Annotated in this window: 54 protein-coding genes, 1 rRNA gene and 1 pseudogene (1 of these 56 cut by a window edge); 27 read left to right on the top strand and 29 right to left on the bottom strand. The window is 58.4% G+C overall.

The features are described from left to right. The 9 genes from E2F50_RS18920 to E2F50_RS18885 all read right to left on the bottom strand — a co-directional run. Positions 1-256, bottom strand: partial view of a bifunctional allantoicase/(S)-ureidoglycine aminohydrolase gene (locus E2F50_RS18920; RefSeq protein WP_133317749.1) — the start only. The gene continues 566 nt to the left of window position 1, outside the view; only the first 256 of its 822 coding nucleotides appear in the window; the start codon lies at positions 254-256; the stop codon falls past the left edge of the window. A gap of 597 nt (positions 257-853) precedes the next feature. Further along, positions 854-1,015 (bottom strand): hypothetical protein, encoded by a 162-nt coding sequence (locus E2F50_RS23275; RefSeq protein ID WP_202615485.1) that lies wholly within the window; start codon positions 1,013-1,015, stop codon positions 854-856. A 340-nt stretch (positions 1,016-1,355) separates the two neighbouring features. After that, entirely contained in the window at positions 1,356-1,559 is a 204-nt protein-coding gene (locus E2F50_RS18915; RefSeq protein ID WP_133317748.1) for a cold-shock protein, read from the bottom strand. A gap of 115 nt (positions 1,560-1,674) precedes the next feature. Beyond that, positions 1,675-2,751: an ABC transporter ATP-binding protein gene (locus E2F50_RS18910; protein WP_133317747.1), complete on the bottom strand. Its 1,077-nt coding sequence runs from the start codon at positions 2,749-2,751 to the stop codon at positions 1,675-1,677. A gap of 27 nt (positions 2,752-2,778) precedes the next feature. Next, complete coding sequence (locus tag E2F50_RS18905) at positions 2,779-3,846, bottom strand: Gfo/Idh/MocA family protein (protein ID WP_133317746.1); 1,068 nt, start codon at positions 3,844-3,846, stop codon at positions 2,779-2,781. After that, positions 3,839-4,855 carry a Gfo/Idh/MocA family protein gene (locus E2F50_RS18900; protein ID WP_133317745.1) on the bottom strand — a complete coding sequence of 339 codons (1,017 nt, stop codon included), beginning with the start codon at positions 4,853-4,855 and terminating at the stop codon, positions 3,839-3,841. Before E2F50_RS18900 ends, E2F50_RS18905 begins: the two co-directional genes overlap by 8 nt. Positions 4,856-4,876: 21 nt before the next feature. After that, entirely contained in the window at positions 4,877-5,752 is an 876-nt protein-coding gene (locus E2F50_RS18895; RefSeq protein WP_133317744.1) for a carbohydrate ABC transporter permease, read from the bottom strand. Continuing rightward, positions 5,745-6,698 (bottom strand): carbohydrate ABC transporter permease, encoded by a 954-nt coding sequence (locus tag E2F50_RS18890; RefSeq protein WP_133317743.1) that lies wholly within the window; start codon positions 6,696-6,698, stop codon positions 5,745-5,747. Before E2F50_RS18890 ends, E2F50_RS18895 begins: the two co-directional genes overlap by 8 nt. A gap of 4 nt (positions 6,699-6,702) precedes the next feature. After that, positions 6,703-7,989: an ABC transporter substrate-binding protein gene (locus E2F50_RS18885; protein WP_133317742.1), complete on the bottom strand. Its 1,287-nt coding sequence runs from the start codon at positions 7,987-7,989 to the stop codon at positions 6,703-6,705. Between the two features lie 119 nt (positions 7,990-8,108). Here E2F50_RS18885 and E2F50_RS18880 point away from each other — a divergent pair, with 119 nt between their 5' ends. From E2F50_RS18880 to E2F50_RS18860, 5 genes are all read left to right on the top strand, one after another. Continuing rightward, the gene (locus E2F50_RS18880) at positions 8,109-8,798 is read left to right on the top strand and encodes a TetR/AcrR family transcriptional regulator (protein WP_133317741.1); all 690 of its coding nucleotides are present in this window, start codon (positions 8,109-8,111) and stop codon (positions 8,796-8,798) included. Between the two features lie 231 nt (positions 8,799-9,029). Beyond that, complete coding sequence (locus E2F50_RS18875; RefSeq protein ID WP_133317740.1) at positions 9,030-10,172, top strand: Gfo/Idh/MocA family protein; 1,143 nt, start codon at positions 9,030-9,032, stop codon at positions 10,170-10,172. An 11-nt stretch (positions 10,173-10,183) separates the two neighbouring features. Continuing rightward, positions 10,184-11,347, top strand: coding sequence for a dihydrodipicolinate synthase family protein (locus E2F50_RS18870; protein ID WP_133317739.1), 1,164 nt, complete (start codon positions 10,184-10,186; stop codon positions 11,345-11,347). 73 nt (positions 11,348-11,420) lie between these two features. Beyond that, on the top strand, positions 11,421-12,272 hold the full coding sequence (locus tag E2F50_RS18865; RefSeq protein WP_133317738.1) for a sugar phosphate isomerase/epimerase family protein: 852 nt from the start codon (positions 11,421-11,423) through the stop codon (positions 12,270-12,272). A 22-nt stretch (positions 12,273-12,294) separates the two neighbouring features. After that, entirely contained in the window at positions 12,295-13,527 is a 1,233-nt protein-coding gene (locus E2F50_RS18860) for a Gfo/Idh/MocA family protein (protein WP_133317737.1), read from the top strand. Positions 13,528-13,583: 56 nt separating this feature from the next. Here E2F50_RS18860 and E2F50_RS18855 read toward each other — a convergent pair whose 3' ends face one another. Then, the gene (locus E2F50_RS18855; protein ID WP_133317736.1) at positions 13,584-14,546 is read right to left on the bottom strand and encodes a dihydrodipicolinate synthase family protein; all 963 of its coding nucleotides are present in this window, start codon (positions 14,544-14,546) and stop codon (positions 13,584-13,586) included. Between the two features lie 96 nt (positions 14,547-14,642). Continuing rightward, positions 14,643-15,347: a GntR family transcriptional regulator gene (locus E2F50_RS18850; protein ID WP_133317735.1), complete on the bottom strand. Its 705-nt coding sequence runs from the start codon at positions 15,345-15,347 to the stop codon at positions 14,643-14,645. Between the two features lie 97 nt (positions 15,348-15,444). Here E2F50_RS18850 and E2F50_RS18845 point away from each other — a divergent pair, with 97 nt between their 5' ends. After that, positions 15,445-16,161: a DUF72 domain-containing protein gene (locus E2F50_RS18845; protein ID WP_133317734.1), complete on the top strand. Its 717-nt coding sequence runs from the start codon at positions 15,445-15,447 to the stop codon at positions 16,159-16,161. Here E2F50_RS18845 and E2F50_RS18840 read toward each other — a convergent pair. Then, on the bottom strand, positions 16,151-16,435 hold the full coding sequence (locus E2F50_RS18840) for a hypothetical protein (protein WP_133317733.1): 285 nt from the start codon (positions 16,433-16,435) through the stop codon (positions 16,151-16,153). The genes E2F50_RS18845 and E2F50_RS18840 overlap by 11 nt on opposite strands. Before the next feature lie 257 nt (positions 16,436-16,692). Here E2F50_RS18840 and E2F50_RS18835 point away from each other — a divergent pair, with 257 nt between their 5' ends. Continuing rightward, the gene (locus E2F50_RS18835; RefSeq protein WP_133317732.1) at positions 16,693-17,007 is read left to right on the top strand and encodes a hypothetical protein; all 315 of its coding nucleotides are present in this window, start codon (positions 16,693-16,695) and stop codon (positions 17,005-17,007) included. A gap of 143 nt (positions 17,008-17,150) precedes the next feature. Here the strand turns inward: E2F50_RS18835 and E2F50_RS18830 are convergent, their stop codons facing one another. Both E2F50_RS18830 and E2F50_RS23570 read right to left on the bottom strand, forming a co-directional pair. Continuing rightward, complete coding sequence (locus tag E2F50_RS18830; protein ID WP_133317731.1) at positions 17,151-17,363, bottom strand: hypothetical protein; 213 nt, start codon at positions 17,361-17,363, stop codon at positions 17,151-17,153. 236 nt (positions 17,364-17,599) lie between these two features. Then, positions 17,600-17,722 (bottom strand): hypothetical protein, encoded by a 123-nt coding sequence (locus E2F50_RS23570; protein ID WP_281029216.1) that lies wholly within the window; start codon positions 17,720-17,722, stop codon positions 17,600-17,602. An 815-nt stretch (positions 17,723-18,537) separates the two neighbouring features. Here E2F50_RS23570 and E2F50_RS18825 point away from each other — a divergent pair. Further along, positions 18,538-18,918: pseudogene (locus E2F50_RS18825) on the top strand (SDR family oxidoreductase); the annotation flags it as partial. Positions 18,919-19,241: 323 nt separating this feature from the next. Here the strand turns inward: E2F50_RS18825 and E2F50_RS18820 are convergent. From E2F50_RS18820 to E2F50_RS18805, 4 genes are all read right to left on the bottom strand, one after another. After that, complete coding sequence (locus tag E2F50_RS18820) at positions 19,242-20,669, bottom strand: mannose-1-phosphate guanylyltransferase/mannose-6-phosphate isomerase (RefSeq protein WP_133317730.1); 1,428 nt, start codon at positions 20,667-20,669, stop codon at positions 19,242-19,244. A 40-nt stretch (positions 20,670-20,709) separates the two neighbouring features. Beyond that, positions 20,710-22,134, bottom strand: a complete 1,425-nt coding sequence (locus E2F50_RS18815) for a phosphomannomutase (RefSeq protein ID WP_133317892.1) — start codon at positions 22,132-22,134, stop codon at positions 20,710-20,712. 44 nt (positions 22,135-22,178) lie between these two features. After that, a complete protein-coding gene (locus E2F50_RS18810; RefSeq protein WP_133317729.1) occupies positions 22,179-23,081 on the bottom strand; it encodes a hypothetical protein in 903 nt (300 codons plus the stop codon). A 562-nt stretch (positions 23,082-23,643) separates the two neighbouring features. Then, positions 23,644-23,886 carry a hypothetical protein gene (locus tag E2F50_RS18805; protein ID WP_133317728.1) on the bottom strand — a complete coding sequence of 81 codons (243 nt, stop codon included), beginning with the start codon at positions 23,884-23,886 and terminating at the stop codon, positions 23,644-23,646. Positions 23,887-24,237: 351 nt separating this feature from the next. Between E2F50_RS18805 and E2F50_RS18800 the strand changes: the two genes are divergently transcribed. After that, positions 24,238-25,431 carry an HlyD family secretion protein gene (locus tag E2F50_RS18800; protein ID WP_133317727.1) on the top strand — a complete coding sequence of 398 codons (1,194 nt, stop codon included), beginning with the start codon at positions 24,238-24,240 and terminating at the stop codon, positions 25,429-25,431. A gap of 1 nt (position 25,432) precedes the next feature. Then, positions 25,433-27,397 carry a glycosyltransferase gene (locus tag E2F50_RS18795; protein WP_133317726.1) on the top strand — a complete coding sequence of 655 codons (1,965 nt, stop codon included), beginning with the start codon at positions 25,433-25,435 and terminating at the stop codon, positions 27,395-27,397. On the opposite strand, the gene E2F50_RS18790 is transcribed toward E2F50_RS18795, so the two are convergent. Continuing rightward, positions 27,350-28,537 carry a cache domain-containing protein gene (locus tag E2F50_RS18790; RefSeq protein WP_245515484.1) on the bottom strand — a complete coding sequence of 396 codons (1,188 nt, stop codon included), beginning with the start codon at positions 28,535-28,537 and terminating at the stop codon, positions 27,350-27,352. The two genes, E2F50_RS18795 and E2F50_RS18790, sit on opposite strands and share 48 nt — an antisense overlap. Positions 28,538-28,744: 207 nt before the next feature. Between E2F50_RS18790 and E2F50_RS18785 the strand changes: the two genes are divergently transcribed. Together E2F50_RS18785 and uvsE are read left to right on the top strand one after the other, a co-directional pair. Continuing rightward, positions 28,745-29,407 (top strand): DUF2161 domain-containing phosphodiesterase, encoded by a 663-nt coding sequence (locus E2F50_RS18785; RefSeq protein ID WP_133317725.1) that lies wholly within the window; start codon positions 28,745-28,747, stop codon positions 29,405-29,407. 92 nt (positions 29,408-29,499) lie between these two features. Further along, a complete protein-coding gene (gene uvsE, locus E2F50_RS18780; RefSeq protein WP_133317724.1) occupies positions 29,500-30,534 on the top strand; it encodes a UV DNA damage repair endonuclease UvsE in 1,035 nt (344 codons plus the stop codon). 59 nt (positions 30,535-30,593) lie between these two features. Here the strand turns inward: uvsE and E2F50_RS18775 are convergent, their stop codons facing one another. Then, positions 30,594-31,598 (bottom strand): glycosyltransferase family 2 protein, encoded by a 1,005-nt coding sequence (locus E2F50_RS18775; RefSeq protein WP_133317723.1) that lies wholly within the window; start codon positions 31,596-31,598, stop codon positions 30,594-30,596. Between the two features lie 194 nt (positions 31,599-31,792). After that, complete coding sequence (locus tag E2F50_RS18770) at positions 31,793-32,869, bottom strand: DUF2218 domain-containing protein (protein ID WP_133317722.1); 1,077 nt, start codon at positions 32,867-32,869, stop codon at positions 31,793-31,795. 173 nt (positions 32,870-33,042) lie between these two features. On the opposite strand from E2F50_RS18770, the gene E2F50_RS18765 reads away from it, so the two are divergent. Continuing rightward, on the top strand, positions 33,043-33,525 hold the full coding sequence (locus E2F50_RS18765) for a pyridoxamine 5'-phosphate oxidase family protein (protein WP_133317721.1): 483 nt from the start codon (positions 33,043-33,045) through the stop codon (positions 33,523-33,525). Between the two features lie 71 nt (positions 33,526-33,596). On the opposite strand, the gene E2F50_RS18760 is transcribed toward E2F50_RS18765, so the two are convergent. The 8 genes from E2F50_RS18760 to E2F50_RS18725 form a co-directional block, all read right to left on the bottom strand. Next, complete coding sequence (locus tag E2F50_RS18760) at positions 33,597-34,487, bottom strand: glycoside hydrolase family 25 protein (protein ID WP_161974260.1); 891 nt, start codon at positions 34,485-34,487, stop codon at positions 33,597-33,599. A gap of 98 nt (positions 34,488-34,585) precedes the next feature. Further along, the gene (locus tag E2F50_RS18755; protein ID WP_133317719.1) at positions 34,586-34,984 is read right to left on the bottom strand and encodes a DUF4174 domain-containing protein; all 399 of its coding nucleotides are present in this window, start codon (positions 34,982-34,984) and stop codon (positions 34,586-34,588) included. A gap of 126 nt (positions 34,985-35,110) precedes the next feature. After that, entirely contained in the window at positions 35,111-36,088 is a 978-nt protein-coding gene (locus E2F50_RS18750) for a L,D-transpeptidase family protein (protein ID WP_133317890.1), read from the bottom strand. Between the two features lie 80 nt (positions 36,089-36,168). Beyond that, positions 36,169-36,561, bottom strand: coding sequence for a hypothetical protein (locus E2F50_RS18745; protein WP_133317718.1), 393 nt, complete (start codon positions 36,559-36,561; stop codon positions 36,169-36,171). A gap of 92 nt (positions 36,562-36,653) precedes the next feature. Further along, on the bottom strand, positions 36,654-36,893 hold the full coding sequence (locus E2F50_RS18740) for a hypothetical protein (RefSeq protein WP_133317717.1): 240 nt from the start codon (positions 36,891-36,893) through the stop codon (positions 36,654-36,656). A 98-nt stretch (positions 36,894-36,991) separates the two neighbouring features. After that, positions 36,992-37,942 (bottom strand): DUF808 domain-containing protein, encoded by a 951-nt coding sequence (locus tag E2F50_RS18735; RefSeq protein ID WP_133317716.1) that lies wholly within the window; start codon positions 37,940-37,942, stop codon positions 36,992-36,994. A gap of 140 nt (positions 37,943-38,082) precedes the next feature. Continuing rightward, positions 38,083-39,348 carry a pilus assembly protein TadG-related protein gene (locus E2F50_RS18730; RefSeq protein WP_133317715.1) on the bottom strand — a complete coding sequence of 422 codons (1,266 nt, stop codon included), beginning with the start codon at positions 39,346-39,348 and terminating at the stop codon, positions 38,083-38,085. Continuing rightward, positions 39,345-40,520: an EAL domain-containing response regulator gene (locus tag E2F50_RS18725; protein WP_133317714.1), complete on the bottom strand. Its 1,176-nt coding sequence runs from the start codon at positions 40,518-40,520 to the stop codon at positions 39,345-39,347. The genes E2F50_RS18730 and E2F50_RS18725 overlap by 4 nt, the downstream gene beginning before the upstream one ends. Before the next feature lie 160 nt (positions 40,521-40,680). Here E2F50_RS18725 and E2F50_RS18720 point away from each other — a divergent pair, with 160 nt between their 5' ends. From E2F50_RS18720 to E2F50_RS18655, 14 genes are all read left to right on the top strand, one after another. Next, the gene (locus E2F50_RS18720) at positions 40,681-43,329 is read left to right on the top strand and encodes an ATP-binding protein (protein ID WP_133317713.1); all 2,649 of its coding nucleotides are present in this window, start codon (positions 40,681-40,683) and stop codon (positions 43,327-43,329) included. Between the two features lie 270 nt (positions 43,330-43,599). Next, on the top strand, positions 43,600-44,727 hold the full coding sequence (locus tag E2F50_RS18715; protein WP_133317889.1) for a transporter substrate-binding protein: 1,128 nt from the start codon (positions 43,600-43,602) through the stop codon (positions 44,725-44,727). Continuing rightward, positions 44,724-45,305 (top strand): ANTAR domain-containing response regulator, encoded by a 582-nt coding sequence (locus E2F50_RS18710; protein ID WP_133317712.1) that lies wholly within the window; start codon positions 44,724-44,726, stop codon positions 45,303-45,305. The genes E2F50_RS18715 and E2F50_RS18710 overlap by 4 nt, the downstream gene beginning before the upstream one ends. Then, complete coding sequence (locus E2F50_RS18705) at positions 45,305-46,153, top strand: ABC transporter permease (protein ID WP_133317711.1); 849 nt, start codon at positions 45,305-45,307, stop codon at positions 46,151-46,153. Before E2F50_RS18710 ends, E2F50_RS18705 begins: the two co-directional genes overlap by 1 nt. Beyond that, positions 46,153-47,073, top strand: coding sequence for an ABC transporter permease (locus tag E2F50_RS18700; protein ID WP_133317710.1), 921 nt, complete (start codon positions 46,153-46,155; stop codon positions 47,071-47,073). Before E2F50_RS18705 ends, E2F50_RS18700 begins: the two co-directional genes overlap by 1 nt. Before the next feature lie 28 nt (positions 47,074-47,101). Beyond that, positions 47,102-48,718, top strand: coding sequence for an ABC transporter substrate-binding protein (locus tag E2F50_RS18695; RefSeq protein ID WP_133317709.1), 1,617 nt, complete (start codon positions 47,102-47,104; stop codon positions 48,716-48,718). A 67-nt stretch (positions 48,719-48,785) separates the two neighbouring features. After that, complete coding sequence (locus E2F50_RS18690; RefSeq protein WP_133317708.1) at positions 48,786-49,730, top strand: acetamidase/formamidase family protein; 945 nt, start codon at positions 48,786-48,788, stop codon at positions 49,728-49,730. Next, the gene (locus E2F50_RS18685; protein WP_245515478.1) at positions 49,727-51,394 is read left to right on the top strand and encodes an ABC transporter ATP-binding protein; all 1,668 of its coding nucleotides are present in this window, start codon (positions 49,727-49,729) and stop codon (positions 51,392-51,394) included. Before E2F50_RS18690 ends, E2F50_RS18685 begins: the two co-directional genes overlap by 4 nt. A gap of 150 nt (positions 51,395-51,544) precedes the next feature. After that, positions 51,545-52,285, top strand: a complete 741-nt coding sequence (gene minC, locus E2F50_RS18680) for a septum site-determining protein MinC (RefSeq protein ID WP_133317706.1) — start codon at positions 51,545-51,547, stop codon at positions 52,283-52,285. A gap of 30 nt (positions 52,286-52,315) precedes the next feature. Further along, on the top strand, positions 52,316-53,131 hold the full coding sequence (minD, locus tag E2F50_RS18675; RefSeq protein WP_133317705.1) for a septum site-determining protein MinD: 816 nt from the start codon (positions 52,316-52,318) through the stop codon (positions 53,129-53,131). Then, entirely contained in the window at positions 53,128-53,388 is a 261-nt protein-coding gene (minE, locus tag E2F50_RS18670; protein WP_133317704.1) for a cell division topological specificity factor MinE, read from the top strand. The genes minD and minE overlap by 4 nt, the downstream gene beginning before the upstream one ends. A gap of 375 nt (positions 53,389-53,763) precedes the next feature. After that, positions 53,764-56,181 (top strand): DNA translocase FtsK, encoded by a 2,418-nt coding sequence (locus E2F50_RS18665; RefSeq protein ID WP_425375404.1) that lies wholly within the window; start codon positions 53,764-53,766, stop codon positions 56,179-56,181. Between the two features lie 259 nt (positions 56,182-56,440). After that, complete coding sequence (locus tag E2F50_RS18660) at positions 56,441-56,641, top strand: hypothetical protein (protein ID WP_133317702.1); 201 nt, start codon at positions 56,441-56,443, stop codon at positions 56,639-56,641. A 435-nt stretch (positions 56,642-57,076) separates the two neighbouring features. After that, positions 57,077-57,151: ribosomal RNA gene (locus tag E2F50_RS18655) — 16S ribosomal RNA — on the top strand; the annotation flags it as partial.

The raw sequence follows: 57,151 nt of genomic DNA, 5'->3' as shown, positions 1-57,151 counted from the left end.
GTTCCGGCCTGTCGCTGCCGCCGCCTGCTTCGATTTCTACCACATACTGTGAAAAGGTTTCCGAAAAGCCGGTGAGCGGCCGCGACAGGATCCATGTCCGTGTCTGCGTCCAGTGCGGCAGCAGGCTGGTGACGATATCGGTCATCACGCTTCTGGGGATTACTGCATAGGCCGTGGTGAAAACCGCCTTGCTGGACAGCAGCTCGGTTTGACCAGGCAGGCCGCCGAGTTGCGGGTAAATTTGTCTGCTTTCCATCCTGGTCTCCACGAGCATGCTTACGGCATATTCTTTATGGTTGGCATTGCTTTGAAGCAATGCAACGCTTCATGAACGTTGTCCATAAGTTGCCAGCCGCCGCCGCGGCGGTAGATCCTAACGGCTCGTTTTGGTCAGTGAGAAAATGAGCCAAAGCGGAAATCAGTGGCTGGTCTCGTGCACCTCTGGGAAACGGCCAGGCTAGGGGCCAATTCGACGCGCGACCGGCAGGCCAGCAACTTCCCCACGGCTCTAGCAAGCATGATCTTCTTACGAGGATCGAGCGGATCCTATGACCGCTACCACAGAGCGTATAAATGTTCACGAGCAGCCGGGGCGACGCCGAGGAGGTTAAGGCTCAAGTTCCGCTAATGGCTTCTGGCTCCGCTCCTATCTCAGCGCAGCCCGAAAAAGCTCAAGATAGCAAGCACGATAACAATGGCGCCAACCAGCCAGATAATATTGTTCATGAGATAATCCTTCAAACAGAGCCTAAGACATGAGTTCCTGTCGGAACATCGCTCGAATGCTTGAGGGTGGCTTTCGGTTCCGCCGAAACCGGTCCGCCGGTCACCATTGGTGCCCGGCGACTTCGAATCATGCCGCGATGCGACGAGCGGCTTTATCGGCTGCTTTGCGGTCCGAACCGTATTGAGCAATAATGTTTTGAGCGTCCTCAAGCGAAATGCGATATTTCTTTGCGAGAACCTTCGGTTCATAAGCGGACGAAGACGCGCCAGCGTCGTTCAAATTGGTCATTTTGTTCTCCTGAAAATGAACATTCAGCGCTGATAAACCGCTTCATGTTTCCTTCCCCTATATGGGGATGCGCCGCTTTAAGAGCAATGCTTGAGGTGCATATTACTGCGGCACGCCAAGGAGGCGCGGGTATCTAGCCGGTCAATCAGTCGACCCGAGACAAGCTTCGTAGGGTGGATCAGCAGAATCTATAGCGGAGTTCATGTCCGCATATCGGCTCGTAGCCGGCTGCATTCAACTTAGCGCTGCGGCCGAATGGTTCGGCTACAAAAGCACTGTGCATAGCCTGCAGGCCGCCATGCATCGGCCGTCGTGACGGCCGATGCGGCGGGTACATCCATTAAAGAGGGCGTACGTTTTCTGCCTTGGATTTACCGGTCTTCCGGTCCTGGCCAACTTCGTAGCTCACCTTCTGACCCTCGGAGAGGGAGCTGCCGTTCTGAACGGCGGAGATATGCACAAATACGTCGGCACCTCCATTTTCAGGAGTGATGAAGCCGAAACCTTTGTCGTCGTTGAAGAACTTAACAGTGCCCGTAGTCATGATCGATCCTTGTTATCAGCAGCTGGATGCCGCCATCACCCTTTATAGGGCAGAGCGTTTCCGCGTCCACCATGCTTTTCCGTAGTTTGTACTAACACGCTATCCGTTGCATATTTTATACGCGTTGACCATCTCCCCCGAAGACATGGATATTGGCGAGGTTGAAGGAGAGGGGGATTGTTTCCCCAATACGGAATGGCCGCTGTCCCTCCAGAAGAACCGTCGTCGGCTGACCATCCTGCGTGGCAGCGTAAATCACGGTCGACCCGCCCAAATGTTCGACCAACTGCACCGATGCGGTGCCTAGGGTGTTTGCTTCCTGTTGCGCGATAATATGCTCGGGTCGCAGACCAAGCGTCAGAGGCTCTCCCTCTCTTGCGGCGATCGGCCTTTCCAGTTCAACCCGCCTACCGCCGAGCTCGATCGTCCGGCGCGACGCATCGTTCGTGTCGAGCTTGGCGGAAAGAAAATTCATCTTTGGGGAGCCTATAAAGCCTGCGACGAACCGGTTTGCTGGATTGTTGTAGAGATCGAGCGGCCGGCCGGCCTGCATCACGCGCCCTTCGCGCAGCACGACGATCTTGTCGGCCATGGTCATGGCCTCCACCTGATCGTGCGTGACATAGATCATCGTGCTGCCGAGCCTTTGGTGCAGTTTCGACAGTTCGACCCGCATTTGCACCCGAAGCTCTGCGTCCAGATTGGACAAGGGCTCGTCGAAAAGAAAGATCTTTGGTTCCCGCACGATGGCGCGCCCGATCGCCACCCTCTGCCTTTGGCCGCCCGAAAGCGCCTTTGGCTTGCGCTGTAGAAGCGGCTCGATCTGAAGTATGTCAGCAGCCTTTTTGACCCGCTCCTCGATCTGTAGCTTCTTGAAGCCAGCGGTTTCCAGTCCGAATGCGAGGTTTTTGTAAACACTCATATGAGGATAAAGCGCGTAGGATTGGAAAACCATGGCGATGCCTCGCTTAGAGGCCGCTGTCTCGTTGACGCGCGCTGCATCAATGCGCATTTCTCCCGCCGAGATTTCCTCCAGCCCGGCAATCATCCTGAGCAGGGTGGACTTGCCGCACCCGGACGGGCCGACAAACACCGTGAATTCCCCTGGCTGGATCTGCAGATCAATGCCGTGGATGACGGGAAGGGCGCCGTAGCGCTTCTCGATCCTATCGAGTGTAATGCTGCTAGCCATTGTGACTTTCTCCCATCGGCATCCGCATCAAGGCCGCCAGCTATTATATTTCGGGTGGGTTTCGCTCAGCGGCAGGATCACATCTGAATGGGTCTCACTCGAATGGTAGATGGCTGTCACCAATTCCAGTGCCCGCCTTGCATCCTCGCTGGTAACGGGCGGCTGCGAGCCTTCCACGAGGGCTGCGTAGAAGGCTTCCATCTGCCCGTTGAAACGCCGCCCGATAGGCGGATTGTCGGCAATCAGGGCCCGGATCTTCTCGCCCGCCTCATCGCTTGCCGGGGTGATTCGCCAAGGACCGTCGCCCGGGGAATAGGCCGCATGATTGCTTTCGAAGGTGACATGCTCGAACGCCAGGTGCAGCCGGCTGATTTCTTCCGCTGCTCCAAGCGTCGCCGTCAACGAGGCAAGCGCGCCATTTTTCATGAGCAGGCTTGCCGACACGCAATCCTCCACCTCGATCGCGTTGACGCGGGTATCGGTACGGGCAAACACCCGCTCGATTGGTCCTAGAAGATAGGTCAGCATGTCGTGCAGGTGGATGGCATGCGTCATCAGCACGCCGCCGAGCTCCGTCGACCAACGCCCGCGCCATGGATTGTCATAATAATCCGCCGTGCGCCGCCAGAAGGTTTCTGCCGTCGCCGCATAAGGCTTGCCGGCAAGGCCACTGTCGATGATGCGTTTCGCCTGCGCCACCCCCTCGCCATAGCGGTACTGGAATATCGGCATCAACAGGCCTTTCGAGCCGCTTTCCGCACGGCGCACTTCGTCTACCTCCGAAAGCGAGCCGGTCAGCGGCTTTTCGCAAACCACATGCTTGCCTGCTTGAAGCGCCTGCAGGACCAATTTGGTATGCAGTGCGGGTGGCGTGCAGATGTCGATAATGTCGATCTCCGGATCTGCCATTAGTTCGTCGGAAAAGCGTGTCCGCCGCACCACGCCGAACTCGTCGGCAACCGTGTTCAGCCGGGTTTCGTCGAGATCGCAAAGCGCCGTCACCTCATATTTGTCCGCATGCGGCACATAGCCCTCGACAATGTGGGAGCGGCCTATGCCGCAACCGATGACGCCGACCTTGAAACGCCTAGACATGTGCGGCTCCCTCGGCCTTGGCCTGCGCCCTCAGCGCCAGTTCCATTGCGGCAAAGCAGCGGCTTTGCGGCATGGCGGTTTGCGTGCGGTTACGAATGTCGGCAACCAGTTGCGACCCATAGGGAAGCGGGACATCCGAACAATCCATATGGGTGACGCCTTTGGCGTCGGTCAAGAAAAGGTGGTCGCCGCCCGACCGGCCGGCGATATCCACATATTTGCGCAGCTCGATCATGCCTTCCGTGCCCGTGATGAACAGGCGCCCGTCGCCCCAAGTCGACAGCCCCTCCGGCGTGAACCAGTCGACGCGAATGAAACCGGTCGCTTCTGGCGTGGCAAGGTGGATATCGCCCGTATCCTGCACGCCCGGCCATCGACCATGGGCGCGGTTGGCTACGCTGGCGGAAAGAATTTCTGCGCTTTCCACGCCAGTGAAGAACAGGAACTGCTCGCATTGATGCGAGGCTATGTCCGTCAGGATGCCACCATAGCGCTTGCGCTCGAAGAACCAATCGGGCCGCCCGTCGGGCCGCATCCGGTGCGGACCAAAGCCGGCGGTCGAAACGACCTTGCCGATCGCACCCGCGGCCACGAGTTCCCCGGCCCGGACCGTTGCCCGATTCTCGAAATGTTCAGAATAAAGCACGGAGAATATCCGTCCCGTCTCCGCCTGGACGCGACGCAATTGCGCCAGGTCTTCCAGCGTCGTCATGCCAGGCTTATCCGTCATCACGTCCTTGCCCGCCAGCATCGCCTGGATTGCAATCGAGGCGCGCTGATCCGGTATGGCGGCCGTGACAATGAGATCGATTGCGGGATCCTCCAGCCCCCGGCGTGGGTCGTCAAACCGCTGGGCCTGCGCAAACTTGTTCGAGAATTCGGCAACCAGATGATCGTCTTGCTCGGCATGGAAGCCGGCAAATTCCGCACCCGCTTCGACAAGGCAGTTGACCTGCCCGAAGATATGGTTGTGGTCGATGCCGATGACGGCAAAACGAACAGGCTTCATGGGAACACTCCTGGCAAGGGTTCAGCGCTTCATGCCGGTGGTGGCAATGCCTTCAATGAGCAGGCGCTGAAAAAACAGAAAGAACAGGAAGACGGGGATGAGCGAAAGGTTGGACATGGCAAACAGGGCCGTCCAGTCGGAGCTACCGGTGGAGTCCACGAAGGATCTGAGGCCCAGCTGGACGGTGTAGGTATCGATGTCGCTCAGATAGATGAGCGGCCCGAAGAAATCGTCCCAAGTCCAGATAAAGGAGAAGATCGCCGCCGTTGCCAGAACCGGCAGCGACAGTGGCAGCATGATCTTCCAGTATATGCGGAAGGGGCTGCATCCGTCCATCACGGCAGCCTCGTCCAGCTCTTTGGGAATGCCGCGAAAGAATTGCACCATGAGGAAGATGAAGAAGGCGTCGGTCGCCAAATATTTCGGTACGATGAGCGGTAGCGGCGTGTTCACCCAGCCGAGATGCAGAAACAGGATGTACTGGGGAATGAGCACGACGTGATAGGGCAGCATCAACGTGCCGAGCATCAGGGCGAACCAGAATTTCCGACCGCCGAACCGCAAGCGTGAGAAGGCGAAGGCGGCAAGAGAGCAGCCAACGACGTTGCCGATGGTCGCCAGCACCGAGATAACAAGCGAGTTCCAGAAGAAGCGTCCGAACGTTACCTGAAGCCCAGTCCAGCCGCGGAAATAGCCGCCAAGGTCAAGAGCTGAGGGAATAAGTGAGGACGTGCCGAAAAGCTCTTCCTGCGGCCGAAAGGAGCCCGAGATCATCCACAGGATCGGATAAAGCATGCCGAAGGAACAGATAATCAGCGCCGTATGCAGCAAGACGGACACGAGCGGCGAACGCTGGACCTTCGGGGGAGTCAGGATGTCACGCGTTGCGTCACTCATCGTAATGCACCCAATAGCGCGCCCCTAGGAAGGAGAAGGCCGTAAACAGCGAGATGATGATCACGAGGATCCAGGCGAGCGCAGAAGCATAGCCCATCCGGAAGAAGCCGAAGGCCTCCTGGTACAGGTAGAGCGTATAGAACAGCGTGGAGTTGATGGGCCCGCCCGTTCCTTCCGAGATGATGAAGGCCGGCGTGAAGGCTTTGAAGGCCTCGATGGTCTGGATCACGGCATTGAAGAAGATGACCGGTGTCAAGAGTGGCAGGGTGATCTTGAAGAATTGCCGAGCCTTGCCGGCGCCATCCATTTCCGCCGCCTCGTACATATCGGTCGGAATCTGCCGCAGGCCGGCCAGGAAGATGATCATCGGCGAGCCGAACTGCCACACCGAAAGCAGGACCAGCGTGTAAAGTGCGTAGTCCGGGTTAGAGATCCAGCTCGGGCCTTCAAAGCCGAAGATCTGCCACAGAGCCATGTTGACGAGCCCGTCGGAAGCAAACAACTGCCGCCATAGAACGGCAATGGCGACGCTGGAGCCGAGCAGCGAAGGAAGATAGAAGATCGCCCGATAAAGCGTTAGCCCCTTGATGCCGCGGTTGAAGGCCATGGCGACGGCGAGCGCAAAGGCCAGTTTCAACGGAACCGACAGCACGACATAGGTGAAGGTCACGCGCATGGCGGCGCCGAACTTCGGATCATCGCTCAGGATCCGAACATAGTTGGCCGCTCCTACCCAATCCGGCGACTGGAGCAGGTCGTAATTGGTGAAGGACAGGTAGAGCGAGGCCAGTGCCGGCCCGAGCGTCAGGCCGAAAAAGCCCAGCAACCATGGCAGAAGGAAGATGTAGCCCGCAGCATTGCGCTCCAGGATCCGCCGGAACGTCCCTCGGCTGCGGAGAGCCGATGCTCGGCCCTCCTTCGACAGGATCTCGGAATGAAGCGCCATCGGCTCACTTCCGCGCCAGGGTGCGCTTGGCTTCGGTCACCATGCGTTCACCACCCTCTTCTGGCGTGATCCGCCCGAACGCAACCTCCTGGCTGACGCGCGTCAACACGAAGGCGAGCTCGCCGGCGCCCTGCGGCGGGTTGATCGGCAAGGGGCCGACCTCTGGCGTGATGGCGGCAATATATTCCACCATGGCCTTGCTCACATCGTCCAGCTTGGTCGTCAGCTGGTCGCGCATAGCCGTCGAGGCGGGAACGCCGCGCTCGACCCCAAGAAGATCGACGCCTTCCGGCTTGGCCACCAGGAAATTGATGAAATCCACTGCACCCTTGGGGTTCGTGCTGGTGGCAGAGACGCTCATCAGCATGGACGGCTTCAGGTAATGACCGGACGGCGAGGATTTGCCCACTCTTGGATAGGCCGTCAAAGACAGCTTCGACTTGTTGAGCGCCTGGTAACCGACGAACTGGTTCGAATGGGCGAAGGCGGTGGCCGCCTTGCCGGTCGTCAGCGCGTTGCTTTCGATATTCTGCTGATCTAGGGCCTGCACGTCGGCCGGCACACAACCGCCGGATTTGCGTATGTCCTGCCACATCTTGAACCAGGCAGCCACATCGGCCGGCTCATAACCAAGCTGTCCGTCGGCGCTGAACAGAGCCTTGTTGTTTTGGCGCAGATAATTCTCGAAGCTTGGCTCGAGGCCACTGGCATCGGCCGTCGCGAAATAACCGGGCTTCGGCTTTTTCTTCCCGAAAGCAATGGTGTTTTCAGCAAACTCTTCCCAGGTCTGCCCCATGCTGGGGGGCGTGACGCCGGTTTTTTCCCAGGCGGCCTTGTCGTAGAGCACGACGCTGGAATTGACGCCGAGATTGATCCCGAAGAGCTTGCCGTCGATACGGCCAGATTCAATGTTCGGCTTGCCGAAATCATCAATCGTCAGACCCTTGCCGAGATAATCGTCGAGCGGCGCCAGGGCACCTCGGCGCGCGTATTCGAAGATATATCGATAATCCATCTGGATGATGTCGGGCGCATTGCGCCCCGCCACTTGGGTCGCCAGCCTCGGCCAGTAATCGCTCCAACCGGCAAATTCACCGGCAATGGTAATATCGGGCTTGGCTGTCTTGAAAGCCGCGATCGCCTTATTGGTGCGGTCGGCTCTTTCCTGAGAACCCCACCAGATCATCCGCAGGCGAGTGGCCTGAGCGAGTGCCGGGGCATTAAGTGCAGCCAGTGACAGGGCAGAAAGCCCTCCACAAAGCACACTTCTCCTGTCAAGCATCATAGGCATTGGCAACTCCTCCCTAATGACTGCCAATTTACGATGACTGCAAACGACATATTGCCGTTTTATAACTATGTGGTTACATGGGAACACTGAAAATAACCCATGTCAAGTGAGATTATGCCGTGGCCGATGCGGTCGATAAAGCCAGTGCAGAAACTTCGGCGCCGGACAAGCCGGAACGACGGCGTGGCTCTTCGCAGTCGCGAAATCCGGAGCGCACTCGATCAGCAATTCTGGAAGCAGCTCGCCGCGAGGTTGCCGCTAAGGGACTGGCTGGCGCCAGGGTGGACGTCGTCGCACGTCGGGCCGGTACCAATAAGCGTATGATTTATCACTACTTCGGCGACAAGGATGCGCTCTACCTAGCTGTCCTCGAAGATGCTTACCGCAATATTCGCCATGCCGAACGGCGGCTTGATCTGGCCCACAAGCCGCCGGTCGAGGGTCTGCGGGAACTTTCTCTTTTTACGTGGCACTATTTCCTGGATCACCCTGAATTTCTTAGTATTTTGGCAACTGAGAATCTCAATCAAGCACGCTATCTGCGGCAATCGAAGGTGGTGGCGGAACTGCATTCGAATTTCATCTCCGAGCTCAAGGATGTGCTGCAGCGCGGTAGCCAGGAGGGGGTTTTCAAGTGTGGGCTTGATCCGGTGGACGTTTATCTGACGATTGCTTCGCTCGGATATTTTTACCTGTCGAACCGCTTCACCCTATCCACCATCTTCCAGCGCGACCTTGTCGCTCCCGGCGAACTCGATCGGTGGGGCCAGCATATCGTCGCCACAGTACTGTCCATGGCGCAAGTCTGAGCTCCGCCGATCGGCGGCGTTGAGGCTTCATGAAAAACCCTCTTGACAGCTACGCATCTTCGTAGTCTCAAATAACCAGACAGTTACAAAGTGACCAGGATGCAGGCGGGGGAGGCCGCTGGCATCTACGGTAGCGGTGTGAGCTTACGGCATATCCGCACCGTTATCCGTTGCACGTCAGCGCCGGCACGATTGCCACCGAGGCAAGCAGGCGATCGGGAGGAGGAAGTCATGAAGCGTCTCGGCATCATCATGCACGGCGTCACCGGCCGCATGGGTTATAACCAGCACTTGGTGCGGTCCATTCTCGCCATCCGCGGCCAAGGTGGCGTCACGCTCAAGAACGGTGAGAAACTGTTGGTTGATCCCATCCTGGTCGGGCGCAATGCTGCCAAGATCGAGGAAATTGCCAAGCGTCACGATGTGGAGCGCTGGACGACGGATCTTGATGCCGCGCTTGCCAACCCGGATGACACGCTGTTCTTCGATGCCGGAACAACGCAGATGCGCGCCCAACTGCTGACCAAGGCGATCCATGCCGGCAAGCATGTTTACTGCGAAAAACCCATTGCCGACAAGTTGGAGGACGCGCTTGCGGTTGCGCGTCTGGCCGAAAGTGCCGGCATCAATCATGGTGTGGTGCAGGACAAACTCTTTCTTCCCGGCCTTCGCAAGCTGGCCATGCTGAGGGATTCCGGCTTCTTCGGAAAGATCCTCTCTGTGCGCGGCGAGTTCGGCTATTGGGTGTTCGAGGGCGATTGGCAGCCTGCCCAGCGGCCTTCCTGGAATTATCGGCTGAAGGACGGCGGCGGTATCATCCTCGATATGCTCTGCCACTGGCGCTATGTCCTCGACAACCTGTTCGGTCCGGTTAAAGCTGTCAGCTGCCTCGGCACGACGCATGTTCCCAAGCGCGTTGACGAACAGGGCAATGCCTATGTCGCGGATGCCGACGATGCGGCCTATGCCACGTTCGAGCTGGAAGGTGGCATCATCGCCCAGATAAATTCCTCTTGGGCGGTGCGGGTGCGGCGCGACGATCTCGTCACCTTCCAGGTGGACGGCACGCATGGATCAGCGGTGGCGGGCCTCAGCAAATGCTTCATCCAGCCGCGGGCCGCGACCCCAAAGCCGGTGTGGAACCCCGATCAGCCGCAGACGATTGACTTTTACAAGACCTGGCAGGAAGTGCCGGACAACATCGCCTATGACAACGGCTTCAAGGCGCAGTGGGAGATGTTTCTGCGCCATCTGGCCGAGGATGGACCTTGGCCTTACGGCTTGATGGAGGGCGTCAAGGGCGTGCAACTGGCGGAGCTCGGGCTTCGGTCCTGGAAGGAACGCCGCTGGCTTGACGTTCCCGCTGTCGCCTGAAGGAGGGGGAAATGACGTCGCTTTTCCTGCCTAATCCAGACCGCAGCATCGCCTCCTATCGGATGAGCGGCACGCCAATCCGGCTCGAAAAACGTCGGGCGAAAGACTTCAACCGCGTCGCCTTTGCTGCCGCGCATGTGGTCGCCGATCCCTTTGCCGACAATGATCCCTGGCTGGCGCCGGCGATTGATTGGGATTCTACCTTGCGGTTCCGGCATAGGCTCTGGGATCTCGGTCTTGGCGTTGCCGAAGCCATGGATACTGCCCAACGCGGCATGGGCCTGACCTGGCGAGATGCGCAGGAACTCGTTTCCCGCTCGCTGAAGGAGGCTGCCGGCCGCGACGATGCGATCATCGCCTGCGGCGTCGGCACCGACCACCTGGAAGACAAGCTCTATTCTATAGACGAGATCGTTGATGCCTACCAGGAACAGCTGGATTTCGTGCAAGGGGAGGGCGGTCAGGTCATCCTGATGGCGAGCCGGGCGCTCGCCCGTAGCGCTGCCTCGATCGATGACTACCTTTTCGTCTATTCTCGCGTCCTTTCCGGAGCCCGCGACAAGGTCATCATCCATTGGCTGGGCGAGATGTTCGATCCGGCGCTTGTCGGATATTGGGGTTCCCCGGATCACCTGGAGGCGATGAATACATGTCTCCAGATGATGTCCGACAACCGTGAGAAGATCGACGGCATCAAGGTTTCGCTTCTGTCGAAGGAGAAGGAGATCGCCATGCGCCGCCGCCTGCCGCCGGGGGTGCGCATGTATACCGGCGACGACTTCAACTATGCCGAACTGATCGCTGGTGACGAACAAGGCTATTCGGAGGCGCTGCTCGGTATCTTCGACGCCATCGCCCCGGCTGCGTCGCAGGCTCTTGCAAGTCTGAAGCGTGGCGCGGACAACGAATTTTTCCATGTGCTTGAGCCGACCGTGGCCCTGTCCCGCCACATCTTCAGAGCTCCGACCCGCTTCTACAAGACCGGGATTGTCTTCCTCGCTTATTTGAACGGGCTTCAGGATCACTTCACCATGGTTGGTGGCCAGGAAAGCGCCCGCTCCACCCTGCATTTTGCGGACCTGTTTCGGCTGGCGGACAGGGCTCATGTTCTCTCCGATCCGGACCTCGCCGCGGCGCGCATGAAGACCTTCCTCGCCACGCGGGGCATACACTGAAATGGCAACCGTGTGCGGATGGCTCTCGAACGGCCTTTGCAAGTTATAACCAGACCATCCGGAGGAGCTCGGCATGTCACTGGATAATCTATCGATCAATTTCGCAACGGTGAGGCAGGCAGGTTCGTTCGGCGCAATCGTTGATGCTTGTCTGAGGCACGGCATCACAGCGATTTCGCCTTGGCGGGAGCATGTCGCAGAGGCGGGCCTTGTCGAGGCGGCGCGGATCGTGGCGTCGAATGGGCTGCGGGTGACCGGCCACTGCCGGGGCGGCTTCTTTTCGGCGGCCGATGCTGCTGGGCGCAGGGCTGCCATCGAAGACAATCGCCGCGCCATTGACGAAGCGGCAGCGCTCAGTGCCAGTTGCCTCGTCATGGTTGTGGGGGGATTGCCCAAGGGATCGCGCGACCTTTCGGGAGCGCGGCAGATGGTCGAGGATGGGTTCGCCGAAATCCTCCCGTATGCACGCCAGCAAGGCGTCAAGCTGGCCCTCGAACCTCTGCATCCATTCTATGCAGCTGAACGCGCCTGTCTAAACACGTTGAAGCAGGCCCTCGACCTCTGCGACAAATTGGGGGAGGGAACAGGCGTTGCAATCGACGTTTATCACCTCTGGTGGGACCCGGAGCTCGAAGAGCAGGTGGCGCGGGCCGGCCGCAACGGTCAGATTGTTGCGCATCACATCTGCGACTGGCTGGTGCCGACGGTCGATCCGCTCAACGACCGCGGCATGATGGGCGACGGAGTCATCGATCTTGGTCGCTTCCGCGCCATGATCGAGAATGCCGGATATCGAGGACCGCAGGAGGTCGAAATCTTCTCCCACCGCTGGCAGGCCCGCCCGGTAGACGAGGTACTCGCGACCATCGTTGATCGCTACCAGACCGTATGCCAGACGATAACGGGTGCCGCAGCGGCGACCTGAGAGAAGAGTGGAGGATAAAGCCATGCTGCAAGCGACCCAAAGGCGGCGTTATGCCCTTGTTGGCACCGGCAATCGCGGCATCACGATGTGGGGCCGCGATCTACTGACCGGCTGGAGCGAGTTCGTAGAACTCGTCGGCATTTGCGACATCAATCTGATGCGGGCGGAACGGGCTCGTGCGATGATTGGCTCTGATGCGCCGCTTTACGACGACTTCAACCGGATGATGGCGGATCTATCACCGGACCTGGTGATCGTTTGTACCCCTGACGACACCCATGACGACATCATCGTGCGCGCGCTTGAAGCCGGCGCCGACGTGATCAGCGAGAAGCCGCTTGCCACGACACGCGAAAAGATCGCCCGCATCCGGGACGCGGAAGCCCGCACGGGCCGCCGTGTCGATGTCTCCTTCAACTATCGGTTTGCGCCAACCGCCTCGCGGATCAAAGAACTCATTGAAGATGGGGCGATCGGCGATATCACCTCCGTCGACTTCCACTGGTATCTCGACAACCAACATGGCGCAGATTATTTTCGGCGCTGGCATGCCTTCACGGCGCGATCCGGCAGCCTTTTCGTGCATAAGGCGACACACCACTTCGACCTTCTGAACTGGTATCTCGATTCAGATCCGGTCGAGGTCAAATCCTTCGCGCAACTGCTGCACTATGGCCACAACGGCCCCTTCCGTGGTCCGCGCTGCAAGATCTGTCCGTACAAGGCGGAATGCCCCTATTACCTCGATCTGAAGAGCGACCCTTTCCTGGATGCACTTTATGAGGATCCATCCAAGTTGGACGGTTACGTGCGGGATGCCTGCGTCTTCCGCGAAGAAATTGACATTCCGGATACGATGACGGCGACGATCCGCTACCGCAACAATGTGCAGGTTTCCTATTCTCTTAACACTTACATGCCGATCGAAGGGCATCATATTGCCTTCAACGGGCACAAGGGCCGCATCGAGCTGCGTCAGTTCGAAAAGCAGCCCTGGACTGAACCGCCGGCCGACAAGATCCTGCTCATCAAGAGTTTCGGCGGTGGCGTGGAGCATATCTGGATCCCGCATGAGCCGGGCGGCCATTATGGTGGCGACAACCGGATGCGCGACATGATCTTCAAGCCAGGCTCCAACGATCGCCTACGCCAGCGCGCAGGATCACGTGCCGGCGCCATGTCCGTCCTGTGCGGTATCGCGGCACTTGAAAGTTCGCGCGACGGCGGTGCGGTAGAGATCGAGCCGGTACTGTGACTAGCGAAAAAGCCGGGCGGCAAGACTGACTTGCCGCTCTCGTTTCGCAAAGGCAATTAAGCCTTGTATGTTTGGACGGCGCCCGGAAGCTTGCTCCAGTCGGCATACCATGTGGTGAACAGCTTGAACTGGGTCTCGACATAGCCCCGCTGGCTTTCGCTCAGCGCATCGGTATCGATGAAGTTCAGCGCGTATTCCTCCTCGCCCTTCAGCACCAGCATGTGCTTGAAATAAAGAACGAGGTCGGGACCCTCATCGAAGGAGGACAGGACTGCCAGTGCCTCTTCAAGCTCCTTGGCGCGAAGCCTGGCGTCCGCGTCGCCCCTTGCCGCCGCCTGAGCCAGGTTGCACAGATGCAGCACTTCCTGGGGAAGCACATTGCCGATGCCGGTAATGGCGCCGGTCGCGCCGCAATTGACATAGCCGTGGAAAACGGCCGTATCGACGCCGATCATCAGCGATACGCTGTCATCGCGGCTGGTGATGTTTTCTGCCGCATAGCGCATATCCGCCGGCCCGCCGAACTCCTTGAAGCCGACGAGGTTCGCATGCTCGGCCCGCAGAGCGAAGAACAGATCAGCACGAGTGGCGAAGCCGTAATAGGGGCTGTTGTAGATGACCGCCGGCAGATCCGGTGCCGCCGACAAGATGGCCTTGAAATGGGCCTTCTGGGCAGCGATAACGGAGCCACGTGACAGGACGCGAGGGATGACCATGAGCCCCTGCGCGCCGACTTTCTGCGCATGCGCCGCATGCGCGGCGGCTGACGCAGAGTTGACGGCACCGGTTCCGACAATGACCGGAATCCCGGCTTTGACCAGCGCTTCTACGCCTTGCATCCGTTGTTCGTCCGTCAGCAGCGGCCAGTCACCCATTGAGCCACAGTAAACCACGGCGGACATGCCTGTCTGAATGAGCGCGGTAGCCTTGGTAACCAGAGCGTCAAAATCCGGCGTGCGGTCTGCCTTGCAGGGCGTCATCAGTGCCGGAACCACGCCCGAGAATATCTGTGCCTTCATCTCTCTTCACCTTCAATACTGTGGATTGGCCCGCATCGTGCCTTGTTTGCCACCAAACACCATCGTGAGAGCCTTGTCGACAAGAAAAATACACAGTCAAAGCTGAATGTCTGAGCTTTGGTAGCGTGTCAGCAAACGGTTGATCTGCTCCACAATCTGCTCGGCATGGATCTTTCCGAGGCGATCGGCAGCAGCGACGTCGCGCGCTTCGACTGCGGCAATGATTTCCGCATGCTCTTCCACAAAGCGGGACGGAAGCTGGTCTTCATAGGATTGGTAGTAAAGGCGCAGGATGCGTCGGCCATCGACGAGCAGCCGCTCGAAGAAGCTTGCATAATAGTGGTTGCGGCCAGCGGCGGCGATTGCCGAATGAAAGCCTGCATTGGTGGCGATCATCCCCAGAGCATCCTGGGCCTGCACGGCAGCGGCAAACTCATCCTGAAGACCGCGGATCAGATGCAGGTCGTCCGTAGTATGATGTAAAGCCGCCAAACGTGTGGTGACTCGGTACATCAGGACGAGCGCGTCGAAATAGGCATGCATGTTGAGAAAGTCGATGTTCGACACCAGGGTCGAGCGGTTCGGCAATGTCTCGATGAGGCCGTCCCCGGCCAGCCGCACCAGCGCTTCACGGATCGGCGTGCGCGACATGCCGAAGCGGGCTGCCAATTGCACTTCGTCGATAGGGCTTCCAGGCACCAACTTCAGGTCGAGGATCTCGTCGCGCAGGAGGTCATAGACCATCTTGACCCCCGAGCCGCGCTTGCGCTCCGTGATCTGGCCACCATCGTTCGTCGTCATCAAGCCCCCGCTTCTCGCTGTAAATTCCGGCTTAGCCTATCTGTCAGAAAAGGTCAGCTGCACCAGTTCTTTTGTAATAGTAACCGAGGAGGACGCCTTGTTTATCGGTACGGCAGCATGGTCCATCCCGAAAGCCGTCGCTGATCGCTTCCCTGAACAAGGCAGCGGCTTGTCGCGCTATTCTGCCGTCTTCAAGGGCGTCGAGATCAATTCTACCTTCTATCGGCGACACCGCACGACAACCTTTCAGCGTTGGGCGGATTCTGTGCCGGATGACTTTCGCTTCGCCGTGAAGATGCCGAAGGAGATCACCCATGATCGTCGGCTGAAGAGCATCGAAGAACCCTTCGAAGCTTTTCTCAGCGATATTACGCCTCTCGAGAACAAGCTTGGCCCACTGCTTTGCCAGTTGCCGCCGACCCTTGCCTTCCAGGGAGATGACGCCGCAGGTGCCTTAGCGGCCATGCGTGCCTGCCATGCCGGACCGATTGTGATGGAAGCCCGCCATGAAAGCTGGTCTTCTGATGACGCGCTGGCGCTTCTGGAAGAATTTCTCATCGACCGGGTTCTGGCCGATCCCAGCCGTGTCTGGAATGCTCAGGATTTCCGGCAGCCGCCCCGATACATCCGCCTGCATGGTAGCCCGAAAGTCTACTACTCCAGCTATAACGCCGCCGATATAGCCAGCTATCTGCAGCTTCTAGCGCCAGATGGCTGGTGCATATTCGATAACACGGCGTCTGGAGCGGCTGCAGAAAATGCCCTGACCATGCTGGAGCAAACCCAACGTCAGCCTCAGAACTTCATGGAATAGAGAATTCGCTGTCCCCGTTCGCATGAACCGGCCCAGCTTGCGCGTCATCGAGCTGCAGGATGGTTTCGCCAACAAGCGGATGGAGTCGTGCGCGCCGCATCTGTTCTCTTTGACGGACGATCGTTAGATAGCGCTCGCGGCATTCGGGCATTTCGATCAAGCCGGCTGCCCAATCGGCGATCAAGGCTACGACTTCAGGAGCCCCATCCATTACCAAGCCGCGTTCACGCATTCCGGCCATCACTTTGGCCGCAATTTCCTGCCGCGTCCTCATAAGCGTTCATGCCCCCGACTCATCGGGCGGGTATAGCATGGCGACTTTGGGCTTCGACCCCTCGACAAGCTTTTGTACGATGGAAGACGAACATGATCATGCGCTTGACAGCGTCCGTTTTAACACGCCGGCTTTTTGCAGTCCAAGTCGAAGACCCAGTGCTGACGTCCTCCGCTGCAAGACGGTGAGAGCAGGCGTTGCCGGGAACTATCGAGCCGCTTTCTCCTTTCATAGATGTCGCAGAGGAGAGTTTAGAAATGTCAGACGAGAGCGTTAAAACCATCAAGGGCACTTTTGCCACGCGTGCCGCTGCCGACCAGGCAATCGAACACCTCACCCAGGAATATGGTTTGAACCGAGCAGATATTTTCGTGCAGGCGGTTGGGTCTGCCAATACATCAGGCACACAGCCGAATGGAAGCGATGCACCGTCCGTGCGCGATGACGCGCCGCGCACGGACGGTGCTCTGCAGGGAGAGATAGAAGTATCTGCTGATCTTAGTTCGGAGAAATTCTCGGCCGCCATGCAGGCCTTCAAGGAAGCCGGCGCACGCCATCTAGATGCTGGCTGAACTCGATTGAGAAGTCGAGTCAATCTTCAAAGGCGGCAGTCTTGCCGCCTTTTGGGCCAGCCCGCTCCAGGCTTTCAAAATGATTGGTGCTGGGCTAAGTTAGCTCATCATAGCCGTAGCATGATAAGCCTCTTGATCTGCGACTATCGGCGTGAGCTGCTAGAGCTCGAAAAAAGAATCCCGATTACCGTTCCCAGCGCTAGGGCGCCGACCAGCGCTCCGGTTGCTGCGGTGGGATTGCGCCTGACGGCGTCGGTAAGATCGTAGCCTTCATGACGAAAATCGCTGACCAGCCTGCGGGCAATCGGCGCCAGGTAGGATGATGCATTGTCCGAAGACGCACTTGCATGCTTCATCAAGCTTCCTCGGATTTCGCCCAGCTGTTCGCTAATCGCATCTATTTGGGCAGTCAGGTTTCGTGCCATGGCTTTGTCCTTCGCTGAATTGAAGCCGTGCCTGGATCCGGCACGGGCCCGCGTCAACGCCGGGTCAGAGCCATGGTTCCTTGAGGGGCTGCCAGGAGAAGATGAGCCGCACATGAATGGCGCAGTCAGCCGGAATTCAGCGAGCAGTTGTCATGGTCATGTAAAGCTCAGGAGGAAACCATGCTGGCTCGTCTTTTCGTTACCGTCGCGTTGCTTTCAGGCGTCATCACCCTCATCGGGCAGCTTGTTTTATAGCGCTCTTTTTCCGGCAGGATGGCGAGCGGCAGCAAGGGCGACACCTAGGCTCTCGGGTCAGATCAGGCTTGGCATGCCTGCTGATCACTGACAGCCGCTTCGTGATTTGCCAGGATTGAGAGCTCCCGGATCATACGTGCTGCTTCCAGAAGAGCCGTCTGGACCTGTCCATCAGATGCACTGCCGAAACTGATGGCGATATACGTGGTCTGCAGGCCGATGATAGCCTCCTCCAAGCTCAGCGAGCGGGAAAGGCCGAGCCGAAGCCGCATGTCAACACAAGCGGCCGCTGACCGGCTGATCAACCGTTTCCTTTCGGAAGCGCAAAGCATTTCCACACCGTTTGCAGCCCGCAGCAGCTCCCGGACAAAGTTGTGAACCATAGTCACAAAATCGATCCTTTCAAACTGGCCCTATTTTGCGTCCGGCGGCGCGAGCAGATACGCGCATGGTAAATGCTGCCGCATCCTCAGCTGTGCCGTCCACTGTCCAAGGGCCCATGCGAGGAGGCTAGATATCGAAACTTGCCTGCAGCTTGCTACTGGGACCGGAAGCGGATCGCCGGAGGGATTAGGAGGATGCTGAAACAGCGAGCGATCATCGTCCAGACCGGCGACTAACCTGCGCTATTAGGCGAACGAAGCCTCCTCATGAGACTTAGTTACAGAAGCCATGCATCGTATTTTGTAGGAACAGAGAACCCTACGCCGTTGGTCTACCGCTTGCCGCTCAGTTTGGCGACATCTGCTTCATTAACGCAGCTCAGAGTCGCTCATGTTCAACGGCCCGGCCATCACCCTGTTCAAGCGGCATGGCCGCGCCGAGTTTCCGTTTGCTTCGTCAAGAAGATGTTGTTCTACCCCAGATGATCAAGCAGCATTTCGGCCATGTCTTTAACATGTCTTCGATTGCCGGGCGCCAAGTGTTCAAGGGCTTATCCGTGTACTGTGCCACGAAACACGCGGTGACCGCTTTCTCTGATGGCCTGCGTATGGAAGTAGGTCAGAAGCACGGCGTCCGTGTGACCTGCATCCAGGCCGGCGCAGTTGCCACCGAGCTCTACGATCACATCACAGATCCGGGCTACCGCAAGCAGATGGATGAGCTGGCCGGCCAGATGACCTTCCTCCACGGCGAGGATGTCGGCGACACCATTGTCTTCGCAGCCCAAGCCCCGGCTCATGTGGATGTTGCCGAATTGTTCGTTCTGCCAGTGGAACAGGGTTGGTAAGAGGCCTGGCCTGAAGATTGCCCGCGTCGCTGCGGGGACCCTTTTGCGAGAGATCGTCGTAGGAATTACCCGCATCTCAGGCCTATCGCCTCCTCGAACCTAACCCGATTGTCGTGGTCTCAACCAGCGATCACGGCAAGCCCGCGCGATGACGAAGGGCTTCTCCAGCACGACCCGCAGCTGATCGATTGTCATCGGGCCTTCGGATCACAACTATTATGCTCCTCGGAGAATCGGAGGATGCGTCATCGCTGTACCCGTCTCTCGATCTTGCCTAGATAAATCTACAAGATGCATCGTAGCGGGCGCTTATAAGCGCCTTCTCACCCCCTGCCGAATTCGTCGACGATGCGGATGATATCGTCTTCACCGAGGTAGGAGCCAGTCTGAACCTCGATCATTTCGAGCGTGATCTTGCCGGGATTGGCGAGCCGATGGACTTCCCCTTGCGGGATATAAACGCTCTCATTCTCGCGCAGTGTCTTGACCTGATCGCCAACCGTTACCTCCGCCGTTCCCTTTACGCATATCCAGTGCTCGGAGCGGTGATGGTGCTTTTGTAGCGACAGCTTCTTGCCGGCCGTCACGAACAGCCGCTTTACCTGGAACCGGTCGCCGTTGAGGATGCAAGTATAGCCACCCCAGGGGCGGTAGGAGGTTGGATGGGTTTCGGTAAGGGCTGCAGTCGCCTTTGCGGCGGCAAGCTGCTTGACCAGCGTGCCGACATTCTGGCTTTCGTTGAGGCGGCCGACATAAATGGCGTCCTCGCTGGCAATGACGGCAACACCGTCCAGCCCCTGGACCGCCAGATGACCGTGGCGTGACATGACGAGCGAGTTTTTCGTGTTGACCAGGGTTGCATTGCCGGAGGTGACGTTGCCGGCTTCGTCTCTGATGCCCAGTTTCCACACGGCATCCCAGCTGCCTATGTCCGACCAGGTGAAAGAGGCGGGCACCACGGCGGCATTGGTCGTCTTTTCCATCAACGCATAGTCAATCGAGATGTCCGGGCTGGCGGCAAAGGCCTGCGGGTCGAGCCGCACGAAGTCGAGATCGTTAAGAGCCTTGGCAACGGCCTGGCTGGCCGCACGCTCAACGTCCGGCGCATGCAGGCCGAGCTCCTGCAGCACCTGAGATGTATTGAACATAAACATCCCCGAGTTCCAGGCGAATCCGCCTGCGGCCAGCATCTTCTCGGCCTCCGCCAAAACCGGCTTCTCAACAAAACGCTTAACCTCGGCAGCACCGGTGGCTAGCTTGTCGCCTACCTCAATATAGCCATAGCCGGTGGCGGGCTCGATCGGGGTAATGCCGAAGGTAACGAGCTTGCCGGAAGCTGCGGTCTTGGCTGCAATGTGGATTGCATCGGCATATTCTGGACCAGATACGACCTCGTGATCGGAAGCGAGTACTAGGATAAGAGCATTTTCACCGAACTGTTTTGCAACAAAGGCAGCCGAGGCGGCAACGGCTGCGGCTGTATTACGCGCCGAGGGCTCTAGAAGAATACCGGAAAGTGAAAGACCAATTGCTCGAGCCTGTTCAGCCGCCAAGAAGCGGAAATCCTCGTTGGTGATAACAAGCGGCGCCTCGTACACCATCGGATCGGAAACCCGGGCAAGCGTCGCCTGAAACAGGGTGCGGTCGCCGACGAACTGGATGAACTGCTTGGGCGCGGTGGCGCGCGACAGCGGCCAAAGCCTGGTGCCCTTGCCGCCCGCGATGATCACGGGGATAATTTTGCTCTTCATGAAAGAAGCCTCCGGTGAAGCGGTCGATGGTGAAGGTGTTCTAAAGCCTGTTGTTTGCCGCCCAGGTGCTGATCAGGTCAAGCGCTTCAGTGAGAAGACGCTTCGCCTGCACCTCACTGCCAGCCTCGACATAGCAGCGCATTTCTGGCGCATTGCCGGAAGGGCGAAGATGAACGATCCGTCCATCTGTGAGTGTGACGCGCAGCCCGTCAATGTCGCTCGTTGTGGCGAGCGTGCCGAGCGGCGCCAAGAAGCCAGCGAGATTGTCGCCGGAGGCGCGCAGATGCGTAATCAGAGCCGCACTTGTCTGAACGGAGAAGTTCTCCAGCCGGTCGGCGGTAGCTGAGGCAAGGCGAAAGCTGGCAGCGACAGAAGACAACGGCTCAAGGCGTTCGGCGCGCAGATGCAGCGTTGCTAGCGCCGGCAGGAAGCTATCACGGGTGGGCAGCGGCGCAAAAGGGCCGCCGACAACGGAGAAAGTGGATCCGGTCAACGTACCGCCATTGGCCTCGAAGCCAACAACCTTCTGGTATCCTGCAGCAAGCGCCTCCTGCATGCCGGCGATCACGTAGGGCGAGCCCACCTTAGTGCGGATGACGGAATATTCCCCCGCAGACTCAATGCCGGAGTTGGATGTTACAGGCGTCACGAGTGCATCCGCGCCGAGGAATTTGGCGGCGATCAGGCCAAGCAGATCGCCCCGTAGAGGCTCACCCGTCTCATCGGCAACAAGTGGACGATCGCCATCGCCGTCGGCCGACACGATAGCGTCGAGCTTATGCTCCGTAGCCCATCCCTTCAGAAGCTCAACAGTTGCGGCCGAAACCGCTTCCGTATCGACTGGGATGAAGTGTTCTGAACGGCCAAGGGCGACGACTTCTGCACTGAAATGCTCCAGCACCGAAACCAACATGTCGCGTGCTACCGAAGAGTGCTGATAAACGCCGATCTTCAAGCCGGCCAATGATTCTGGCGGCAGGAGGCTGCCGTTGCGGGCAAAAAACAGCGCCCGCGCTTGTGTCGAGCGATCCTCTGCCGTTCCGGGCGCAAACTCGACCGAGCCCGCGCCGAACTCGGCTGCTATGGCGGCGATTCCGGTCTCATCCTGCTTGTCGATCTCGCCATCGGGACGGTAGAATTTGATACCGTTGCGGTCATCGGGAATATGGGATCCAGTAACCATGAGAGAGGCGGCGCCGAGTGATCGGCCGTAGAGTGCCAGGGCTGGAATTGGGATAGCACCGCAATCCATGGGCTTGAACCCGGCCCGCTCAAGCACTCCGATGCACGTTGCGGCAATGCGGGGACTGGATGATCGGAAGTCTCGACCGACCAGCACCGTATCCCCTGGCCTGGCTGCCCCAGTATCAATCAAGTGCTGCGCAAACGCCTGCGCGTAAATTGCTGACGTCGGGCCCTCAAGATCAACCACAAGGCCGCGAAGACCGCTCGTCCCGAACTGCACCAAATGTCACCCCTGCAAAATTACGAGCCTTGAGAAGCATGGGCTCACGCCAAGTGAAGTCCCGTGAAGACGCTGCTGTTAGGGTCTAAGGTCTGTTCTTCAAAGACAATACCGAACGCCTCATTGATGATAGCGAGCTTGTGGGCTTGCATATCAAGGAAGGCCTTGACGAATTGGCTGGAGACCCAAATGGACGACCGGCCCCTTGTTCCGCTCCAGCCGATAATCCCCATTTCGTCTGCTTCCTTCATCTTTCGAGCAGAATGAGTGCGGGAAAGGTTGAAGCCGGCTGTTAGCTTCGACGTTGAAGCGAGAGATGTAGGAAGACGCCCATCTGTGAGTGTTTCCGAGGTGACGGAAAGGACAAGCCGCTCGGTGATCAAAAAGCCGCTGTTCATCCACATGAAATGGGCGAAGAACGGGTCCGGATTTCGTATGCCCGCATGAAGTAGAAGGCGACGGGCGATCAAGGGCTGGAGCTTTGCAACGCATTCGGGCGAAGTAATGTATCGCGCTTGTCGGTCTCCTTCATCAAGCGCATCGAGCGTTGCAAGGTGAATGAGTATCCATCCGCTCAACGCACCGATCGTCATCTCGGAGGGAGCCATGACCCGTTTTCGCTTGTCCGTCGGGTGCAGCTTGCGGGTTATGATGCCGTATTTCAGCATCTCTCCCAAGAACGATGTAGCAGTGTTACGGCTGGTTATATCGTGCTGGAGGGCCAGTCTAACAAAATTGGAGGCGCTTAGTTCATCTTTGTCAGGATCGCGAAGGTTCTCGAAATAAAGGGCGAGTCCTGCATGCGCCATCAGCCACCGATGTTGGCAGGCAAATATGGAGGCCAGGCGGGATCTCTCGCTGTTGACGTGAAGAAAAGCTTCCGACTGCCTTTTGATAATGCGGTAAAGCTGGGGGTGGCTTCGAATTTGTTTCGGGTTCAGTGACATGTCAATGCAGAGTCGCCCCGACGACGTGAATGTTTTTCAATATATCAGCGGTAAAATAACAAACGTATAATCGCAGCGCACGCAAATCGCGAGTCTCATGGCGATGAGCTTCTTGATATTCTTAAGCACAGTCAGCGTGAAGCATGGTGCGGCTCGACCAGGTTGACATCAATGGCTGAGGAGGATGTCGAAGCGCCTGGCAGGACATCTTACCAATGCCATCTTACTCCGGACGCCTTGTTCGACCCACCAATGGAGGCTCCGGTTACGCCGGCATTGGCGCCCAACCAGGGTGGTCAGCGGTGGAGTTGCAAAGACAACGATTGGGTGCTGGTGTTGGCTGTGTGTCCTATGCCCTTGGCGCAATAATGCAGGTCAACCCCGCCGCCCCTTGCTGCTGCCGGGGCCGCTCCTGAGCAGGTATGTCGAGCGCTGGTAAGCCCTAAGCGCGGCTCCTTTCTAAGCGGAGCTGTCGCGTTGGGCCCTATCCGGAGCCAATGTGTTCAATTTAGAACTAGGTTGAGTGTCATGCCGATCGACTGAGGCTCAGCACGTCGTTGTGCTATTGAACGCGACGAGGCGGCTGTAAAACCTTTGAATGTTTCGGACCTTCATCGACTGGAACGATGTCTACGACATCAGCTAGAACAAACTGCTTCTGCTTGCCGCAGATCGTTGCATAGACGATGCGGTCCAGAATCTTGAGTTCTTCCGACAGGAATGTCCTTTGCTCGCCATTATCGAGCACCGCTACAACGTACATGTTGATCCACATAGGGTTTATCGCGCGGTTCATTCGCGCCATGCGATCCTACGAGGTTATGTTGAACAGCTGGTTAATACGGAACCTGAGGCGCCTGATCTTGCTGCTTAGTTTCGTAAGCGGCAGCAATGCCTTTCCCCCCAGTGGCGACGGGCAAGGAAAAAGTGGAAGTGGTAGCCTTGGAGTTTGGGTTTTTTCTTCATGAAGTCTGTCTCAGATGGCATCAGGTAACAGTGCTGTGGATAACTTGATCTTGAATGCCCGCTTCAAGGCAGCAGAACTGCCTTGTTTAACGGTCTATTAGTAAGTCTCACGCGAGGCGACGCCCTTCACTGAACCAGGAACCACTGATCGGCTTAAGTTACGACCGAATCAGAACAATGGTGCTCCGACATGAAGTCGCTGAAGGTCATCGTCGGGCTGGCATTGGTTGCCGTAGCCCTTTTTGTTATCGTCGAAGAGCAACTGGCTGGCGCCAGTGCCGATGCTTTTATCAATGCCCAGGTGACAACCCTGAAAGCGCCGATTGCCGGACGGCTCGATCTCGAACAGCGGCCGCTTGGGGCACAGGTCAAGAAGGGAGATCCGATCGGCTCCATCGATGACCCGCTGGCTGACGACCTTCGTCTTCTCGACCTTCTGCGCGAGCAAGATGAAACTCAGGCGGAGGTGATAAGATTGGAGCAGGCCCTGGCCGGCTTGGTCCGCTCCATCGGGCAATGGCAAACAAGAGCGGCGATCTACAAGCAAGAACGGCGCAATCAGTTGCAGGCTGAGGCGCGTTCGGCCGGGTCTCTCACCGACGCCGCAGCTGCAAGATCGAAATATGCCGACTTTGGGCTGCGTCGTTCCACCCGCCTCAGCGAGCGGGGCGTGACAACCGGCGAGGCACTCGAGCAGGCGCAATCACTCGCAGAACTTTCCAGGCTAGAATTGCGAAATGCTACCGAAGAAGCCGCCGAAACATTGATTGCTTTAAGTGCCGCCGACAAGGGAGTCTTCCTCGGGGACGGGTATAATGACTCGCCCTATTCCGAGCAGAGGATTTCAGAACTCGACGTTCAGCGGATCGAACTGGATGCGCAACTCCAGGCGCGAAAGGCCATGCTCATGGCCGTGGGACGACGCATCGCCGCGGAGCGACTTCGCGTCAACGAACTGTCGGCGTCCTCGCTCGAGTCTCACGTCAACGGTCTGCTCTGGACGTATTTAAGTGCTTCCGGTGAAACGGTGCAGCGCGGCCAGAACGTGCTGACCTTGATCGATTGTGACTCTGCCATCGTTACTCTGTCCGTATCCGAAAGCGTTTATAACCGTATCGGTGTAGGTTCATCCGCAACCTTCCGGCTCACCGGTGACGGTAGCACCATGGCAGGCACAGTTATTCGTTTGGCAGGAGCCGGCGCCGCGAGCATTTACCAGAATCTCGCTATTTCTCCCAGCGAGCAGCACCTGCAGCGGTTCGACGTGGCACTGGATGTGCCGGCGCTTCGCGAAGATCCTCAACTGCGTTGCCTCGTCGGGCGAACCGGCCGGGCTTTTTTCGAAAGCCGCTCTATGGATTGGCTGAGACGGCTTTGGGGTTGAGATGTTCTATCTCAGCGAGATCCAATCCAGCTTTGCTCATCTGGCCTTTGCCTTCGGTGCGTCGCTCGTCTTATCATCCCTGCTTGACCCCAAGAAAGTAGCGCATCGAACCGTCTTGTTCGGGATCGGCATGGCGCTTTCAGTGCGTTACATATGGTGGAGGGGGAGCGAAACTTTGGCGCCTCCCGGCCTGACCTTTGACTGCTTGTTCAGCTGGAGTTTCTTCGCCATCGAGGCGGCCTCGGTGCTGTCGTCTCTCAGTGCCTTCACCATCCTCACCCGAACGAGATCCCGCAGCGCGGAGGTGGAGCGCTTCATGGAATGGTGGAAGCCGGCAGAGGAGCCGAAGGTTGCAATTATGATCGCAACCTACAATGAGGATCGCTCCGTTCTAGAGCGCAGCATTGTCGGGGCAAAAGCAAGTGACCACCATAACTGCGAGGTGATTGTGCTCGATGATGGGCGTCGGGACTGGCTGCAGCGCTTCTGCGATGACCAAGGTGTGCGTTATCTGCGCCGACCCGACAACAAGGGATCCAAGGCGGGTAATATCAACCACGCACTGGACGTGCTGGTGGCGGATGCCGAACGCCCCGACTTCATTGCGGTCCTAGATGCGGACTTCGTTCCCCATGCGGACTTCATCTCGCGAGGGCTGGCCCTCTTCCACGATGCCAAGGTTGGACTGGTTCAGACGCCGCAGCATTTCTTCAATCCGGACCCGATCCAGCACAATCTAGGACTCAGTCGATCCTATCCTGACGAACAACGTTTTTTCTTCGATCATCTCCAACCCAGCCGGGATGCCTGGGGCATTGCCTTCTGCTGCGGCACCTCCTCGGTGATCCGCTGGGAGGCGGTGAGAGCAGTCGGCGGCTTCCCGACCGACAGCATAACGGAAGATTTTATGCTGACCCTGGCACTCCAGGAGGAAGGCTACAAAACCGTCTACCTGAACGAGGCTTTGACGGAAGGCCTGGCTCCAGAGGGCTTGAAGGAATATGTTACGCAGCGCGCTCGTTGGTGTCTGGGGCTGATGCAGATCGCCCGCGGAAGACTTGGGCCCTTCGCCTCGAACAGGCTCAGGCTACGCGATCGCTGGAGCGTCATCGACTCTGTTTTCTTTTGGCTGACGACCTTTCCGTTCAAGATCGCAGCAATGACCTTTCCGCTGCTCTACTGGTTTTTCAACGTCACCGTCGTCAATGCCAGTGTCGCCGACGTGGTCAGTTACTTCGGCGTCTACATGATCTGGGTCCTTTTCGTCCTGAACTTCATTTCGGCCGGGTTGATCATTCCCATCGTCAATGATGTGAGCCAACTTCTGGGCGCAATCCCGATTTCTCGAGCCGCCGTCCTTGGCCTCATCAAGCCTAAGGGGCACGCCTTCAGCGTCACGGCCAAAGGTGGAGACCGCACCAAAGTGGTGGTGCAATGGCGTTTGATGCGGCCATTTCTCATCCTCGGGGGGTTGACGATCCTTGGGTTGTTTATCGGGCTTTTCACTGACCAGTTTGCTTTCAACGATGCCGGGGACGGTAAGATCGTCATCTTGTTCTGGACTGTTTACAATCTGATCATCTTGGCCGTGACCCTTGCCGTATGTGTTGAACTGCCCAGGGCCGAGAGGCATTTTGCCGATCGCCCGGAGCGAGCGCTAATTTCCGTTGACGGGGCGCTCAAGCGTGTATGGCTCACTGATCTGACACAGGAAACGGTCAGGATCAGAGGAGCGGGATTGCTGCCTGGCACGCGGATTGCCATCAAAATCCGTAACGTCGGTCGTATGGATGCGATCGTGCTTCAAGCCACCTCCGACGGCGGAGTGCTCTCGCTCGACATCGACCCGAAGCAATACGAAGCTTTGCTTCGCCGTCTTTATGCGGAAGGAAATGTGCCGAGCGTCACAAGGACACGGCTATCGGCGATCATGACGGATGCCGTCGCCCGTCTTGGACGGCGATAGCCGTATGGCTTCATCGTTTTCATCCTCGACGCCAGGCACTAGATTTGCCGCTGCCCGTGATTGCAGGCGAGCCAAGGAGGCGCCTATCATTGCAAGTTCGGAGGTCCGCCCGCTTTCATATGGATAGACGTCATCTCCTTCCGCAATAGCTTCGGCATTCTTGGCGAGGCGGCGGAAGGGCTGGATAAAGGCCACGATGAACAGCATGGCGAGAAGCAGAAGAAGAAGGCCAAAAACGGCTAGGTCGAACATCAAACCAGCCGATAAGCTACGCGCCGGCATGATTGCGGCGTCTGCTCCTATACGTGCAACAATGCTCCACCCGAATTTCGGCAAATCTCGATAGGAGGCCTCCGGCAGCGTCGCGGTATAATAGAGCTGGCCGTCCGGCCAGGTCTCGATGTCCACCCCCGCCACTCCGGCACGAGCTTTGCGGAAACTCGCCAGTTGAAGCCCGGAATAACTGCCCTGCGCCGAAGAAATCACCACCTCGCCTGCCGGATTGACGATAAAGACGTCGACAGCCAGCGAGTTTGCCAACTGCTTGATGAGCAAGGCAGCCCATTCGAGATTGATGTGAATGCCCAGAACGCCTGCGACATTGCCCATATCGTCTTTGATCGGGGTTGCCAGATCCAAAAATCGAACAGGCTCTCCGTTTGGCGAGGGCGGCAGCTTGGAGGCCAGCAGCACAGCCTCATGTGCATCACCGGCAAAGCTTCCCCGCAAGCCTCTCTGGAACCAAGGCCTGGCCGATACGCTCGCGCCGACCAGTAGCCCGTTTGAGGCGCTTCTGACAATCCCGTCGCTGCTGGCATAGCCAGCCCAGGAAATGATGTCACCACGTCCCGCCAGCACTGTCAGTTCATCCTGCAAATCGCTCGGCGCAGTGGATGAAAGTGGAGGCACCAAAGCGCTCAGGCCCGTCCATTCGCGGTAGAGAGCTTGACCCAAAGCCGTCTGGACGCCACTCAAGCGGGTCTCCACCGCACGCCGCAGATCTGCCTCCTGCAAGGACTGGATCCGGTCATTGATGACCTTGTAGGCGAGGGCGATCCCCACCGACATGCTTAGCAGCACGAATGCAAGGGTAATGATCGAGAGCGGGGGCGCGGTGCTGGAGATCTTGGACCGGGTCATGTTCATCCTCCAGGAAGTCAGTGATGGAACGATATGGCGTAGGCGAGGGCGTTTTCCACCCATGCATGTTCCCGCAGCCCTTGCTCCGGTATCCGAGGGGGCGCCGACTTTGATAAGGTGCCATCAGCTTGATGGACAGCAACGTTGGATCAAGCCGCAGATAACGAGCCGTGCTATCAGCGTCGTCGATTCGATCAATAGGTAATTATGGAAACCGCGCTCTACATTCCGGTCAAAAACTTCCTGGAACGTGCCGGCTATCGTGTGAAGGGTGAGATCACCGGCTGCGATGTCGTTGGCCTTAGCGAGGGCGAGCCACGTGTCGTGGTGATCTGCGAGCTTAAGCTCACCTTCAATCTGGAACTGATCCTTCAGGCAGTCGATCGCGCGTCGATAGCCGATGAAGTTTGGATTGCCGCCCGCATTTCCGCAAAAGGAAAAGGACGCGAGGCCGACAAGCGGTACCGCGACCTTTGCCGTCGGCTCGGGATCGGCATGCTCGGTATATCGAGCGCGGGTGAGGTGAGTATCATTGTGAGTTCGGCGTCGCTTATGCCGCGTAGCAACCCGAAGCGCCGGACGCGGTTGATCAAGGAGCATGTGAAGCGGGAAGGGGATCCCGCGCTCGGGGGATCGAGCAAAGTGCCGATCATGACGGCTTATCGCCAGCAGGCCCTTGCCTGCGCAGCAGCCCTTTCAGCCGGTCCCCTGCGGCCTCGCGACCTCAAGCCCAGCGCGCCCATGGCCGGGAAAATCTTGCTGAGCAATCACTATGGTTGGTTCGAACGAATCGAAAAAGGCGTCTACGGGCTGAACGACGCGGGTCGACAAGCTCTGGAGCAGTGGCCAGGGCGGCCGTCCGTGGATTAGCACGCGAAGTTTTGGTGAAAGGAGCCACTGTCAGTAGCCGGCTTTTGTCGGCTGTTGCGGAACAATGGACACCGGCTTGTCATTCACCCGGCATGAGACATCGAATTTCCCGGCTCGGCTTCCCCGTCAAAGTGATGGCCCGCGACGATCTGAAAAGCAATGACAGCCGTCGCGCGGCAAGCAATCCTCATCTCAAGGTCTCGCTCGAATATGTGGATGCCATCCTCGATCACCTGGTGAAGTATGGGATCAACATGTACCGCATGTCGTCCGATCTGGCTCCCTACGCTACGCATCCCGACATGCCACAGTTCCACGATATGGTGAAGGAAAGCGCACCTGAGCTTAGGGCTCTGGGACGGAAGGCAAAATCGCTGGATATCAGATTGTCGTTCCATCCTTCGCAATTCGTGGTTCTCAACAGCCCTGACAGCGAGCTCGTCCGAAAGAGCATCTGGGACTTGGCGAGCCAGGCCGAGATGCTGGATCTGATGGAATTGGGGCCCGAGGCCGTCATGGTGATCCATGTTGGCGGTACCTATGGCGATGTCTCGAGCAGCAGGGCAAGATGGGTTGAGACGTGGAACATCCTTCCAGAACCTGTGCGCCGGCGGCTGGTTCTGGAGCATGACGATCTGCGTTTCTCTGCCGCGGATGCCCTGTGGATTCATGAGCAGACGGGGGGCCGCCTGATCTTCGACTACCAGCACTTCTGGTGCCTTAATCCTGAGAGAGCCGACCTGAAGGATACTTTCAGGAAGTTCATGACCACTTGGCCGGATGATCAGCAGCCGAAGATCCATTTCTCCTCTCCACGCACAGAGCTTCGCGAGAAGGTCGTCGTCGACAGGGTGACGAAAAAGAAAAGCCTGCGTCCCGTACCGCCCGTTTTCACCGGCCATGCAGACTTCTGCAATCCCTTTGAGTTCGCCACTTTCATGAGGGTGGTCGAAGAGGAAGATTTCGACGTCATGCTAGAAGTCAAGGCAAAGGACCTCGCCCTGTTGCGTCTGCGGACTGATTTGCTGCGATATGCGCCGGACGTCGCGCCGAGATTCGGACTTGATCCCAAAGACGTTGCCGCATTGGAGCAGCAGGACGAGGCTGATTTCGCAGAGGAGGCTTAAGGATGGCTCCGCTGGGGTCCTGCAGTCGAATGTGGGCGGCAGCCTGGCCTTAGAAGTCCTTACACTAACTTCGGTGTGTTGAAGGCGTAGGTGCCATCTGTCTGCAAGGAGAACGCGGCTGAAAGTCGCCTATGGAGGAATAGCCGATTGGTGCGAAGCTTAGCCACCAGCGCATCCTCGCCGAGGAATACAGGTGGAGCAGGAGCGACGGGGCAGGCCACAAGATCTGCCGCCAGCTCAGCTAGCTCGGCCTCCAGCCCCTGAAGAAAATTTATTTCCTCGAACGAAGACAAGTTCACGTCTCTTTGAATGCGCGACGCCTTCGTCCTGTAATTGGCGGCAAAGGACATCAAGTCGTCGTCCGAAAGGGCCAAGTCCGGAGCGGCCGGATCATGTTGGATGCCGAGAGCCGAGAGGTCTCTCAAGATCTTGTCGCGATAGGGCTCCGAAGGGAAGTCCAGGAGCTTTCGGCGCAGGCCGTCGAGGCCCAGGAAGGGTATGTGGAAAAGACCGAGCCCGCTGTCTTTCCGCTTCGGCCGGAACTGCAGGACCCGGCTGTCGAGGATCGGGTACCTGGCATTGTGATTGCCCATCATCGGCATGACAGTCCCAAGCCGCTTGAGATTGTAGATCAGCTTGGGCGTGCCGTTTCGCCATCTGGTGAAATAAAGCCTTTCCTTGCCGCTCAGTTGTTCGCCGGCAGAGGCAAAACCATTTCGCCATTCCATCCTGACGGTTGAAGCATGCTTGTTTTCATCCAAGAAAGCCGAAACTTCAGATCGCGACGTGAAAGGCAGAAATTCATCGATGTCGAGCAGGAACAGGAAGTCGAAGTCTTTCTGAAGCTGCAGCTTCTTGAGGAAATAGGCGGCAAAAAGATCCTGAGCAAAAAAGCCTGCCGATATCCTCAGTGTTTGGATGCCATCCCGCTCGAGCCCACGCAGATAGATGTCGCTGTTGTGGTCGATAAGGATGATCTTATCGACGAGCCTGCGGTGATGGGCAATAAAAGCTGGCACATATGCCAGCGAATTCTTGACGAGAACAACGATAACGGACTTCATGGATTTCGCACCTACAGCAGAACTCCCGGAAGTTCAGGAGGCTATGTTCAACAAATGCATTTGGCCGATACCGCTGCTTCTGCTGAGATCGCACCGTCCTCCAAGAGCTTTCTTAATCAAGGAAAAGAAAGTGCGCTGACTGGGCGGAGCTTCATCACAGCAAGATAAGTCGAACATCCGCGCCATTGGCGAATTTAAGCCCGTGGCCGATCCGGATGCTTTTCCCAATACCAGGCCACATACATGGATTTTCGGTCATGGCCGCGCTGTTTCAGAAATTTTCGGACGTCACGCACCTCGTCTTTTTCACAGGCAACCCAGACGAATGAACCCTCGTCCAAGCAAGCGATCGCTTCCTTGGTTGCCTTGGCAAGCATGCCTCCGGCTTCGGTCGGATAGCTGCTGCGGTGCAGCCAGCGTATGTCGAGAGAGCCGGCTGAAGGCAAAGCCTGTTCTTCCGTTTCGTCCCGCACTTCAATGATGGCTTGCAGCCGCGTTCCTGCCGGCACTTCAGCGGCTATGCGCGCGATGGCTGGAATTGCCGTTTCATCGCCTGCAAGCAAAATGCTGCTGGCAACAGGCAAGCCGCCTCCGCCTGGTCCAAGCAGTGCTACCCGGTCGCCCGACTTTGCATCCCGCGCAAAATCGGCGCCTGGCGTTTCCACGCCGTCACCGGCATGCTGCAGGAAGTCGATCCATAGCTCGCGTCGTTCGATATCCACGGCTCGGATGGTGTAGACCCGCACCAGAATTTCATCCTCTCCCTTGGGCCAGTCGATGCGGCCGTCTGCAGCAAGGGTGGGCCAGGCAAGTGGTTTGCTCTTCGGCGGCACGAGCAGGCGGACATGCATCTCGCCATTGATGAAAGAGGAAATGTCGTCGCAGGCAAATTTCACCCGCCGCATGCTCGGGGTGATATTTTCGGCCGAAACGACGGTCACCTCGTGAAGGTCGGGCAGGCGGGCCGGCGGCGCAGGATTGGACCATGTGAGATCGAAAGCGTCATCTCCGGCAAAATAGAAGAGATGCTCGGCAATAATGTTGCGGCTGTGTTGCAGCGCCTGCTCGGTCGGCGAAGAAATCTCGATCTTGAGCTTGCCGCTTTCGGCGCGGATGCGGGCGAGGCCCGTATCGCTTTTGAGGAGGGCTACATCGCCGTCGCGCTCGACTTCGGAATGCTCCAGGAAATGTTCGCAGATCTCATCCAGCATGGCGGTCGGGTTGATTGGCAATGCTGTGCCTGAGAGGTTGAATGTCTGCGTTATCGTCATGACAGATCCTCGATCCTCGTCTGCAAGTCCGCGCTCCAGTTCAAATGTCTCTCGCTCCGCAATAAAATATAGTCGCAAGAAGTCAAGTTTTGTCTGGCAATGCCGACACGCTTTTGAAGACTTGGAACGGCACCGGCGTTTTTCCGTTCTCCCGGTGCAACAAGGAGTTTTTCATGAGCGATGATACGGACAATCTGGAAAAGGTTTGGGAGCTGGTCGATAGGATCGGTTTCTGTATGCTGACCACGCAGACGGGGAGCGATATCCGGGCAAGGCCAATGTCCGCCTATGCTGAAAAGATCGAGAATTCCGTTTATTTCCTGACGGACGTAGCAAGCCACAAGGATGAGGACATTGCCCGTCATCCCAATGTCTGCCTCGCTTTTGCCGATACCAAGGGGCAGAAATACGTGTCCCTGTCAGGAACCGCGGAAATACTCAACGACCGCGAAAAAATCCGCGACCTTTGGGCAACGCCAGCAAAAGCCTGGTGGGATAGCCCGGATGATCCTTCCATCCGGGTGTTGAAGATCAACCCGTCATTTGCGGAATTCTGGGACAGCCCCGGGACGGTGATCAGCTATATCAAGATGGCTGCGGCCGCCATGACAAGCGCCAAGCCCGATATGGGCGACAATGCGAAGGTCGAAATGTAATCCTCTGTAAGGTGCAAACAAGCCGGTGGCGGGCCGGCCTGCGTCCAAGATCAGCTTGGGCGGGTCACGGCTCAGAAGGGCCGATGACCGTCCCCGGCGTCGGCAATCATTGCTGGTTCGGGGGAATTGGAAGGAAGAAGCGCACCCTGTGCCCAAACCTTCTTCAGTTCCTCCAAGCCGACACCGGCGACATTGACATCGATGTCGGTTGATGTTCCAGGAACCCGGTAGGGACACCGGCGTTTGGAGCAGTTTGTGGCGGAGGAGAACTGCCACAGGAAATAGTTTGACCAGCTGCCGATCGGGAAGACGTCTTTGACCTCCGGGCGATACCGCGCATACCAAATAGGCAGCCTGGACAACAGAGCATAATCCTTGCTGCGTGCCGCAATATGGCGCGCCACATTATGGTTGGTGTAAAGGATCGGATAGCGGCCCGTCCGCATCTTGATGTGCCGCACGAAAATCTCGGCGTCCTCCAGCGACATGAATTTGTCGCCCAGATCCTCGATATCGATCACCATAAGATCGGCAGTATCCGGCTGCGCATACTCGACAAAATGATTGGCCTGATCGATCGGATTACCGGGTCGCGCCAGATGATAAGCGCCCCAAAGGAGCCCGGCGCCTCGGGCTACCAGACGCCTCGTTTGGTACAGTTCCTTGCTGACGGCATATTTGCGCCACATGGTCTTGCAGTGGGCGAAACTATCGCCGGCATGTTTATCCTTGCAGGTAAAGCTTTCCGGCAGTCCATCCGAGGCTTTGTGAATAAACCCTGCAATGCGCTTATCGGTCAACAGCGCCTGCCACTCAATCTTGTTAAGCTCATAGGCGTCTATGACGAGGGGCGTGGATGGATTGTTCCAGGGTTTTGCTTCGGAAGCCGCAACGGACGTCGCTGCGCAAGCGATCATGACCGCTTGCAGAAGGACCCGGAAATGGTGCATCAGCTTGCCCATCTCGCGATGGTAAACAAACAAGCTTAAGCGGAACTTAACAGTGTCTTTCGGCAAGGGGGCCGAAACATTGGTTCCGCAGCGAGGTCCGGCGTCAGGAGCTAGCGACCCAGTTCCTTGATGGCATCCGCGATCTGCGCGATCGTCAGCGGGCCTGGCGACCGAAGGATGACGCGCCCGTCAAAATCAACCAGGATGACTTCGAAGCTCCCGTCCCGATCACCCTTGAGCTGGCTTCGCAGTTGCGCGACAGGCAGATCAGCCGGCCGTCCGTTGAGCAGCGCTTGCTGGGAGTCGGACGGGATGCACGCGACACAGATGTCGAGGCTGCGCAGGGTGTCACCATCGATCTTCAGGAGATCGTTCTGCCAGGAACGAAGCGCGCCGAGTGTGTCTTCGAAGAGCACAAGGGTGCGTTTGCCAGGCACGAGATCAACCGCTGCCTCGCCATCTGCCTTCGGCGTTGCGCCGGTCAGTTCCGCCATCAGTGACTGCAGCATGATGTTTGTCCTCCAGTATCTCCTAGCTATTAACTACTGGTGACGACACCGGTTCCGCAGCAACTTTCCATTGTGGTGATCAGACTCCGATCTCAGTTCATGAAGCTTGGGCTATCCGGACGATGTCTAATCGACGAATTCGACCATAACGCCAGGCTTGACCATTCCCGCCAGTTCCTCTGCATCCCAATTGGTCAGACGCACGCAGCCATGCGACCCGGCCTTGTCGATGAGTGACGGTTCGGGCGTGCCGTGAATACCGTAGGTCGGCTCCGACAGGTCGATCCACACGGTTCCGACAGGGTTGTTTGGCCCACTCGGCAGTTCCAGGATCTTCTTATTGTTGCCCTGCTGGAAATTGACCTTTGGATTGTAGGTGTAGGGTGGCATGCGCGCCACGCCTTTGACCTTATGGCTCCCGGACGGCGAGGGCGAATCTTCGCTACCGATCGTCGCCGGGTAAGCTGCCAGTAATGCTCCGTCCTCGGCGTAGGCCAGAACCTGACCGATATCCTTGCGTGCTTCGATCCTCTTCACGGCGCCACTCCTAGGAGGACCTGGTATGGCGACAAAGACTGTATCTCCTGCCTTGAACGCCGACGCCGGATTGAGGGTTTTCAGGAACTCGATATCCATATGAAACCGCTCCGAAAGCCGCTCGGTAACGCTGGTGAAGCCAAGATTCTTCAACTTGGCCTGCTTTGCATAGTCCGCCGGGATATCCTCGACGAGGTCTTTGGTATCTTCGTTGGAGATGACATAGGGCTGGACCACAGGCTCAGTGCCGGGAAGGCGAGCGAGTAGGTCCGGATCGGGCTTTCCGTCGATGGAAAGCCGCTGCATGGCTTCGAAGCCTGCGATCGCCTTGCTGACATTCTCGCCATAATGCCCATCGACAACGCCGGGTGACGATCCCGCTCGATCCAGAAGGATCTGCAGACGGGCAATAGCGAGATCCGCCTCAGGCGGGGCCTTGGGCGGACGCTCCGCCGGGATGGCGGAGAGATCGGCATTGTTGATGGCATCAGCCTGGATGTCTTGGCTGGAGGCCGTGCTGGAGATGGCGAGGAAAATAGGTAAGGCGAGGGAAGCTACTGTTTTCATGGATGCCCAATCGCGCAAAGCCATAACTTGTTCCCTTCGCTTCTTGAGATGAAGAAAACTTCTGTTGGGATGCCAGCCGTTCACTGTTGGAAGATATCGTTACCAGCCTGCATCCGAACAAGTATATTGCCGTAACGCAGGTTCACGTGCGGTTCATCTTGGATGGCGGATAGTAACATCATGACAGTGAGGATGTGCGACTTCAAGTAAGCTTGGAGTTCGCGGAATTGGCAGTCCGAAGCAGGTGGTTGCTGGCGCAGATAGAGACTTCGCTCATCAGCAACCGCCGGGGCGCAAGCCGCTGGTGAAGCACCCGAGCCTTGCATTGGCCGGTCGTGATCGATTGCAGGCAGCACGAAACCCGAACTTGGATTCCGCAGAACATGATGTATCAATATGATGGTCTGGATGCCGACGAACAGGTTGCGGAAACGGCGCAACTGTTGGCATCGCTGCTTGCTGTTCTGGAGCAACTTCGTTTCCAGCCCCTATGGCTGGGAGAGGGACCAGCCAACACTAACAAGCCTGTAACCGACTGACGGCGCAGCGTTCCCGCCGCTAAGCTTCAGTCGATCGGGAAGTCGCTGACCGCGGGCAGGTGGTGCTGATCTGCATCAATGGCCGACCTAGGTTCCAGTGCCCTGAGCCGCCCAAGTTCTTCGATGGCATTGGCGACTTCGTTATCATCCCACCCCGCTTCTACCGCTTCGTCAGCCAGCTTTCGCAACGGGGCGTCAAGCGCTTGGCGGCAGGCGGCGCTGTAGTCAGGATGATCCGCGGGATGTTCGGGCGACGTAAAGCTCATTTGAAACTCCTTATACCTCACAAACCCGGCTGGCGGTCACTAGTTCCGCTGATCAGGTAGAGGGTGCCCACTTCCTCCACCTGCCGGGTTCACCAAGTTCAGTGACGCGTGCCTAGAAGCGGCTTTACGAGATGGATCAAGGCGACCGCGATTGCACCAAGCACTATCCCGACTACTGCTTGCAGAGCAGAGGTCGTAATCCAGCCGGTGACAACTGGGACGACCTGCAGCACAAACATCACCTGATGAGATGCCTGCTCGATCAGATGTTCAGGGAGATGGAAGCCCATTTCCGCCAGTCCGTGAATGATGATGCTTCCACCCACCCAAAGCATGGCGGCTGTACCTATTGTCGCGAGCACTTTGAGGAAGACGGGAACACCTATGACCAGCCCGCGGCCCAACCCTCGCCAAAGCGAAAATTTGCTGCCCGCCATGGCGAGCCCCAGGTCGTCGGCTTTGACAATCATCGCAACAACCCCATAGACCGCAACAGTGATGAGAATGCCAACTGCTGCAAGAACAGCGGCCTGAGCGTAGATGCTGAGGTTCGAAACATTGGCAAGCGTCAAGGCCATGATTTCGGCCGATAGGATGAAGTCGGTCCGGATGGCGCCTGCGACCTTCTCATTCTCTAATGCAACCGGATCGCGGACCGCTTCGGACGCGTCATCCTCTTTATGCGCTGCCTGCGGAAAAAGCGCCTCGTAAAGCTTCTCAGTGCCTTCAAAGCAGAGATAGATGCCGCCAATCATCAGCAAAGGGACAATCGACCACGGCGCGAAGTAATCGAGCAGCAGGCATAGCGGAAGCAGGTAAAGCAGCTTGTTGCGCAGCGAGCCGAGAGCGATCCTGGCGATGATCGGGATCTCCCGTGCGGGAGATAGGCCGACCACATAGCGGGGCGTTACGGCAGCATCGTCGATCACCACGCCTGCCGCTTTGACGCTAGCCTTGCCGGTTTGCGCAACGACGTCATCGAGCGATCCCGCGGCAAGCTTCGCGATCGCTGCGACATCATCCAGTAATGCAAGTAATCCTGTTGCCATGGAACCTCCAGATGAAGCCAATATGGAGGCGGGGCTTTGTTTGTCGAGGCACATCTCGCGCGGCGGTAAGCCCGACGCGGCGGATCAGCTTGCCAAATGCCTATCGATGGCTGATGAGCCAGTGCGCCCAACAGCAGTGCTTAGTATAGCAGGCGCACAACGCTTCCCTGGGGACCTACACCCTCCGGCACGGGAACAAGCGTTCCTTTATAATCGGTGTTCAGCACGAGGTTGGGGCCCTTCGACAGACGCAGTCTTCTGACAACGATCGCGGTATAGGCGGATTCGTCCGCTACTTTGTTGTTCGCGTCGACGATCAGGTTGCCATTGGGCAGGTAGATAGTGCCAAGCAGCTTTCTGGCTTTGTTGCTGGTGACCACGAAATCCGTTTCCGGAGAACCTCGATCCTGGAAGGCGACGAGACCTGCCAGTGCTCCGGTGGTCGGTGCCTCGATGTTGACGATCGAACTGCTGCCAAAAAGGAAGCTGGCATTCCTACCCGTGAAATAAAACCCGACGCCCTTTGCCTGCACCTGCGAACTGGATTCGATGATCAGCGGCCCGTCCTTGATCACGTAGATGCCGGCCTTCAATGTGATATCCGAAGACGCTCGGATCTCAAGGCCGCCGCAGTAGACGCCCGGCTCCAGGCTGCCGATGAAATGCTGGTACACCGCATCTCGTTGGTCGCACGTGCCGACTGGAGGGGCCGGTCGCGATGCGAGCGGATCGGACACAGCAGGGCAGTCGGTCAAGGGCGGGGTGCTGAAGTTCTTGATGGCGCCGGAAAAGCCCCCGGCCGAGCAGGTCAGCTGCGCCGTGAGAAGGGCATTTCCTGTCGACAAGAGCCCGGACGTGCTTTCCGAATTGGAATAGACAGCGCATTTGGGAGCAGAAATGACAGCATTGGTTTCAAGCGAGACGGTGGCACTGTCGGCACCTTCCAGACCAATGACGCAGATGTTGGAGCTGTTGCTGGTTTGAGCTGCCGAAACGACCCTGATCTGGGGGTTGCTTTGGAAATAGCTCATCACGAAATATGGATGCTGGTCTTCATCCAGCGTGACTTCCACCTGCTTCAGGATGGAATCGACCTTGACTGTTGCAGCCAGAGTGCCGGCAGTACCCGATTTCGCATGCGCCTGCAGAAAACCGTTGACGACTGCGACCGCGGATCTTTCCGACCAACCGTTGAGCGAGGCCTCTTTGGCGGCAGCCAGGGCGGCAGCGTCAGCCAAACCTTCAAGATCGCCCTTGCGTGCTACGAATGCGGTAACGTCCATCGCGCTGGCGGCGAGCCCAATCAGCACGGGGGCAAGTATGGCTGTCATCAGGGCCATGTGACCCTTCTGACAGTGCAGAAGCTGCTTGAGCTGCGCCAGCCAGGTGGGGGGCAGCGAATTCATCGTTCCTGCTCCAGGCTGAACTGGCCAGCCAGTGACAGGATGGCGGACCCGGGCAGCGGGCGGGAGAACAGGAAGCCCTGTACCCGATCCATTCCGGCCAGCCGCACTTCTTCCAGTTCCGCCTCGGTTTCTACGCCTTCGGCCACCGAAACAAGTTCGAGGTCGCGGGCAAGCCCCGCAACGGCATGCAGAAACTTGCGGGTGACTTGGTCTGTCGTGCAGGCTTCGATAATGGACCTGTCCACCTTGATCTCGGAGAAAGGACAAAGCCGCAGCAGTTCGAAGCTTGAAGCACCCATGCCGTAGTCGTCGAGAGACAGCTTGAATCCGGTCATCCTCAACCGCGTCAGCGCCTCGACCAGACGCGCGGGCTCCTTAGGCAGCGTCTTTTCCGTAACTTCCAGGCAAAGGCGCTGCGGATCGATGCTAAAGTCCACAACGGCTTTCTGAAGGGCCCGCACCACATCGGGCTGCTCGAGAACAGAGGCATCGAAATTGATCGAGATCGTCGGTAGCGAAGGGCAATGGCCCCAATTGCTGACATCCGACAAAACCTTAAGCGCGATCCGGAGGGAGACGTCCGTCAGTTCCGCAGGCTCGGTGATCGAGCCGAAAAGTTGTGCCGGCCCATGAACCCGGCCGTCTCTTGCCGTCAACCTTATCAGGGATTCGAGACCGTGGATCTTGAGGGAGTTCACATCATACTGAGGCTGATAATAGGGGGTGAGTTCGAACTCGTTGCCATTCAGGCCATTGGCTCCGGCTGGCGTGGACGGCTTGCCGCTTTCCACCGCTCTTTCCAGGAGTGCTGCGACGTCATCGATCTTCAACGGCTTTCGAAGCGCGCCCAGAACCGAGATGCCCAGCATTTTCCCCATGGTTTCGGCAGATCGGAGCACCGCAGGCGTTTCGCCGCTCGATATGACGATATTGCCGTTAAACCCCGCTTCGGAGGCTGCGCGCATAAAAGCCAGACCGTCCAGATCGGGCATGTTGAGATCCAGGAAGACCACATCTATCGCGCTGGGATCCGTGCGCAGCTTTTCGAGCCCGCCATTTCCGCTGCCGGCGCAGATGACCTTTCCGGCTTCGAGCGAGGCCAGAATACTTTCGGCAACAATATTGTACATCGGGTCATCGTCTACAATGAGACAGGTCAAATCGCGGAACATAAAGCCTCCTGACCCCAGAAGACGTTAGAACCCATAAAATATGGTTACATCCTAATGTGCTGTATCAACATGTCCTTCAGACGGTTAACGCGCCCTGAGCTCCTGCATCGTCATTTGTTTAAGATTTTTCGGACATTCTTGATGACGAGAGGTCGATATAATGCATCTGGAAACACCCATAGCCACGCGCATTTCACGCACGGTCGTTGCCGCAGTCGGCATCGGCATCTCGTTGAGCATTGGGATATTCCTGGCTTCTGATTTTCGCCAAGCCATCAAAGCGGAAAAGCAGCGGTATCAGAGCGCTGCTTACGCGTTTGCCGCCGCCGCCAGCGATGCGGTGGCGGCAGGCAATACGCGCGACATGTTCGAAGTCTTACGAGGAGTGAGGGAGCTTACAGATATCGTTTATGTTGCCGCCCGTGATGCGCAAGGCACCGTGCTTGCGGAAATGGGAACAGGTGCCCGTATTGTCTCGGCGCGATCGGGCATGTTCGATTCTATTTTGTCTACTACCGTGGAAGTCGAAGCTGAGGTGAGGAAGGCAGGACAGGTCATCGGGTCGATCAGCATGCAGGCGGAGGTTAAGGGGCTGCAGGAACGCTATCTGACGGCCTTTCTCCAATCTGCAGCCATTGGTGCCGTCTTGGTGGCTCTCACTGCCATGTTTGCGAAGCTGCAGGTGTCGCGCTTGGTCAGGCCACTGCGTTCTCTGGCTGAAGAGTTCCTGGATATTGGTCAGCGATCGGACCTGACGCGTCGGCTGGAAAAGCAACGCGATGACGAAGTCGGCGTGCTGGTCGATGCTTTCAACGACATGTTCGGGCATATCGATGATCGCGACCGGCAATTAAAGAGGCATAGGGAAACTCTTGAGGAAACCGTCGAGCAGCGGACGCTGGAACTGCGGCTTGCCAAGGACGAGGCCGATGCCGCTAACCAGGCCAAGTCGGCGTTTCTTGCGACGATGAGCCATGAGATCAGGACGCCAATGAACGGCATGATGGTGATGGCGGAAATGCTGGCTGCAGCACCGCTTGCTCCAAGACATCAACGCTATGCCCAGATCGTCACCCGTTCGGGCAAAAATCTTCTGCACATCATGAACGACATCCTCGACTTCTCGAAGATCGAGTCAGGCAAGATCGAGCTGGAAAGCATCGAGTTTTCCCTGGATGCGGTAATCGAAGATGTCGCCTGCCTGTTTGCGGAACGGGCGCGGGAAAAGAACCTGTCGCTTGCCGTCTATGTGGGGCCCAGGGTTCCGGTGCGGGTTGTCGGCGATCCCGTCCGCCTCACCCAGATCGTAAGCAATTTGGTCAACAACGGCCTCAAGTTTACGGAAACCGGAGGTGTGACCATTTCCGTGGAGATGGAGCAGATTTCTGGAAACATCGACATCACCGTACAGGACACCGGCATAGGTATAGGCCCGGAGCACGTCGGGCGCATATTTACCCGCTTTTCTCAGGCGGACGCGACGATCACGCGCAAGTTTGGTGGGACCGGACTGGGCCTGTCGATCTCAAAGCAGCTGACGGAGCTGATGGGCGGCAGCATCATGGTGGAGAGCACCATTGGTTCGGGCTCCAAGTTCATCGTCTCGGTTGCTTTAGAGGCTGTCGGTGTTGCAGACGGATTTGCGGTCTCCCGTCCGGTGACGGTATTGTTGCGCGATGGTGATGCGGTCTCGCGCCATGCCTTGACACGAGCTCTCACGGATCGCGGCGTAAGCGTGGCCGACAATGCCCCGACGCCTGATGCGATTATGCTGCGTGCCGGTGAAGACCTGAGCGATATCAGTGGCAGGATCGAGGCGCCCATCATCCTCGTCCGTTCGTTTGCCGCGACCACCTCACCTTTGCCCGATGGGCAGTCGCCTGTGCTCGACCTCTCTCTGCCTTTGTCGAGGAAAATGTTCGATAAGCTTTGTCGGGCTCTGGAGCAGAAGAATCTCAAAGGCTTGCAGGCGGGACCGGAAAACTCGGAGCGGACAGGTGCCCCCGATCTTCAACATCTCAAGGTCCTTGCTGTCGACGATGTGGCGGTCAACCGGGAAGTGCTCAGTGAGGCCTTGCGGACCTTCAATATCGACTGTGACTTGGCGGAAAGCGGCGCCGAGGCTGTCGATGCGGCTACCAAGAAGAACTACGACATCATATTCATGGATTGCTCCATGCCGGACATGGACGGCTTCGAAGCGACCCGGAACATCCGCGTGATCGAAAGCGAGCTCGACAGGCAACCCTGTCCGATTGTTGCCTTGACCGGCCATGTGATGGGCCGTGAAGGGGCGCAATGGAAAGCTGCGGGCATGAGCGGATACCTCGCCAAGCCATTCAACATGGCCCAGTTGATTCAGGTCTTCCAGGAGTGCCGAGTGCTTGTTGAAGACGGCGGATCGACCGAAACCTGCACGACGACAGGTTCTGCCTTAGAGGCCGATCCTCTACTGTCGTCCGATAGCCTGGAGATGTTTGCCAATATCTATGCAGCCACGGGAACCGATGTTCGGGGCAAGGTTTTTGCTCTGTTCCGCTCCAACGCCATTGGCGCTTATGAAACTGCAGCAGCAGAAGTCCGCAGTGATGGGGAGAGCGCGACGCGACTGATCCACGCGCTCAAATCAAATTGTTCGAGTGCGGGTGCAGCAAGAGCGACAGCTCTTTGCCAGGTCATCGAGACCGCACTTTCCGCTGGGGATTCTGTGAAGGAAGATCTCCTCAATGGCCTGGGACAGGTTTTGCGGGAAACGCTCGAGGCCATGGATCAGATGGAAGGCCATGCGGGTGAGGCCCAAAGCGCTTGATCCGATAACAGGAACTAAAAGCACCCACCCTTCTACCAGGCTCTGTTTCGGCGGTTGATGCACAACATCCTGCCGCTGCCGATCTATTTAGTTGGACGTCCTCGAAATAGCAGATTGACAACCTCGCGTTGCCTGTATTTTACTCAAGCCTTCGGATTGGGCAAAAGCCCCCGTAACACATGACTTCGACAGTCGCCGGGCAGTTTCGCCCCATGACGCGCCATCTTGGATGGGTTCTGCGCCATGGGGTTTTTCGTATTGGTATTTCGTATGGTCGAACCGCTGAAAATCGGGATCCTCTACTCTACCACCGGTCCCTATGGATCAATGGGACGAGATGCCCGCGACGGTGCCGAATTCGCCATCTCCGAATTTGCTGCCGAACATGATCTGGCACTGGAACCGGTCTTCTATGATCCGCACGCGGATCTCTCGGCCTATCTCGAAGGTGCTCGCCACCTTTTGCGCGCCGGCTGCCGCCATATCGTCGGAACCATTACATCAGCGGCCCGCAAGGAAGTCATTCCGCTTGTCGAAAAACATGACGGCTTGCTCTGGTATATGTGCCCCTATGAAGGCTTCGAAGCCAACGAGAACGTCATTTATGTCGGCGGCTGCCCTAACCAGCACCTGCTTCCGCTTTTCGAGCATCTGATTCCGCGTTATGGCGCCCGGCCATATCTGGTCGGTGCTAATTATGTCTGGGGCTGGGAAATGAACCGGCTGGCCCGCGAGCTGATCACCCACGCCGGGGGTGAGGTGCTCGGCGAACGCTATCTGCCTCTGGAGGAAACGGCCGTGGAGCGTATCGTTGCCGATATCGGGCAGCGTCAGCCGAGCTTCATCCTCAACAACCTGATTGGCCCCTCCAGCTATGCTTTTCTTGCCGCGATCCGCGAACTCGGCAGTCGCAACGCCGCCTTTTTACCGGAGAACTGCCCGGTGGTGAGCTGCGACCTGATGGAATGCGAACTGGACGATATTCCTGGCGGGGCCGTCGGTCAGCTTTGCGCCGCCTCTTATTTCGACAGTCTGCCGACCGGCGACAACTTTGCCTTCAAGCGCCGCGTTGCCACTCGCTTCGGCTCGCATCGCCGGATTTCCAGCGTCTTCGCCAGCGCCTACACGGCCGTCGACTTGTGCCTGAATGCCATTTCTGCAGCCGGTAGTGATGATCCGCAGGCCGTACGTCGGCAGCTCTACAACGGCGCATGGCCGACGCTATTCGGGTCTCTCGGCATCGACCCCGAAACGAACCATGCAGCACTGCCTTTCCATCTCGGCCGGATCAATGCTGGCAATGGCTTCGACGTCATCGCATCTCGTCCGCCTCTCGCGGCCGATCCCTATTTGACCCGACGCAACCGGCCGGCGCCCAAACTACGGGTGGTCTCATGAGAGAGACACCGAATTTCATTGATGCGACCGTGACCGTGCTTCATCGGGAAGATGGAAATACGGACAGGCTGGTCCGGCAGCTCAAGCTGTTGGGGCTCCGTCCGACACTTCAATGGGCACCGCTTACGGTTCCCGAAACCGCGGACATCGTCATGGTTGACGCGGATCAGGGCTTCGACGATCTGCTGCCCTGGAAGAAGGACCAGGCGCCTTGCCCTGTGATCGCGCTTCTCGCGTCTGAAGCCCCTGGCCGGATCGCCTGGGCGATTGCGCACGGAGCGGCCGCGATTATCGCGAAGCCCGTGTCCGCATCAGCCGTTTACCCTGCTCTTGTGATGGCCATGTCCATTCATCAGGAACGCCGGCAGGCGCAGGACCATATCAATCATCTTGAGGAGCGCGTTCGTTTGAGGCCGCTGGTGCATGGCGCGGTCGAGAAGCTGATGCAAGCCCGCGGTATCGGCGAAGACGAGGCCTATCGTATCCTCCGCCAATGCGCCATGCACCGCCGCCTGCCGATGGAACAGATCGCTGCCTTCATCCTGGCCGGAGCCGAGCCTTTGCCGGAGGCGAGCTGATGCATGTCCTGAAATCGCTCATCCGCCAGCCGTCCGCGCTGTTCGGCCTGCTTGTGGTTCTAACGGTCATCATTCTCGCGCTGGCCGCACCGCTCATCGCTCCCTTCGATCCCGATAATCAGCTGTTCGAGGGACTGTCGCTGGAAGGGGCGCCGCTGCCGCCCGGCGGCCAGTTCCTGCTCGGGACCGATACGCTTGGCCGCGACCTTTTTTCACGGCTTCTCTACGGCGCTCGCACGTCGCTGGTGATCGGCTTGGTCGCTAATGGCATAGCCGTGACGATCGGCCTCTTTATCGGCATCGTCGCGGGCTATCTGCGTGGCTTCTTCGGCAATGTCCTGATGCGGTTCACGGACCTGATGATGGCCTTCCCGGCGCTGCTTCTGGCCATCGTGCTTGCTGCGCTTCTGCGGCCGAGCCTGTGGATCGTTGCCATGGTGATCGCGCTCGTCAACTGGGTGCAGGTAGCCCGCATCGTTTACACCGAAACACGGGGCCTGGTGGAGCGCGACTTCATCATGGCAGAACGCTCGCTCGGCGCTGGCCATGGTCGCATCCTGTTTCTGCATATCCTGCCGCATCTGATGCCGACCGCCATCGTCTGGGGAACGCTCGGCATCGCCACCACCGTTCTCCTTGAAGCGACGCTGTCCTTCCTCGGCATTGGCGTGCAGCCGCCGCAGCCGTCCTGGGGCAATATCATCTTCGAAAGCCAGAGCTATTTCCAGGCAGCGCCATGGCTGGTCTTCTTCCCCGGCGCCATCATTCTCCTGACGGCACTGGCCTTCAATCTGGTCGGAGATGCTTTGCGCGATATTCTTGATCCGACGCAGCGGGGGAGGGGCTGATGGCACTCCTCTTCCTCCGCCGTATCGTCCAGACGGCGCTGATCTTGCTCGGCGTGGCGGCGATCACCTTCCTGCTCCTCTACGCGCTGCCTGCCGACCCCGCCCGGATGATTGCCGGGCGCAGCGCCACCGCCCAGACGGTTGCCAACATCCGCCATGAACTGGGGCTCGACCAGCCGCTGCTTTCCCAGTTCGGCACCTATCTCGGCAATCTGCTGCATGGCAATCTCGGCCGCTCCTATGCGCAGAAGACGGAGGTCTGGACGCTGATCGTCGCGCGCCTGCCGGCAACGCTGACGCTGATGCTGGCGGGTATCGTCGTTGAGGTGGTGCTGGGCCTGACGCTTGGAACGATCGCTGCTCTGCGCCGGGGCGGCCCTGTCGACCGGCTGGTGATGATGGCGTCCTTTGTCGGTGTTTCAGCGCCGCAGTTCGTTGTTGCGCTGCTGCTGCTCTACCTTTTCGCGGTAACGCTCGGCTGGTTCCCGATGAGCGGCTACGGCACGTTCGCCCATGTCGTCCTCCCGGCAACCACGCTCGGCGTTCTCGGCGCCGGCTGGTATGCGCGTATGGTGCGCTCAGCCATGATCGACGTTCTCAACCAAGATTATGTCCGCACCGCTCGTGCCAAGGGCTTGTCCTCCCGCCGCATCATCCTGCGCCATGCGCTGCCGAACGCCATTCTGCCGGTAATCGCTATGATCGGCATCGATATCGGCCAGTTCATGGGCGGCGTCGTGGTTGTCGAGGCAGTCTACGGCTGGCCCGGTATTGGCCAGCTCGCCTGGCAGGCGATCCAGCAGGTGGATATCCCGATCATCATGGGCGTGACACTAACCTCGGCCCTCGCCATCGTGCTTGGCAATCTGATTGCCGACCTAATTGCGCCGGTCATCGACCCGCGCATCCGCACCCGTTGACAGCAACCAACAGAAGGGGAACTCGAAAATGTTCAAAAGCTGGCTTCGAAACACGACGATGGCGACCGTCGTCGCACTCGCACCTTTTTCCGCAATGGCGCAAGCGGCATCCCAGGGTGGCGATATCGTCGTTACCTATAAGGACGACATCACCACGCTTGATCCGGCAATCGGTTATGACTGGGTGAACTGGTCGATGATCAAGAGCCTCTATTCCCGCCTGATGGATTACGAGCCCGGCACGCCGAACCTGGTGCCGTCGCTGGCGGAAAGCTTCACCGTTTCGCCGGACGGAATGACCTACACCTTCAAGCTCCGCAAGGGCGTGAAATTCTCCAACGGCCGCGAAGTGGTCGCCTCGGATGTAAAATATTCGATCGAACGGGCCGTTGATCCAAAAACGCAGGGACCAGGCGCCGGCTTCTTCGGCGCCATCAAGGGCTTTGAAGACGTCACCGGCGGCAAGGCCACCACGCTTTCCGGCATCGAGACCCCGGATGCCGGCACGGTCGTCTTCAACCTGTCTCGACCCGATGCGACCTTCCTGCACGTGCTCGCCATCAACTTCGCTTCCGTCGTGCCAAAGGAAGCTGTCGAGGCTGCCGCAGGCGATTTCGGCAAGAAGCCTGTGGGTTCTGGTACATTCGTCCTCAAGGACTGGACGATCGGCCAGCAGCTCGTGTTCGAGAAGAACCCGAACTACTATGTGAAGGACGTGCCGCATATCGACAAGTTCACCGTCGAGGTTGGCCAGGAGCCGCTGGTGGCTCTGCTTCGCCTGCAGAAGGGCGAAGTCGATATTGCCGGCGACGGTATCCCGCCGGCTAAGTTCCTGGAGATCAAGAACTCCGCCGACGGCGCCAAGATGATCGTCGACGGCGCGCAGCTGCATACCGGCTACGTGACGCTGAACACCAAGATCAAGCCCTTCGACAACGTCAAGGTCCGCCAGGCGCTGAACATGGCGATCAACAAGGATCGGATCACCCGCATCCTAAACGGTCGCGCCACGCCCGCCAACCAGCCGCTTCCGCCCTTGATGCCGGGCTATGACAAGTCGTTCACCGGTTATGCCTATGACGTCGCCAAGGCCAAGGCTCTTCTCGCAGAAGCCGGATACCCGAACGGCTTCGAAACCACGCTCTTCTCGACGAATACCGATCCGCAGCCACGCATCGCCCAGGCAATCCAGCAGGACCTTGCCGCTGTCGGCGTCAAGGCTGAAGTCCGGGCGTTGGCCCAGGCCAACGTCATCTCGGCCGGCGGTACCGAAGGGGAAGCGCCAATGATCTGGTCGGGCGGCATGGCCTGGATCGCCGACTTCCCGGATGCCTCCAACTTCTACGGCCCGATCCTCGGCTGCGCCGGCGCCGTTCCGGGCGGCTGGAACTGGTCCTGGTATTGCAACAAGGACCTCGACGCCCGCGCGGTTGCGGCCGATTCGATGTCCGACCCGGCCAAGTCCGCCGAACGGACGGCCACATGGAGCAAGATCTTTACCGACATCATGGCCGATGCACCCTGGATCCCGGTGATCAACGAGCGCCGTGTCGTGGCCAAGTCGCTGCGCATGGGCGGTGCCGACAACATCTACATCGATCCGACCCGTGTCATCAATTACGACGCGATCTACGTAACCAAGTAAGCCTTAAAAGGGTCGAACGCCTTCCCGGCCAGCCGGGAGGGCGTTTATAGAAACTAGGGAGACACCCATGTGCATCGCCTGCACCCATACCATCCACCGCGCCCAGCATAATTTCGGCTGGAACAAGGATTTCGAGCCGGCCATCGTGGCCAAGCCCGGCGAGACCATTCATTTCGAATGCCTGGACTCGTCCGGCGGCCAGCTCGGCCAAGATGCGACGCTGGAGACCTTGAACAATCTCGACTTCGGCAAGATCAATCCCGTTTCCGGCCCGATTTATGTAGAAGGCGCGATGCCGGATGATGCGCTGAAGGTGACGCTGCGCAAATTCATCCCCTCGGGCGTCGGCTGGACCGCTAATATTCCCGGCTTCGGCCTGCTTGCCGACCAGTTCAAGGATCCTGCCCTGCATGTCTGGTCCTATGATGCCAACAGCATGACGCCAGCGCTCTACGGCCCAGGCGGCCGTGTGCCGCTGAAGCCTTTTGCCGGCACGATCGGTGTTGCACCGGCGGAACCAGGCACCCATTCCGTTGTTCCGCCACGGCGGGTCGGCGGCAATCTTGACATCCGCGATCTGACAGCCGGCGTTACGCTTTATTTGCCCATCGAGGTGGAAGGGGCGCTGTTCTCGATCGGCGATACGCATGCGGCCCAGGGCGATGGGGAGGTCTGCGGCACGGCCATCGAAAGCCAGATGAATGTCGAAGCGACGATCGAACTGGTCAAGGATGCGAAGCTCCAGTCGCCGCGCTTTACCGTGACAGAGCCCGTCACCCGCCATCTCGATGGCATGGGTTACGAAGTCACCACCGGCATCGGCCCGGATCTGATGACCGGCGCCCGCGAAAGCGTCATGCGCATGGTCGATCTGCTGACGGCCGAACACGGCATGAGTGCCGTGGACGCCTACATGCTCTGCTCGGTCTGCGGCGACCTGAGGATTAGCGAGATCGTCGACGCGCCGAACTGGGTCGTTTCCTTCTATTTCCCGCGGATCGTCTTCGCGTGAGCGTGCCGATATCCGCTCCCGTTCTAAGCGTCTGTGGGCTCAATGTAGATGCCCGGACGCCGGAAGGGCGCAAGCCCGTACTCCAGGACGTGACCTTCGACTTGCGAGCCGGAGAAACATTGTGCATTGCCGGCGAGTCCGGCTCGGGCAAGTCGGTGACGTCGCTATCCATCATGGGGCTGCTGCCCAAGGCATCGCTCCAGGTCGCCTCGGGCAATATCCTGCTCGGGGAGCGCGATCTGGCAAAGCTATCGGACCGAGCCATGCGCAGGGTACGCGGCGGCGACGTGGCGATGATCTTCCAGGAGCCGATGACATCGCTCAACCCGGTGATCTCAATCGGCACGCAATTGGTCGAAGCGATCCGCGAGCACCAGGGTCGTGAGAATGCCGAGGCGGTGGCGCTGCAGATGCTGGATGCCGTGCATATCACCGAGCCCGCCAAGCGGATGAAGCAGTATCCGCACGAGCTGTCGGGCGGTATGCGGCAGCGGGTGATGATCGCCATGGCGCTGTCTTGCCGCCCCAAGGTGCTGATTGCCGACGAGCCAACCACGGCGCTCGATGTCACCGTGCAGGCGCAGATCCTCAAGCTGATGCGCGAGCTGAAACAGGAATTCGAGACGTCGATCATCCTCATCACTCATGATATGGGCGTGGTCGCCGAAATGGCCGATCGTGTCGTGATCATGCAGAATGGCAGGATTGTCGAGCAGGGGCCGGCGCTCGACATCTTCAAGCGGCCGAGCCAGCCCTACACCCAGCAACTGCTTGCTGCCGTGCCGCGGCTTGGTGCGCATGCAGGAACCGAGGGCCCGCCGAAAGTCACCCCTCAGGTCAGGCAGGAAGCAAGGCCGGATCGGTCGCCGATCCTCAACGTGCGCAATCTCAATGTCAGCTACGGCAGCAAGGCGGGCCGGCTGTTCAAGGGCAAGACGCCCGTGAATGCCGTCAAGGACGTCTCGTTCGACATCCTGCCCGGCGAGACCCTGGGTTTGGTCGGCGAAAGCGGATCGGGCAAATCGACGACCGGCAAGGCTGCGCTTGGATTGATCCCGTTTACCGGCAGCGTGATGATCGACGGCCGCGACATCGGCGGGCTCAGCCAGCGGGAAATGCAGCCGGTGCGTCGTTCCGCCCAGATGATTTTTCAGGATCCCTATGCCTCGCTCGATCCGCGCATGGATGTCGGCCGAGCCGTGGCCGAGCCACTGGTCATCCACGGAGTCGCCAACAAAAGCGAGCGGCAGGACCGGGTTGCCGAACTGCTGCGCCGCGTCGGCCTCACCCCGGATGCCGCCAGCCGCTACCCCCATGAATTTTCCGGCGGCCAGCGCCAGCGCATCGTCATTGCGCGTGCCTTGGCGCTGGAGCCGAAGTTGATCGTCGCCGACGAAAGCGTCGCGGCGCTCGACGTTTCGGTTCGCGCGCGGGTTCTAGATCTGCTCCTCGAGCTGCAGGAAATGATGGGGCTCGCCTATCTGTTCATTTCCCACGACATGGCCGTGGTGGAAAGAATGTCCCACAAGGTGGCGGTCATGCGTGGCGGTTCGATCGTCGAAACTGGCACGCGCCGGCAGATCTTCGAGAATCCCCAGGATGACTATACCAGGGCGCTGATGGCGGCCGTGCCGATCCCGGATCCCGAAGCGCATCGACGGTAGCGAAAACCGTTTCCCACCGCGTGAAAAAGGGTTGTGCTGGGCGAGGCAGCTGCAAATGAAACAGCTCCGGCATTTACCCTGAAGGGGCCTCCGTTAACTATTTGTTAACCATCTCGCAGCTACATCTACGTCAACGATTTGTTTACGTAGATGACCAAAGTGCTAACAGATTCTCGCTCGATCCGCATCAAAGGCCGTTCTTTTCTGGCGCTCGTGCTTTCCCCGGATCTTCCGCTCGACAACTGGTTGGAACAGCTCGACGACCTCGCGGCGCGATCCGCCGGCTTCTTCCTGGGACGTCCGGTCGTTCTGGACGTCGCGGACCTGGGCATCGACAAGGCGCAGCTCAAGGAGTTGATCGCGCAACTGGCCAATCGCAATGTCCGCATCATGGGCATTGAAGGCGCTCGGCCGTCGATGATCGAGCCCGGAATGCCGCCTGCGATGAAGGGCGGCCGGCCGGCCGCCGATTTCGAGGTGGAGGAAAAGCAGGCGGAGCCTGCTGTCGCCCTGCGGAATTCAGCTCCAGTCAAGCCGCCCGTGCCAGAAGTACGTTCGGTCACTCAGTCGATCGTCATTTCGGAGCCGGTTCGCTCAGGCCAGTCGGTGATGTTTCCCGAGGGTGACGTGACGGTGATCGGATCGGTTGCCTCCGGCTCAGAAGTCATTGCCGGCGGCTCGGTTCATATCTATGGCGCTCTACGGGGGCGCGTCATGGCGGGTTCCGTCGGGAATGCTTCGGCACGGATTTTCTGCCGCAAGCTGGAAGCGGAACTGGTTGCCATCGATGGCATCTACAAGATGGCCGAGGACATGGACCCGCAACTGATCGGCAAGGCTGTCCAGCTTTGGCTGGAAGGCGACGTTATTATGGCAGAAACACTTTTCTGAGCCGGACGGGCTGGAATGAAGGAGACGAGTATGGGGAAGGTCATCGTAGTGACGTCGGGCAAGGGCGGTGTCGGAAAAACGACGTCGACTGCTGCCCTCGGCGCGGCACTGGCGCAGAGAAACGAGAAGGTCGCAGTCGTCGATTTCGACGTCGGCTTGCGCAACCTCGACCTGATCATGGGGGCCGAGCGCCGTGTGGTCTATGATATCGTCAATGTCATCCAGGGCGATGCCAAGCTGCCGCAGGCGCTGATCCGCGACAAGCGTCTCGACAACCTCTTCCTGCTGCCGGCCTCGCAAACCCGCGACAAGGATGCGCTCACTCCGGAAGGCGTCGAGCAGGTCATGAATGATCTCAAACGCTATTTCGACTGGATCATCTGCGACAGCCCGGCCGGCATTGAGCGCGGCGCGACGCTGGCCATGCGGCATGCGGATGTTGCCGTCGTAGTCACCAACCCGGAAGTCTCTTCCGTACGCGATTCCGACCGGATCATCGGCATGCTTGATTCCAAGACGCTGAAGGCCGAACGCGGCGAGCGGATGGAAAAGCACCTTCTGTTGACCCGCTACGACAGCAACCGCGCCGAGCGCGGCGACATGCTGAAGGTCGAGGACGTCCTCGAGATCCTTTCCATACCCCTGCTCGGGATCATCCCGGAAAGCATGGATGTCCTGCGCGCCTCCAATATTGGCGCTCCGGTGACCATAGCCGACGCTCGCAGCGCACCGGCCATGGCCTATTTCGACGCTGCCCGCCGGCTTGCCGGCGAAAACGTGCCGATCAGCATTCCGGGCGAGAAGCGAGGTATCTTCGGCAAGATTTTCGGAAGGAAGGCGGCATGAGCATATTCCGTCTTTTCAACAAGCCACGCTCTGCGCCCCTGGCACGCGAGCGCCTCCAGGTGCTGTTGTCCCATGAGCGGTGCTCCATGGACAAGGATCTTGTTTCGCTGCTGCGCGAAGAGATCCTGGCGGTCATTGCCAAGCATGTTCAGGTGGACGCCGACAAGGTGCAGATCAAGATGGATCGCGGCGAACATGTTTCGATCCTGGAAATCGACATCGAAATCCCGAGGGACGCCGAGGTTCTCGCAGCCTGAACGCTGCCCATGTGAAGCTCCAGTTCTCAACGTAAATCATCCAGAAGACGTCCCGCTCCTGATCGACCGGGGCGTCTTTTTGCTTGAACTCTGGGGAATGGCGCCCGCCCTTTCTTTGGCGGAAGCAAGGGACGGTTAACGTTTATTTTCTATTCCATAGACGTTCGCGTCGATAGCGCCCCCTGTGATCGGTGTAGTGAGTTCATGCGTCTTTCTCGTACAAATTTTCCTGGTTCTGCGACGACAAGCGGGGAGGGCGGCGAACAGCAAGACAATGCTGTGATCCGTAATGATTTGCCTGTCGAGCCGGCCCCTAGGCCGCTTCCGATCGAGCAGTCCTCGACTGCAAAAACTAAGGATCCGCAACCTTCGTTCGTGGGCGCTCAGGGTGACGAACTGCCGATCTGGCAGACCGCCTTTGCGTTGAAGCCGAATGTCCGTTTTACCCGCACGCCGGAGAAAGCAATCTCAAAGCGCCCGCCTGGCGAGACGCTAAGCGTCCAAACGGCTATTGCTCCCGCAAGACCTTCGCGCCCGTCGCCAGAGATGCCGCAGATGCCAAAGACGAGCTTCGAGCAGCGTTCCGTTGAGCGCGGTCTGGTCACCCGGGGCTTGCCGGTAGAAGCTGCGCCGGGCGCCCGGGCTCTGGTCGACGAATTGCACAGGGAATTCGTTGCGCCGGCCCGTACTGAACAGAAGGCTAAGCCTTCGGTCGCAGCCATTCCGCGGCATGCCGCTTTTCGCTCTGCCGTTCATGCACCCGTCAGCTCGCCGATGGCTTCTGCAGCGCCGACGAAAAATCATGCCCAGCTCACTGCGCCGGCGGCTCACCCGCTCGCCCATCTGGCGTCCCATCTGCCGGATCATCTGTTCTGGGAAGCCATGAGCCTCGGCACGGCCAACGAGAGCACCGTTTCCCAAACGGCCTTGACGCCCAAGGTGAATGCACCTAGGCCGCATAGTCCTACGCGTGCAAACATGGCAGCCATTGACCTGCAGCCGATATCGCCGCCCCTGGATGTGGATGGACAGTCGCCGGTTCTTCACTACCGCGCCTTCACCTTGCGCAGCGCATCAACCGCCACCGAACCGCCGGCCTTCAAGGAAGCACCTCAGCCTCAGGAAAGCTTTGTTGGAGCTCCAGTTGTAACAGAACGCGTCACTGCACCTGACAGACCAGCTGCAAACTCGTTCCGGTCGCGCCGGCCATCGGCCCTGCAGACCAATACACATCTGCATGGTGGCGAAGACTACGAGCTTCCTTCCTCCGAACTGCTTCAGGAACCGCAGACCCGGCAGGCAACCACCATGAGTCAGGACGCTCTGGAGCAAAGCGCCGGCCTGCTCGAAAGTGTTCTGGAAGACTTCGGCGTCAAAGGCGAAATCGTCGATGTACGGCCGGGCCCGGTGGTCACACTCTACGAGTTTGAGCCGGCGCCAGGCGTTAAATCTTCGCGCGTCATCGGTCTGTCGGACGATATTGCACGTTCCATGTCGGCGCTTTCGGCTCGCGTCGCCGTCGTGCCCGGCCGCAATGTCATCGGCATCGAGCTACCAAATCCGATCCGCGAGACAGTCTATTTCCGGGAGCTGATTGAAAGCGACAGCTATCAAAGAACGAATTTCAGCCTGCCACTTTGCCTCGGCAAGACCATTGGCGGGGAACCGGTGATTGCCGATCTTGCCAAGATGCCGCATCTGCTGGTTGCCGGAACGACTGGATCGGGCAAATCCGTATCCGTCAACACCATGATCCTCTCGCTGCTCTTCCAGCTTCGGCCGGAGGAATGCCGGCTGATCATGGTCGACCCGAAAATGCTCGAGCTCTCGATTTATGACGGCATCCCCCATCTGCTGACGCCGGTGGTGACGGATCCTAAAAAGGCGGTGCTGGCCCTGAAATGGGCGGTGCGGGAAATGGAAGACCGTTACCGCAAGATGTCGCGCTTGGGCGTTCGCAATATCGACGGCTACAATGCCCGGGTGGCAGGCGCTCGTGAGGCCGGCGAGACCATCATGATCAGCGTTCAGATCGGCTTTGACCGCTCCACCGGAGAGCCGATCCATGAAGATCAGGAGATGGATCTTTCTCCGCTTCCTTACATTGTCGTGATTGTCGACGAAATGGCCGACCTGATGATGGTCGCCGGCAAGGACATTGAGGGCGCCATCCAGCGCCTGGCACAAATGGCACGTGCCGCCGGCATCCACCTGATCATGGCGACCCAGCGACCTTCGGTGGATGTCATCACCGGCACGATCAAGGCCAACTTCCCGACCCGCATCTCTTTCCAGGTCACGTCCAAGATCGACAGCCGCACTATCCTCGGCGAGCAGGGAGCCGAGCATCTGCTGGGGCAGGGCGATATGCTGCATATGGTCGGTGGGGGGCGGATTGCCCGCGTCCACGGCCCCTTTGTGTCCGATCATGAGGTAGAAGCGATTGTTGCGCATCTAAAGAATCAGGGCCGCCCGCAATATCTGGGAACCGTGACGGAAGACGCCGACGAAGGGGAAGCGGAAGAAGAGGATACGGCGGTCTTCGACAAGTCCGCCACGGGCGAGGAAGACGGTAACGACCTCTATGACCGAGCCGTGAAAATCGTCCTGCGCGACAAGAAGTGTTCGACTTCCTACATCCAGCGGCGGCTGTCGATCGGCTATAACCGTGCCGCCTCGCTCGTCGAGCGCATGGAAAAGGAGGGCCTCGTGGGACCTGCCAACCATGTGGGCAAGCGGGCCATCATCGCTGGCGAGGCAGAAGCCGCAACGTCGGACGGTCTGGCCAGCTGAACGCGCTGAACGATATAAAGCAAGGGAACGGCAGCCCTGCGGCTGCCGTTCCCAAGTTCACGCACATGAATTCGCCGCACACATGCGTCGGAAACAGCCCGTTGAGGCGCGAGCTTCTTGAACAAAGCGCCGCCCAGCTCTTAGAGCAAGAGCTTTCGGCGCCGGTTATCCTTGCACGCCGTTCGGACTTCTGGCTGCTCCATCCCTTGTAAATCATCCTTTTGCGCCCCATCTCTTGGTCATCAGCGAGAGTTTGAGCATGATGCCTGGCGGTTTGATCGCCGGGAATTTCAACCTATCTTCGGGTCTTGATCCGAGAGCGGTTTTAATCGGTGATTTTGCCGGTATCGGCTGCTGGTTTAGTTTGAGTTCCGGATTATGGTTTGAAATCAGCGGTTTGCATCTTTTTCTTGTTTTTCTGAAAACCTGTGTTGACTTGTTTGGTTGGTTAGATTTATAAACCGCTCACTGACGAGGGCGGCGGCGCTGCTGGCGACGAAGTCCTTTGTTCTTGAGAAATCCTTATTAAGTTGGCGCATGCTGATTGGGACCGGGTTACGGTTTGGTTCCTTGGGGTGTGGCTGTCTTTGGGGTTTGACGGATGGCTCTGATGGGTTGTTTGTCTGTTTTTTGACAATTGAAGATGAGAAGAAAGAGAAACGTGGTCGGCGGTTTTCGCGGACGGACTTTAGGGTCTGTTCATTGGAAGACAAAGTGACGGTCACGTTTTGACAAGAGAACACTTTGTTTCTTGGTTTCGGCGTCTTTCGTTCATCCTTACGGATGACGGAGCCGAAACTGCGCCTTGAGACTGCTGCGAAGCGTTTTGGGGTTGAGGAACAATCGTGAGTTCTCGTCGATTCAGAACATAGTGATCAGTCACGGATTGGATTCTCAACTTGAGAGTTTGATCCTGGCTCAGAACGAACGCTGGCGGCAGGCTTAACACATGCAAGTCGAGCGCCCCGCA

This window comes from Rhizobium deserti, assembly GCF_004358025.1.
Lineage (GTDB): Bacteria > Pseudomonadota > Alphaproteobacteria > Rhizobiales > Rhizobiaceae > Neorhizobium > Neorhizobium deserti.
The sequence above is the reverse complement of the archived record's forward strand: the minus strand, read 5'-3'. Positions and strand labels throughout refer to the sequence as shown.

Excerpts from the sequence above, each read along its gene's own strand:
- E2F50_RS23275 (WP_202615485.1), bottom strand. The coding sequence starts at position 1,015 with ATGACCAATTTGAACGACGCTGGCGCGTCTTCGTCCGCTTATGAACCG.
- E2F50_RS18915 (WP_133317748.1), bottom strand. The coding sequence starts at position 1,559 with ATGACTACGGGCACTGTTAAGTTCTTCAACGACGACAAAGGTTTCGGC.
- E2F50_RS18910 (WP_133317747.1), bottom strand. The coding sequence starts at position 2,751 with ATGGCTAGCAGCATTACACTCGATAGGATCGAGAAGCGCTACGGCGCC.
- E2F50_RS18905 (WP_133317746.1), bottom strand. The coding sequence starts at position 3,846 with ATGTCTAGGCGTTTCAAGGTCGGCGTCATCGGTTGCGGCATAGGCCGC.
- E2F50_RS18900 (WP_133317745.1), bottom strand. The coding sequence starts at position 4,855 with ATGAAGCCTGTTCGTTTTGCCGTCATCGGCATCGACCACAACCATATC.
- E2F50_RS18895 (WP_133317744.1), bottom strand. The coding sequence starts at position 5,752 with ATGAGTGACGCAACGCGTGACATCCTGACTCCCCCGAAGGTCCAGCGT.
- E2F50_RS18890 (WP_133317743.1), bottom strand. The coding sequence starts at position 6,698 with ATGGCGCTTCATTCCGAGATCCTGTCGAAGGAGGGCCGAGCATCGGCT.
- E2F50_RS18885 (WP_133317742.1), bottom strand. The coding sequence starts at position 7,989 with ATGCCTATGATGCTTGACAGGAGAAGTGTGCTTTGTGGAGGGCTTTCT.
- E2F50_RS18875 (WP_133317740.1), top strand. The coding sequence starts at position 9,030 with ATGAAGCGTCTCGGCATCATCATGCACGGCGTCACCGGCCGCATGGGT.
- E2F50_RS18870 (WP_133317739.1), top strand. The coding sequence starts at position 10,184 with ATGACGTCGCTTTTCCTGCCTAATCCAGACCGCAGCATCGCCTCCTAT.
- E2F50_RS18865 (WP_133317738.1), top strand. The coding sequence starts at position 11,421 with ATGTCACTGGATAATCTATCGATCAATTTCGCAACGGTGAGGCAGGCA.
- E2F50_RS18860 (WP_133317737.1), top strand. The coding sequence starts at position 12,295 with ATGCTGCAAGCGACCCAAAGGCGGCGTTATGCCCTTGTTGGCACCGGC.
- E2F50_RS18855 (WP_133317736.1), bottom strand. The coding sequence starts at position 14,546 with ATGAAGGCACAGATATTCTCGGGCGTGGTTCCGGCACTGATGACGCCC.
- E2F50_RS18850 (WP_133317735.1), bottom strand. The coding sequence starts at position 15,347 with ATGACGACGAACGATGGTGGCCAGATCACGGAGCGCAAGCGCGGCTCG.
- E2F50_RS18840 (WP_133317733.1), bottom strand. The coding sequence starts at position 16,435 with ATGAGGACGCGGCAGGAAATTGCGGCCAAAGTGATGGCCGGAATGCGT.
- E2F50_RS18835 (WP_133317732.1), top strand. The coding sequence starts at position 16,693 with ATGTCAGACGAGAGCGTTAAAACCATCAAGGGCACTTTTGCCACGCGT.
- E2F50_RS18830 (WP_133317731.1), bottom strand. The coding sequence starts at position 17,363 with ATGAAGCATGCAAGTGCGTCTTCGGACAATGCATCATCCTACCTGGCG.
- E2F50_RS18820 (WP_133317730.1), bottom strand. The coding sequence starts at position 20,669 with ATGAAGAGCAAAATTATCCCCGTGATCATCGCGGGCGGCAAGGGCACC.
- E2F50_RS18810 (WP_133317729.1), bottom strand. The coding sequence starts at position 23,081 with ATGTCACTGAACCCGAAACAAATTCGAAGCCACCCCCAGCTTTACCGC.
- E2F50_RS18805 (WP_133317728.1), bottom strand. The coding sequence starts at position 23,886 with ATGGCGCGAATGAACCGCGCGATAAACCCTATGTGGATCAACATGTAC.
- E2F50_RS18800 (WP_133317727.1), top strand. The coding sequence starts at position 24,238 with ATGAAGTCGCTGAAGGTCATCGTCGGGCTGGCATTGGTTGCCGTAGCC.
- E2F50_RS18795 (WP_133317726.1), top strand. The coding sequence starts at position 25,433 with ATGTTCTATCTCAGCGAGATCCAATCCAGCTTTGCTCATCTGGCCTTT.
- E2F50_RS18790 (WP_245515484.1), bottom strand. The coding sequence starts at position 28,537 with ATGACCCGGTCCAAGATCTCCAGCACCGCGCCCCCGCTCTCGATCATT.
- E2F50_RS18785 (WP_133317725.1), top strand. The coding sequence starts at position 28,745 with ATGGAAACCGCGCTCTACATTCCGGTCAAAAACTTCCTGGAACGTGCC.
- uvsE (WP_133317724.1), top strand. The coding sequence starts at position 29,500 with ATGAGACATCGAATTTCCCGGCTCGGCTTCCCCGTCAAAGTGATGGCC.
- E2F50_RS18775 (WP_133317723.1), bottom strand. The coding sequence starts at position 31,598 with ATGAAGTCCGTTATCGTTGTTCTCGTCAAGAATTCGCTGGCATATGTG.
- E2F50_RS18770 (WP_133317722.1), bottom strand. The coding sequence starts at position 32,869 with ATGACGATAACGCAGACATTCAACCTCTCAGGCACAGCATTGCCAATC.
- E2F50_RS18765 (WP_133317721.1), top strand. The coding sequence starts at position 33,043 with ATGAGCGATGATACGGACAATCTGGAAAAGGTTTGGGAGCTGGTCGAT.
- E2F50_RS18760 (WP_161974260.1), bottom strand. The coding sequence starts at position 34,487 with ATGGGCAAGCTGATGCACCATTTCCGGGTCCTTCTGCAAGCGGTCATG.
- E2F50_RS18755 (WP_133317719.1), bottom strand. The coding sequence starts at position 34,984 with ATGCTGCAGTCACTGATGGCGGAACTGACCGGCGCAACGCCGAAGGCA.
- E2F50_RS18750 (WP_133317890.1), bottom strand. The coding sequence starts at position 36,088 with ATGAAAACAGTAGCTTCCCTCGCCTTACCTATTTTCCTCGCCATCTCC.
- E2F50_RS18740 (WP_133317717.1), bottom strand. The coding sequence starts at position 36,893 with ATGAGCTTTACGTCGCCCGAACATCCCGCGGATCATCCTGACTACAGC.
- E2F50_RS18735 (WP_133317716.1), bottom strand. The coding sequence starts at position 37,942 with ATGGCAACAGGATTACTTGCATTACTGGATGATGTCGCAGCGATCGCG.
- E2F50_RS18730 (WP_133317715.1), bottom strand. The coding sequence starts at position 39,348 with ATGAATTCGCTGCCCCCCACCTGGCTGGCGCAGCTCAAGCAGCTTCTG.
- E2F50_RS18725 (WP_133317714.1), bottom strand. The coding sequence starts at position 40,520 with ATGTTCCGCGATTTGACCTGTCTCATTGTAGACGATGACCCGATGTAC.
- E2F50_RS18720 (WP_133317713.1), top strand. The coding sequence starts at position 40,681 with ATGCATCTGGAAACACCCATAGCCACGCGCATTTCACGCACGGTCGTT.
- E2F50_RS18715 (WP_133317889.1), top strand. The coding sequence starts at position 43,600 with ATGGTCGAACCGCTGAAAATCGGGATCCTCTACTCTACCACCGGTCCC.
- E2F50_RS18710 (WP_133317712.1), top strand. The coding sequence starts at position 44,724 with ATGAGAGAGACACCGAATTTCATTGATGCGACCGTGACCGTGCTTCAT.
- E2F50_RS18705 (WP_133317711.1), top strand. The coding sequence starts at position 45,305 with ATGCATGTCCTGAAATCGCTCATCCGCCAGCCGTCCGCGCTGTTCGGC.
- E2F50_RS18700 (WP_133317710.1), top strand. The coding sequence starts at position 46,153 with ATGGCACTCCTCTTCCTCCGCCGTATCGTCCAGACGGCGCTGATCTTG.
- E2F50_RS18695 (WP_133317709.1), top strand. The coding sequence starts at position 47,102 with ATGTTCAAAAGCTGGCTTCGAAACACGACGATGGCGACCGTCGTCGCA.
- E2F50_RS18690 (WP_133317708.1), top strand. The coding sequence starts at position 48,786 with ATGTGCATCGCCTGCACCCATACCATCCACCGCGCCCAGCATAATTTC.
- minC (WP_133317706.1), top strand. The coding sequence starts at position 51,545 with ATGACCAAAGTGCTAACAGATTCTCGCTCGATCCGCATCAAAGGCCGT.
- minD (WP_133317705.1), top strand. The coding sequence starts at position 52,316 with ATGGGGAAGGTCATCGTAGTGACGTCGGGCAAGGGCGGTGTCGGAAAA.
- minE (WP_133317704.1), top strand. The coding sequence starts at position 53,128 with ATGAGCATATTCCGTCTTTTCAACAAGCCACGCTCTGCGCCCCTGGCA.
- E2F50_RS18660 (WP_133317702.1), top strand. The coding sequence starts at position 56,441 with ATGATGCCTGGCGGTTTGATCGCCGGGAATTTCAACCTATCTTCGGGT.